Genomic DNA, 49,103 nt, shown 5'->3' with positions numbered 1-49,103 from the left:
GAGACTGTAAAAAACTCTGTGTAAGTGGCATTCTTAACCTGTTGAAAGGAATGCAGAATGCCAATAACAGACAAACTTATCGATCAGCTGCTTGATGGCTGTGATTCTCCAGATGATATCCTCGGCGAAGCCGGGCTGCTTAAGCAATTGACTAAAAAGGTCGCAGAACGCGCCTTGAATGCTGAGATGGAACAACATCTCGGCTATGCCAAACATGCGCAAGAGGGCCATAACTCCGGTAATTCCCGTAACGGTAAATCCAGCAAAACTGTGCGCAGCGTTCACGGTGAAATTGACCTGGATATTCCCCGTGACCGCAACGGCACCTTTAGCCCTAAGCTGGTCAAGAAAGGTGAGAAACAGCTTGGCGGCTTCGATGACCGCATCATATCGCTGTATGCCCGAGGCATGACAACCCGCGATATTCAGGCCCATTTTGAGGAGTCCTACGGCGTAGATGTATCCGCGACATTTATCTCGCAAGTCACCAATGAAGTGCTGGACGAAGTGAAGCAATGGCAGCAGCGCCCGCTTGATTCGGTGTACCCCGTAGTTTATCTCGATTGCCTGGTTGTACGTAGCCGTGATTCGGGTGCTGTACAGAATAAATCTGTATATCTGGCCTTGGGTATCAACGCGGACGGCGAGAAAGAATTGCTCGGTCTCTGGATGGCTCAAACAGAGGGGGCGAAGTTCTGGCTGTCGGTCATGAATGAGCTGAAAAACCGAGGCGTGCAAGATATCTTCATTGCCTGTGTCGATGGCCTCAAGGGCTTCCCAGAAGCAATCGAAGCCGTATACCCTAAAACCCAAGTGCAACTGTGTATCGTGCATCAAATCCGCCACTCACTGCGATATGTCAGTTGGAAGCAGCGTAAAGCCATCGCGGCCGACCTGAAACGCATTTATGGCGCAGCGACTTTGGCCGAGGCTGAGTTAGCCCTGACCGAGTTTGCACAGAGGTGGGATGACGAACATCCGAGCATTAGCCTGTCCTGGCGTAACAACTGGGAGCGGCTGAGCGTGTTCTTCGATTATCCGCCGGAAATCCGCAAAGTGATTTACACCACGAACGCCATTGAGTCGCTGAATGCTAGCCTGCGTAAAATCACGAAAACCAGGCGCTCATTCCCGACGGATGACTCAGTGATGAAGATACTATATCTGGCACTTCACCAGATCTCGAAGAAATGGACAATGCCCATCAGGGACTGGAAAGCGGCCATGAGCCAGTTTATGATTATGTATAGTGACCGCGTATCACTATGACAAACAGCCACTTACACAAAAGATCTTACAGTCTCGACTACTCTAAAAAAATTACTTTAGAAGACAAACTTGTTGCTACATCCGTTGTTATGGGATCGCGAATCGAGCAGCACTATGGTCAGAGTATCGCACCTTTAATTCCTCTCATGGCGCGTATACCAGAATTTTTAAAAGGTGGTAGGCTTAAAAGCTTTTTAGATGCAGGTATATCAATGCTCAAGATTGGAGATTACTTTTCTTCAAACTTGAATAGAAAAGAATCAGCTCCTATTGAAGAAATTCTGGTGAAAAATGAAAAAGTTAACAGCCCTGATGCAGATGAAGACAAGCTAAGAAATATGCTACGTTCCATGCGAGAGTAATCGCTACCCTGTGCAAATACTGAAGGCTAAAATGTAGAGGGCGCTCAGAATTCTGTGTCAGCTAATTTTGGCTAGAGATCTAAGACATCATCCAAGCGACCATAGACATTAGCAAGACACCCACCTTAAAGATGACATTAGCAAGACACCCACCTTAAGATGACATTAGCAAGACACCCACCTTAAAGTTGTTTTAGAGTGGGTGTCTTGGTTATTCTTCTGGTACGATGAGATGAAGTAACAAAATGGGCCGAATTATGACCGATCTTCAGCAGCAGTCGCTTCTTGTTGACCTTAATGCCGCGCAGCAATTGCATCTTCGTTATATCGCCAAGGCTGATGCCACGGGGCCGGCGGTGTTTTTTATGCATGGCGCCGTTGAAAACGGTAAGATTTTTTATACCCACAGTAATAAGGGGCTGGCGCCTTTTTTAGCGCGTTTAGGTTATCGTTGCTACGTGGCCGATTTGGCTGGAAGAGGTGAGAGTAAACCGGCCATAGCCCGAGGTGCCGCCTATGGTCAAACCGAGGCCATCTGCGCTGAGATCCCCGCTTTTATTGATAAGATTATCGCGCATAGCGGCGAGTTTCCTCGTTTTTGGGTTGCGCATTCCTGGGGTGGGGTGCTCTTTAACAGCGCTTTTGCCCGCTTCCCTGAATATATAGACAAGGTGAGCGCTTGTGCTTATTTTGGCTCAAAGCGCTCGCTCTACAATCGCCATCTGGGGAAGTTTATCAAGGGCAATCTTATCTGGTACTGGCTCGCCCCTAAATATGCACAGAAGCACGGTTATCTGCCGGCGCGTCAGTTGAAGTGGGGCAGTGATAATGAAACCATTAAGTCGCACTATCAGAGTATGCAGTGGGCCAAGGTGTTGCCTTGGGTCGACAGTGATGATGGTTTTGACTATGGTGCGGCGCTGCGCGATAAAAGTTTACCGCCGATTTTGCATATTGCCGGGGTCAAGGATAAATCCCTGGCTCAGCCCATAGATATCAAGAAGTTTATGCAGGAGTCCGGGCTTGGGCTGCAGGAGCTAAAAATCTACGGTCGCAGCCATGGCCATCACCATGATTATGGTCATATCGACATGCTTACTCACCCGCAGGCTGTGCGGGATCAGTTTCAGGATGTGCAGGCTTGGTTTGCTCGCCACGCTTAAAACAGCCTAGAAACGCCTGTTCATACTGCTTATAGGCAAGATTGGCGCCCAGATAAAGCGGTTGTCGCACCTGAGCTCGGCTTAAACCTGTGACCGCCTTGTTATTGTTATGATAGTCGAGACAATGCTCGGTGTAGACAATATCCAGCCAGTTACAAAGCTTACGCAGTGCTTGCTCTGGCTTGTCGGTCAGCTGCTCATAATGCTGGGTATAAATACTCTTGTCAGCGTTTTGGTGCCAATGCTGCATCAAGCTGTCATAGCCTTCGTAATAGTCTTGCAGCATATCCATATCGCAGCAAAAAGCCTTATTGGTATCTAAGTAGTGAGTAAATACCGACCAAGCCATGGGATAAAAACTGCGCCGCATATCGATAAATAAGGCATTAGGAAACAGTGCCTTAATAGCACCTATGGCCTCAAAGTTAGCCGCTAGTTTATTAATTATATATTGATGCCCCAGCTGTTGCTTGGCGACTTCGTCGGCATACATTTGTCTGAGTTTTGAGCGCATCTCGCCGCTTATATCGGCCATACAGTCGGGGAAGGTTTGCCCTGTAACCTTGCTTAAATGAGCCATCAGCTTGGCATTAAAAATATCCCTGTCACCCAGGCTTGCCACCTTGGGATGCTGGCACAGCATTTGTTCTAACAGGGTAGAGCCGCATCTGGGCATGCCGACGATAAACACAGGGGTAAAGCTGGCCTTAAGCTCATCGCGCTGAGAAGCAATAAACTCGGCGTTAAACAAAGTCTTAATCTTATCAATATGGGTATTAAAAGCCGTAGCGCTAAAGGTTGGGCAAAGCTTGGCCTGTAATTTGTTGGCGAGGCGATAATGGGCGAAGGCCTGATTTTTATCGCCCAATCCATGGTAGCTTTTACCAAGTGCATAGTGGGCTACCACCTTGGCGTGCTTATTTTGCGTGCCTCTGAGCAAGGTGTGCAGGTGGGCGATTTGCGCACTGTCGATGGCTTTGGGGTCAAGATAAGCTAGCTCGTAATAAAGGTATAGGCTGACATTATGATCAGGGCATGCCAAACCGCGCATCAGGCTCTGCTTCGCTTGCTCGATAAAGCCGTACACTAATTGATGCTGGGCCAATCGATAAAAGACCTCGCCATTGTGCGGGGCAATCTGGCAGCAGTGCTCGAGAATATCCTGGGCATAGTGTGGTTTTTTTAGGGCGTCAAAAGCGTCGGCCAGGGCAAACAGGGGATCTAGCACCTTGGGCAGACGTTGACAGGCTTTTTGCAGCAGGTACACCGCCTCGGGGTATTTTTCTAAGCGCATGGCGATACGGCCTAAACCAAACAAGGCTTCTCCCTGATTGGGGTTGGCTTCTAATAGCGACTTAAAATGAAACTCCGCTTGTTTTAATTTGTTTTCGCTAAGCAATTTGTTGGCGCGCGCGATTACATTCATGTTTTTTTACAAGGCGATAAGATTAACTTCAACATAACGTCCGATGCTTGCAAGCGCAAGCATAAAAGATCCAGCTGTTATGGTGTGGTTAAGGTGAGCTTGTTTTGGCGCCTGCGTTGGCCGATATAAGCCGCCTTAATCTCGCTGGTGCAGAAGTCGGGCGCTAGTGAAATGCGTCTAAGTATGTGACAATGTGCAATCAGATCCCTAATTCAAGACAGTATGCGAATCTATCGTTCGTTCCATCGCGCTCCATTGCGGGTGCTTATGATTTCACGGCGCCGACAAAAGCTAAAACTTCGCCGCGCTATGGTGACGCTTAAGTGGGCGCTGGCCCAAGAGCGGCAAGAAACAAGGGAAATGCTCGATATTTATAAGCGCTACACCAAGGGACAGGCGTCTAAACAAGACTTACAGGTAGCCAATAAACAGTTTATTGATATCCTCAAAGGCCTCGGTCTTGGGGTTTTTGCCGTGCTGCCGTTTGCACCCATTACCATTCCTTTGGTGGTCAAAATTGCTCATATGGTGGGGGTCGATATCCTGCCCAGCTCCTTTAGTAACCCCAAACCACCCAAAACCAAAGTGGTGGATAAGCCAAAAGACGATTAAATCCAAGCTCGGTTTGAGTTAGCTACAGGCGAATTCGGCAATCGGTTTATACACCAGCCCCTGATCGTCCCGAGTCGAGTGATACAGGGTGAAATGATCAATATCCAGCTGCAATGGCGGCATGGGGCGATCCACCTTAGGGGGTATTTTAAGGTTACGTGCCAGGGTAACATGAGGGCGATAACGGCTATGTTGGTCGTGAATTTGATGTTGCCCGGCCAAGGCTCGTAGCTCTGCGGCTAAGGTTAGCAAGTGTGGTTCGGGAGCGCTCGGGCGCAGGTGGAACAAGCCATTGTGCGGCCAATAATCATGCTCATCCAAGAGCACAGAAAAGCGCGGCACCACCAGTTTGCGAGCGCCATTAATGAGCCGCTGCGCCTGCGCCTGCTCAACCTGACCGAGAAACATCAGGGTTAAATGCCAGTTACGGCATTGGGTTGGCGCCTTGCTTAAGCTGGCGTGGCGGCTTAACCACTGCTTGATATGTTGCTTCTGCTCGGCGCTTAGCCCCAAGGCAAAAAACAGTCGACGTGCTTGCTCACAAGGTCCCATGGTTTGGCTATATCATTTACTTTTTTAACTTGATATCCTGCCTATTATCAGTAATTAAAAGTGAGTCCGCAATGAATTTACTCATCAATAAACCTCGTCTCGATACCGCCTTAATGCCACTTTTCATTTTTGACCAACAAGGTTGTGAGGCTTGGTGTGCAGAGCAAGATGACTTTACCCGTACCTGGGTCGCCCGCTCACTGCAACAGCAACCCGGCTTATGTGTGCTGCCGAATCCAGAAACTGGCGAGCCGCAAAGCGCTATTTTGGTGACTTCAGATGTCGCTGATATGTGGGCGGCCGGTGATATTATCGGTAAATTGCCCAAGGGTGATTATCAATTACAAAATGCCGCCAATGAGCGCGATATTGCCCTGGGCTTTGTGCTTGGTGGCTATCAGTTCAGCGGCTACAAGCAAATTCAGCTGCCACAGGCGCGTTTGCTTATTGAAGATGCCACCTTATACCAGGAATTAGTGGCATTAATGGAGTCGACCCAGGTGGTGCGTGATCTGGTTAACACTCCGGCCGCGGATATGATGCCGCAGCACTTAAGTGAAGTGATGAACGACATGGCTCAGCGCTTTGGCGGTGAGTTTAGTGAGTGGGTGGGTGATGAGCTGCTAGAGCAGAATTACCCCACCATTCATCTTGTTGGCCGAGCCAGTGAAAACAAGCCGCGATTGCTTGATTTACGCTGGGGCAAATCGGATGCGCCTAAAGTAACCTTGGTTGGTAAGGGTGTGTGTTTTGACTCCGGTGGTCTGGACTTAAAACCCGCCGCCGGTATGCGTTTGATGAAAAAGGATATGGGCGGCGCCGCTCATGTAATTGGCTTGGCGAATCTGATCATGGCCATGGGGCTGAATATTCAACTGCGAGTCCTGGTACCTGCGGTGGAAAATGCGGTATCACGCAATGCATTTCGCCCGGGCGATGTGGTGAAAACCCGCAAGGGTCTGACCGTGGAAATCGATAACACGGATGCCGAAGGTCGTTTAGTCTTGTGTGATGCTTTAGACGAAGCGCAGCAGGAAAACCCTGAGATGATCATCGACTTCGCTACTTTGACCGGCGCCATGCGCATTGCCTTGGGTACCGAGCTGCCGGGTTTTTTCAGTAATGATGACAAACTGGCCGAGGCCCTGACTCAAGCCGGTGAACACAGCCAGGATCCTGTATGGCGCATGCCATTATTCGCTAAGTACAAGAATATGATGAAAAGCGATGTGGCAGATTTAACCAACTGTGCACCGGGTCCTTTCGCGGGTGCCATTACCGCAGCCCTTTACTTGCAGGAATTTATCGACGCCAAAACTCCTTGGGTCCACTTTGATGTTATGGCCTGGAACCTGCGCGCGCTACCTGGTCGCCCGGTAGGCGGTGAAGCCTTCGGTATTCGCGCCGTTTATACTATGCTGGCAGACAAATACGGGCGTTAATTCGTTATCACTCCAATACCTCCACCCGAGCCGCTATTGCGGCTCGTTTTTTATTCGCTGTCGGACTCGTTTTCAGATTCATTGAGCCAGGCCCTGGCGGTATCAGCATCGGCAAAATACTTTACCTCGCCGCCGGTAAACCAATTGGCGACGCGCGCCGCATAATCCTGCCAGTCGTGGCGACCGTAAAAGGCGATACGGCGAAATTGATGGCTGTGGGCAATGCCGAGCTTAAAGTCATCCCACAGGGCGCGGGCGCTGAATCCTTCCAGCTCGCTGGCGTCGATAAACACATCAACGATGCGCTCATCCAGCCCCTTTAGGGCGTCATCAAACATAGGGGTGATCACTTCATAGTCGTGATGATCTAACTTGCCGACTATCACCATGGAAATATAAAAACGCGTTTTGGTGCGCTCTATGCCTATATGTAAACCATGACGTTTCATTTGCTGGCCCTTATGTTGTGCTTGGTTGTTTATTTAACATAGCAAAGAGGGGAGGAAGGCGCCGTTGATATAGCGCAATAAAACAGCAAAAAGAAACAAGGCCGCGAAGGCGGCCCTGAATTGAAAGGAAGTTTACCGTTTTCTATTTCTGACAAGCAGCAACGGCGTCGGCGATAAGCTCCAAGCCGGTTTGCGGGCAAGGGGGTAACTCGGCGCTGCTTTGACGCACAGGTGTTACTCTTTGACCCCACTTTATATAACTTGCGGCCCAGGTTAAACCTGCACCAAAGGCCGCCGACATAATGTTGGCACCTGGTTTTATCATGCCGCGCTCTACCGCTTCACACAGGGCGATGGCTATGGTCGCTGCCGAGGTGTTGCCATACTCATCGATATTGACCATGACCTTGTCGTCTTCAACCTTAAGGCGCTGCTGAATGGCCTGGATAATGCGCAGGTTAGCCTGATGCGGTACCAGTACATCGATATCATCCAGGCTTAATTGTGCCTGGTTTAGTACGTCATCGCAGGCGCCGCTCATGCCTTTTACCGCACGTTTAAATATTTCCGGGCCGACAAAATGCAGTTCTGAACCACCTATGGCCTCGTACTTATTGATGTTGGAACCAAAATTTTCAATGTGCAGTATGCTGCGATCTGAGCTGTCGCAGCCGGATTTGCTGGCCAATAAACCAAGGGCTTGTTCGGTTGCTTCAAGTACCACAGCACCGGCACCATCACCAAATAGCACGGCACTGTCGCGGCGGGCCCAGTTGATATACCAGCTCATACGTTCTGCGGCGATAACCACGGCGCGTTTGATCATTCCCGCCTGAATCTGTGCAGTGGCCATTTGCAGAGCATATAAAAAGCCAGAGCAGGCGGCATTACTGTCACAGGCCGCAGCGCCGGTAGCACCTAGACGCTGCTGTACTTCAGAGGCGGTGTTAGCGACGACTGTGCTTGGCGTACAGGTAGCAACCAGTACCAGGTCTAAATCCTTGGCATCGATGCCGGCACAATCTAGAGCGCGCTGCGCCGCAACTGTGGCCAGCTCTGCGGTGCTGACATGGCTAACGTGGCGGGCTTTAATGCCGGTGCGTGAGCTGATCCACTCGTCGGATGTATCTACAACTGTGGCTATATCCTGATTGCTAATTCGCGCCGGAGGAACACATTTTCCCCAGCCGGTGATCTCTGCGTAATGCATATAAAATCCTGTGTCATTGCATCGGCGACAGCCTAATTAAAGTGGCCCGATGTCTTTAGTATGTTGCTGCTTTATACCAAAATGAGCCAGCTTGGTCGAGTGTTACTGGTGCTCTAGAAGGCAGTGTGCTTTACTTATTTTTCGCTGAATAGACGAGTGATGAAGTCAATCTATCAGCCTTTTCCTTGTCCCTAAGATATTGAATATGGAGCATGAAGTTGGCAAATTGGTGTCTGGCTACTAGGCTGATGTAATCGCTTTAGATAAATCGCCGCTGAACTATACCAAACAGTTAATTTCGGCCAGTTAATGCTAAATGCACCAAGGAAAAGTTATACGCCACTATGAACAAGATTAAAGCCCAGTTATTTGAGCAGCTAATTGAGCTTGAACGCTCCTTGATGCGTGAAGACGTGCGTGCCGATGCGGCGCGCCTCAATGCCTTGATTGACGATGATTTTATTGAGGTGTCCTCGGACGGAAAACGCTTTAACAAGGCCAATGTGCTGGAACGCCTGCCCAAGGAGCAGTCGAAAAGCCGCAAGCCGCTTTTTCATAATCAGGATTTTATTGGCCGTATGCTCAGCGATACCCTGGTGCAGCTTTATTATCGCAGTGCCTTGCGACGCATTAAGGGCGGCCAGTGGCATTTTTCCTCGCGCATGTCCTTGTGGCGTTTGGATAGTGAGCAACAATGGCGGGTGGTTTATCACCAAAGTACCCCCTGCGAGGCCTTCACCTTAGAATAAATGCCGTTTAAAGTCAGGTGATGCCTGTGCTTTGCTTTCTTCGTGGTGCCAATATAAGTACAATAGCGCGCATTATTTTCTCCATAGTTTACGCTTTTGAATCTGCTATTACAGTCCAGTATTAGTCGTGTGTTGCTGCTACGCAGCCTGGCTATTGTGGTGCAGTTAGTTGCTGTACTTATCTGTCAATTTCTCCTTGAATTAGAGCTGGCGCTGCCGTCGCTGCTCACAGTGATTGCCCTTGAATCTATTTTTCAATTGCTCAGTGTCTGGCTGTTGCGCCGTCGCATTCGTCGTAATGAGCGGGTGGGCACCTTGACCATAGTCTGGCAGCTGCTGGCGGATATTGTCTTTTTGACCCTTTTACTGGCGCTCAGCGGCGGTGCCACCAATGCCTTTGTATCCTTGCTCTTGCTGCCCATAATGATAGCAGCGGTAACCTTGCCCGGGCGCTACACCATGATGATAACTATTGTGGCCATCGCCTTGTATAGCACCTTGATGCTGATGTTACCTGAGCATCAGGGCGCCCATCATATGACGCAAATGCGCAGCCACTTTATCGCCATGTGGGTGAACTTTGTGATCAGTGCCTTAGTTGTGGCGACCTTAGTCAGTGCTTTGGCCAGAACTCTGGCGCGGCAACAACAGGCCATGGCCGCAAACAGGGAAGAGCAATTGCGCGCCGAGCAGCTCTTGGCCCTGGGAAATGCGGCGGCGCAGGCTACTCATCAGTTAGCTACGCCGCTGGGCAGTATTGCCTTGTTGCATGAGGAGCTTGAGGAGCTAGCGGCCGAAAATAAAGGCTTAGCGCCCGTGGTCTCTGAGCTTGGCGTGCCGATTAAACAGTGCCAGCAGCAATTAAGCTTGTTTCGCCAGCGCGCCGGACAATTACGAGCGGCGCGAGAGGTGCAAGGCGAGCAGGCATCCTGTACCGTGGGTGAGCTGCTTGGTGAGATACAACAGGCCTTTGCCTTACAATTTCCGACCCAGCAATTGGTGTGTTTTGGCTTTGATGGTCTAAAAACTCAGCTGCTGCGTACGGATCCTCTACTAAGCGCGGCGTTTTTAAACCTTCTGGCCAATGCGGTGCGGGCCAATGAACTGGCACAGCAAACCAGCATACACCTGAGTATCTGTGTCGATAATGGCGAGAGTCATTGGCGCATAGAAGATTTAGGTGGCGGTTTTAACAGCGAGCATCTGGCTTCCCTTGGTTCGGCTGTGATGGCCAGCGATCATGGCCTGGGTGTGGCCCTATGGCTCTCCAATGCCACCATAGAAAGAGTGGGCGGGCGTTTGGCGCTGAGTAATGCCGGACAAGGCGCCTGTATTGATGTATTTATTCCGGAGCTTAAGCGGTGAAACTCCTGCTAATCGAAGATGATGCGGTATTTGCGCAAACCCTGTGTCGGCGCTTGACTCCCTATGTGCAAAGTCTTGAACATGCCACAAGCCTGGATACCGCGCTGTTGCAGGCGCGGCGTTTGCGACCCAGCCATATTATTTTAGATATGCACCTGGAAAACGAGTCCGGACTGCAACTGCTGCCAGCTTTGCGGGCGATTGTGCCGCAGGCGCGTATTATCTTATTAACCGGTTTTGCCAGTATTGCCACCGCAGTGCAGGCGGTGAAGCTGGGCGCTGACGATTATCTGGCCAAACCGGCCTCGTTGGCGATGATTTTGGCGGCCTTAGAGGATAAGGCCGTGTCTCTTGAGGCCGAAGCCGAGGTGCTGATGTCGCCGGAGCGACTGGAGTGGGAGCATATTCAAACCGTTCTGGCGCGAAATGATGGCAATATCTCGCAAACCGCGCGCCAGTTGAATATGCACAGGCGCACCCTGCAGCGTAAATTGCAAAAAAAACCGGTCTCAAGTTAATACCAATTCACTTAAATAGCTAATCATTCTAGCGGGCTAAATATCGTGCTAACGGTGTTGGAATTTTTATATGTAGAATAACTACATAAGAAAAATTCCACCTTGTTATCACATCATTTATCCAGCGCTATATCTGATCACATACTTAACAGAATTGGTATAAGACCGGTTGTAAAATAGCTGCGGCGATATTACAAAGAAAGCGACACACCCAGATGCAGGGTACGCCCCGGTGCGCTTAAGCGCTCACCCAGACCTACATCGCCCTCCATCACGCGATTAACGCCGTTTAAGTGCGGTACATAATGTTTATCAAACAGATTATCGATGCGGGCATTGAGTTGCCATTGTGACGAGAGATCATAATTGAGCGCCAAATCTATGATGCCATAGCCGCTGCTTTTTTGCTCACCGTTATAGTGCGACACCTTGTTTTGCGCCTTAGCCACTCGCCAATTAGCCTGCAGTTGGTAGTCGTTTTGCCCATAACCTAGGCTAATTTGCCCATTAAGGGGAGCGATACGGTAGAGGTTATCGTCGATTTGATCATTGCGTTTACCGCGCACATAACTAAGCATGCCCTGCACTTGCCAGTGGGCATCGAGTTGATAGGCGGCGGTGATATCCGCACCATAGAGGCGTGCGTCGATATTACCAAATTGCAAGGCATCTCGTCCTGACATCATATTGGCCACCATATTAACCTGCATATCCTGGCTTGGTGTGCCCTGAATATAGTCCTCCACCTGCTGCACAAACACCTGAGGTTTAATCGATAAGCCTTGGTGTTGATAAGCCAGGCCCAGATTGAACTGATATGCGGTTTCTTCTTTAAGCTTGATATTGCCTACATAGGTGCGGCCATCGGCCAGACCGCCGGTGCTTTGCATGGGCAGCCAGAGGTAGCGAGCCTGGTATTGAGGCGCCCTTTGTTTAAAGGCCAGGGCATAATCCAGATGCAACTGCTCGCGCACCTGGTAGCGGTTGTTAAGCACTAGATCTAAGGTGATGTCATTGACCGCTTTATCGGCCTGATTAAAGCGCTGCTGCAATGCGGCGACTGCCGGCATCATCATGGCCATTGACGAGGTGACCGCGCCCGAGTCGGCAGAATTGACCTTGATACGGGCACCAAGGCTGCTCGATAAGGCGCCACCCTGGTACTGATACTCGGCGAAAATGCTGTGGCGGCTATCGCGCACATTATTGAAGTTAGTGACAAAAAATTGCGCATTATGGGGGTTGCGAATGTCAGTATCGTGGCGGCTTACATTAGCGTCATAGCCCCATAGCCAAGGATCAGAGCGCAGATGGGCATACAGGCTAAGGCTTTCGCTTTGTGCCTGGGTGTAACGGGCCTTTGCGGGGTTAGCGAGCGGGCGCTGCTGATAGTTATCCATGCCATGATCGCCATCCTGATAGCCCACTCCCCAGCTCAGTTCAACGCTATTAAAATCATGCTCGCCGGCAAGCTCATAGCGCCAGGTATCAACGTAATCTATGTCCATAGGCAGGGCCGCCGTACCGCTTTGCCTAGTGTCGGTTCTGTGCACATTGGCACGAACCTGGCCGTTTGCCAGCGCCAAGGTGGTTAGCAGGCCATACTGGAGGCGTTTATAGTCGCTGTTGGCGATAAGACCCTGGCCGCTTTTTTGCTCATCACTTTGTTGCAGCTCGCCATAACCTAGCCAGGCAAATTCAGCGTTTCCGGCGCCTAAGGCTGCGCTGGCGCTGCGGCCTTGCTCATTATCATTTAGCTGACCCTTGGCGCTTAGGTGCAAGGGCATATCCAGCTCGGCTTGGCGCAGGTTGACCTCGATGGCGCCGCCCAAGGTATCTATGCCCGCACGTACCGGGGCTATGCCGCGATAAATCTGCATATCTTGGATCATAATGGTGGGCGCGTAACTCAGAGGCGTGTCCATAGCGTTGGGGCCGGCTCCAGCCAAGCTCAGGCCGTTATTATTGACATTAACGCGCTCGGCAAACATACCGCGATACTGAGCAATGCCGCTGAGCGGACCATTGCGATTGACCCCGGCGCCAACCACATGGTCAAGCCAGGCGCTGCTGTCGGCGCTAAATTGTTGCGCCGGAACCTGGGTTAGCTGGGTATTTATTCTTTGCTGATGACCCTGCACTGTGATCACTTCCATGGCCGCACTGACAGGGGAGAAAAGGGCGCCAAATAAGAGCGCTAAAGGAGTTTTATAGGACATGATTATTTCGGTTTTAGTTATTAACTTAGGCCTATTTTCAGCGAGTTAAATAAGCAAAACCATGCTTAGGTACGTTTGTGCGACATTATGTCGCAGCCCTGGTTTGGGCAGCAATTTTGCCGCCGGGCAGATAGCAGGCTACGCTTAAGCAAACACTCTTGTGAGCTTGATTATGAATTTTGCAGAGTTTAACTTTTTTGCGGTGCTGCTGGCTGCCTTAGTCACCTTTATCCTTGGCGGGTTATGGTATTCGCCGCTGATGTTTAAATCCGCCTGGCTCGATGGCTGTGGCCTAACCGATGTGGACTTGGCTCAGGCTTCCATGGGTAAGGTGTTCTCCCTGGCTTTTATTCTCTCCTTGGTGGCGGCCTTTGTGTTTGCGTTATTTTTAGGCCCCAAACCCGAACTCGGCTTTGCCGTTGGTGCTGGTTTTGCCGCCGGTTTATGCTGGGTGGCGACCTCTTTTGGCATTAGTTATTTATTCGAACAAAGACCGCTGAAACTGTTTTTGGTCAACGGCGGTTATCATACTCTGCAATTTACCCTTATCGGCCTGATCCTCGGGCTATGGCACTAGCTCAGTAGGAGCTAATCGGGCGCAGTTGAATACGCCCAAACATATTAAGGTTTTAACTTGGCTCTCAAGGGGTTAGAGTTAATATTCCAGTGCCGTCCCCACAGGATTCAACTAAGACGGTGAAAAAATAAGAAAAATAAAGGATGAAGATGGATATTCTCCCCGCGGCCCTAAAGACTCAGGCAGCGCTTGATACTCTAGTGAGCGAGTCGGGCAAGGTGCATTTTGGTCACTTCAATGGCCCAGTTCAATCCCTCGGAGTCGAGCATTTTAACTACACCAATGTCATGGATAAGCCCGCCGGGCGACTGGCAAAGCATTTTCATTTTAAGCAGTTTCAGTTTGTCTCTGTGCTCACGCCCAGATTTTTAATTGGCGTGGCCATTGCCGATATCCGTTATGCTGCCAGTGGTTTTTGTTATCTCTATGATATTGAAGATAATAAGCTGGTGGAGACAAGTTGGCTTAAGCCCATATCATTGGGCTGCACTATGGCCCCTTCGCCCTGGGAAGGATGCTCCAGCTTGGGCGGCGCGGGAGGCAAAATAAGCATGGAGATCAAGGCCGGCGTGTGGCAGTTGCGTATTGCTACTAAGCAGGTTAGCGCCGAGCTGACCTTAGCGTCCGTCAGCCTGCCTATGGCTATGTGTAGCCCCACCGGCTACAGCGGCTGGATCTATACCCAGAAACACAACGCTTTAGAGGTGCAGGGCTCGCTGGTGATCAACCAAGAAGCTCAAGACTTGGAGCATGCCCTCGCGGGGTATGATTTTTCCGCTGGCTTTATGCGCCGGGAAACCAGCTGGCGCTGGGCCAGTATTAATGGCCGCCTTGGTGATTCATTATTCGGCCTCAACCTGGCCGCCGGAGTCAATGAAACCGGCTTTAACGAAAATGTGTTTTGGCTCGATGGCGAGCGATATCTGCTTGGCCCGGTGCATTTTGATTTTACTCGCAGCGTCTGTGAGCAAAACTGGCAGATTAGCTCGCAAGATGGCAAGGTAGCGCTGACCTTCAGCCCTTTAAACAAGCGTCAGGAGCGCCTGAATTTGGGGTTGTTAAAGAGTAATTTTCGCCAGTATATCGGCCATTTTAATGGCCAGATTGAAGATGCCAAAGGGCGGGTGCATCGCCTCGATAATGTGCTTGGCTTAACAGAAGATCATTATGCTTTATGGTAGATGCTGTGGGCGAGGCTTTAGCCTTGCAAGGCTTGTATTGTCAGGCCTTATCGGCAATGTGCTCCTGCATTGCTCTACTACCGCCATCCATGGCGGCAAAGGCCGATCTACAAGCCGACCTACAGATATGAAAATGTTAAAGTAGGCCTTGGCTAACATAAGGGGTAAGCATGGCTAAACCGAACAAAAAGGGGCCGGTTCGCACCGTGGATATTTTTTGCAGCAAATGCCGCACGCAACTTTATAAGTATCGAAAGGGCGGTAAGGGGGCGCTGGTAAAGTGCTTTATTGAGCGTATCAGCGAGGACTACACCGAGGAGGTAGCAACCTGCCCAGGTTGTCAGCAGGTGTTTGCCCGACAAACCCTGATCCGCGGCACGCCGGCCTTAAAAATGATCGGCCAAAAGGTGTACATGAAATAATAGCAATTCTGTTAAGTATGTATCAGCAGGGCATTTGTCCTTAGGTGCCCAGGTTGGCCTTGATAGGCTGAAGTGGTGTGTTTTGTGGAGCTAGGTGATGGACTTATTATTTGATGTTATTGGCATGAGCGGCACCTTTTTAGTGGTGGGCGCGTTTTTCTTATTGCAGCTAGAGAAGTTACCAGCCTCGGGTCTGGGCTATAATCTGATGAACCTAAGCGGTGCCATCTTGTTGCTAGTAAGCCTCTGTTACAACTTCAACCTTGCCAGTTTTGTTATCGAGATATTCTGGATAGCGGCTTCCTTTATCGGTATTTATAAGCATGTGATGGCCCGTCGCGCACTAAAATCCCTGCCGACATCATAAATCACACAAAAAAGCGGGCTAATTAGCCCGCTGTGTTTTGGCGCATAAGAGTGAAAATTAGCGTGGCAGGTTTGTGCTCACTTTTTTGTTTTTATTCATAACGCCGCTGTAATAGCCATGCAGAGCCTCGCTAAGTTGCTGTTCGCAGCGCTTAAGCTGCTCGCCCTGGGTGATCACCTGCATGCTCAGTTTTACCTTTTCTTCGCGAATGCTGTTGATGTCCTGGCTCTGTCCTTGCAAGCGTCGCTGCAGCTCTTCTACCTGTTGCGTGGATGATTTAAGCAGTTCGTTCAGCTCCTTGTTGCGCTCTTGAAGGTCGCGACAATGGTGCTTCATTACATGTCCGCTGGTGTTGGCTTCTTCTAACTTTTGCTCCAGATCGGCCAGCTCTATCTGCACATCGCGTTTGGCCTGGATCTGCACCTGTTGCATTTGCTCGGCCATTTTATCCATATGGGCCAAGGCTTTTTTATTTAACTCGTCTGCCTGATTGATTTGTGCCAACAGTGGTGCTTGCGCTTCTTGCAAGTGTTTAATCTGTCGCTCTTTTTCTAGCAACAATTGTTTATACAGATACACCTGTTCGTGAACCGAGGGCTCCCCGGAGGATTTGTTAATGTGAGTGACATTGGGCTGTATAGCCGCCTCCATATGAGGATGTAAGTCAGAGTGCGCCATGATCTATCCTTGTTTACCTGATAAGTTGAATTGGTTAAATTTTAACAAGGATAATGAGCGCAACTTATTGATCTAAATCAGTATGGTATGGCTATTGGTGGTGCAGTTGTACCTAACTTTGATCTAGCGCAAGGGCTGGGGCAAAAATCGCCATCGCTGGTAAGGCAGAAGGTTAAATTGTTTTACTCGCCTTGTTTAACCAGTATACAGGTAACATTATCGCCGGCGCCGCGAGAGAGGACCGAGTGCATTAAGACCTTGCCGGCACTGTGTATATTAGTGGCGCTTAGTGACACTTCTATTTCAAAGTCGGATAGCTTTTGGGTTAAGCCGTCACTGCATAATAAAAAGATATCCTGAGCGTGCCGTTTGCCATGCATTACTTCTACCTGAACTTGGCGTTTGACGCCGATGGCCCGTACTACTTCATGCCGCAGTGGATGACTGGCTGCTTGCGCCGAGGTGATCACTCCAGTATCAAGCAATAGGTTGATGCGGCTATGATCCCGAGTCTGCTGCTCCAGTTGATTGTTTCTAAAGAGATAACCGCGGCTGTCGCCGACCCAGATAAAATAGAAATCAGGGCCATCTAAGACCAGAGCAACCGCGGTTGAACCCATGGTTTTTCCTTGCATATGCAGCTGCGAGTAGTCGAAAACTTGTTTATTGGCGTCTTCAAAAGCGCTGATCAGAGTGAGGTAGAGAGGAGCATTGCGAGTGCGCTTAAGCAGTTGCTGTTTGACGACTTCTATCACTTGCGCACTGGCGTAATCGCCGCCGCTGTGCGCACCCATGCCATCGGCAACCACCCAGATTCCTTGCTCGGGAAGTGCCAATAAGGCATCTTCATTTTTGCTGCGAATAACGCCGCGATGGCTTTGTGCAAAACTAATCAGTTGCATGCCCTTGTCCACTTAGCTGGTGTTGTGAGCGTCTTCGCCGTACACCGAGCACAGCACAGAAAATTATAAGAGCGAGCGTTCATTAATCTTGTCTATTCCCGCTAGTCAATGAAACATATCAGGTGATAACTCACACCTTGCTTCGTATTTAAATCCTTATGAGCTCAATAATAGTTGAAAATTCAAGGGAATTTCGTCTCAGTTATGGGCTTTGCTGTTGGCAAACAAAGCCCATAGCTTGCCTTTAAAGGCGTCGGCCTTCACCTATGTAACGTCCGGCGAGGATCCTTTCATACATATCATTGGCGGTTCTTTTCGCGCGCTCAATGGCATCCGGTTGCAGCCTACGCTCATCGAGCTTGCGGCTGGTACTGGCATCCAGATTGCCGTTGAATTCGGCTATGCTGTTCCAAATATATGATTTTTCTATGCTTTTTGGCACACCCAGGCCTTCGTAATACATCAACGCCAGGTTAAATTGGGCTAAAGTGTAATTCTGCGCTGCGGCTTGTTGATACCAGTCTACCGCTGTTGGGTAGTCTTTGAGTACGCCCTCGCCATTGGTGTACATAACGCCGAGGTTAAACTGGGCAGCGGCTACACCCTTTTTAGCGGCACCGATAAAAAGTTGTACCGCACGTTGTGAGTCCACTTTAACGCCACGGCCTTCTTGATACATCACGGCGAGTGAAAACATGGCATCGGCATATTCTTTGTCTACGGCTTGTTGGTAGAGCTGCGCTGCTTTGTATTGATTTTTGGCGACGCCATAACCATTTTCATAAAGCTGGGCAAGTTCATAAATCCCTGGCGCAAAGCCCCTGTCGGCAAGATATTGAAATTCGTTGATGGCGGTTTCAAAATCACCCACATTGGCGGCAGCAATTCCTTCTTCTAAACCAGCTTGGGCAGGAGGGGTGAGCACGAGTGCAGTGCACAGACTCACAGTGTATAAGGTAAATCGCAACATAGTGTGTCTCCGAGAATGGCTGCTATCTATCTGATTCTAGCTTTTTTATTGATTATTATCCAAAGTCTATCGAGAAATAACCCATGGGAGTTAGAAGTTTTTTAGTTATATCTAAGACCTAGCCGCACAGCGTAAAATTGTTACTTTTCATTGCACTCTATTTGTTCACTTTGTGCTCAAGGTGTAATCCAGATCTCTTCATTCCCTCGGCTTTAGACGCAAGCCTTTAATTTTGACCCAATTCCATGCTACAACAAGTTAAATTCTGCACATCGGATATGGAGAGAGGAATGAGCGACCAATACAGCGCACTGCGTAGCAATGTGAGTTTATTAGGGCAAATACTGGGGCACACCATAGAGCAGGCCTTAGGTGCGCCGGCTCTGGAAAAGGTGGAGGCCATTCGTCAGCTAGCTAAGAGTTCACGTACCGGTGACGAGCAAGCTCGGGAGCAGTTGCTTAACGAGTTACATCGCCTGAGTGATGATGAGCTTCTGCTGGTGGTGCGCGCCTTTAACCAGTTTTTAAATCTGGCCAATGTGGCGGAGCAGTACCACACAGTTTCACGCCATGCAGATACCGGCTTTTGCCAGCTCGACCCTCTTAAACAGACCCTAAAACGCCTCAAGCAGGGTAATATCGGCAGTGAGCAAATAGCCCAGGCGCTGGCCAAACTCGATATCAACCTGGTATTGACGGCGCACCCCACCGAGGTGACGCGGCGCACATTAATCAACAAGCATGTGCAACTGAGTGATTGCCTCGATAAGCTTGAACTCGACAAACTCCTGCCGACCGAGCGCACCCAGTTGCTTGCGCGTATGCGCCAGCTTATCGCCCAAGCCTGGCATACGGATGAAATTCGCCACAGCAGGCCAACGCCGCTGGATGAGGCCAAATGGGGCTTTGCCGTGATAGAAAACAGCCTGTGGCAGGCGGTGCCCGAATATGTGCGTGAGCTCGATACCCTGCTGCAGCAGGAGTTAAATATGAGCCTGCCAGCCAGTGCCCGACCTGTGCGTTTTACTTCCTGGATGGGCGGCGACCGGGACGGCAACCCTTATGTTACCGCCGAGGTGACCCAAAGCGTGCTCGAACATGGTCGCTGGATGGCGCTGGACTTGTATATTCGCGATCTGAATCAGCTTATCAATGAGCTTTCCATGCATCAGGCCAGCGAAGAGCTGATGGCGCTCAGTGGCCCAAGCCATGAGCCTTATCGTCAGGTGCTCAAAGCGCTGCGCAATGACTTGCAACAGACCCATAAATATCTGGAAGCAAAAATTACCGGTCAGCCAAGCCGGGGTGAAAACCGTATTACCGACATCAAGCAAATCATCAATGTGCTGCAAATGTGTTATCGCTCGTTATGCAGCAATAAGATGGCGGTCATAGCCGACGGCCTGCTGCAAGACACTATAGTGCGCTGTCGCTGCTTTGGCCTGCAGCTGAGCCAGCTCGATATTCGCCAAGACAGTGACAAACATGCCCAAGTGCTGGCGGAGATCAGCCAATACCTGGAGTTGGGCGATTACTGTGCCTGGGATGAACAAACCAAGCTGGCGTTTTTAGCCAAGGAGCTGGCCAATCCGCGGCCTTTGTTGCCCCGCCATTGGCAGCCGTCGGAGCAAACTCAGGAAGTGCTCGACACCTTTAAGGTGATTGCCGATAACCCCGCCGATAACTTCGGTATTTATATTATTTCCATGGCCCGTCAGGCCTCCGATGTGCTGGCGGTAAAGTTGCTGTTAAAAGAGGCGGGCTGTGCGTTTAATATGCCTGTGGCGCCTTTGTTTGAAACCTTGGACGACCTTAATCGTGCCCCCGAGGTGATGCGCACTCTCTATGATAATAAGGTTTACCGCGGTGTGATGGGCGAGCAGCAATACGTGATGATAGGCTACTCCGACTCGGCCAAGGACGCCGGCATGATGGCGGCTGGCTGGGCCCAGTACAGCGCCATGGAATCTCTGGTGGCCCTAAGCGATGATTGTGATATTGAGTTGGTACTCTTTCATGGTCGTGGCGGCACAGTGGGGCGCGGCGGCGCACCTGCGGCTCAAGCCCTGCGCTCGCAACCGCCTGGCAGCTTGAAAAACGGCCTGCGGGTGACCGAGCAGGGGGAAATGATCCGCTTTAAATATGGCCTTGCCAGTGTCGCCAAGCAAAGCCTGCACTTGTATGTGGGCGCCGTGCTTGAGGGCAATCTATTGCCACCGCCGCAACCTGAGCCCCAGTGGCGTGAGGTTATGGCGGTAATAAGTGAGAAGTCCTGCGAACATTACCGTGCCATAGTGCGCGGCAATAAGGATTTCGTGCCTTATTTTCGCAGCGCCACTCCTGAGCAGGAGTTGGGTAAACTGCCCCTTGGCTCACGACCGGCAAAACGTAACCCGGACGGTGGCGTAGAAAGCCTAAGGGCTATCCCCTGGATATTTGCCTGGTCGCAAAACCGCTTAATGCTGCCCGCCTGGTTGGGGGCTTATCAGGGGTTGGCGGCAGCCATAGAGGAATTTGGCGAGCAACACCTGGCCCTGATGAGCCAGCAATGGCCCTTCTTTCGCACCCGTTTGGAAATGCTGGAAATGGTGTTTTGCAAGGCCGACAGCTGGCTTAGCGCCTATTATGACCAACGCCTGGTGGCATCGCATCTGCAACCCCTGGGTGAGCAACTGCGCAGTGAGCTGGCCCAGGCCACGGCGCTTATCAAGGAGTTGAGCCCTGAGCATACCTTGCTTGGTCATCAGCCCTGGATCCGCGAGTCCATTGCCCTGAGAAACCCCTATACCGATCCCTTAAATGTACTTCAAGTTGAGCTGTTAAAAAGGGTGCGCGCCGGTGGCTCGGTGGCCTTGGATAATGCTCTGATGATCACCATGGCCGGTATCGCCGCCGGGATGCGTAATACCGGCTAAGTTAGTGGAAAGTAGCGCTAATGCGGGCTTGCTTGCCGCGTTAGCGCCACTAGGTTACTATCGCCATAAACTGCTTAACAAAAGGACAGCTTGTGTGTCCAACCCTACTGCTTGAAAGTATCAAGCAAGAGCGCGGCATTATCAGCGCGCAGCAATTTGAAAATCTCAGCCAATTTCTGGGAAATAATCACAAAGACACCGCACAGTGGCTGTTAACCCAGATACAGCCTTGGGCAGTCGCGCCCATTTCCGAGTTTCAGGTGGCGGCTTTGGTGCATGCCCGCAATCATCAAGGTGAAGAATTTTACGCCGCTGGTGTCAATGTTGAGCTGCCCCATTGCGGGCTAGAGAGCGCTGTACATGCGGAGCAAACCGCACTGCATAATGCCTGGCTCAATGGCGCCTGTGAGCTTTTGCACTTGTATGTCAGTGCCACGCCCTGTGGCTATTGCCGTCAGTTTATCAATGAGTTTTGTGCCGATACCGGGCTTGAGATCAGCATAGGTGAGGTTGAGGCGACGCTGAGCGAGTTATTACCTCTGGCGTTTGGCCCAAGCGATCTAGGAGTAAGTGAGCGTATCTTGGCTGCTGGAGCACAAACAACAGCAAAGGGTGCCAGCGAGCTACTGCAGCAGCATCTACAGCTTAGCTATGCGCCTTACAGCGGTGGTCAGGCTGCCTTGATGTTAAGTATGGGCGAGCAGCATTTTTATGGCCGTTATATTGAAAATGCTGCCTTTAATCCCAGTTTTCATCCCCTGCTGGCGGCCCTAAGTCAGGTGGCGCTCTTGGGGCAGGGCATAGATTTTAAGGCTATAGACAGGGTGAGCCTTGCTGAGCTGGATAGCCTTAAATCTCACCAAGATAGCACCGAGGCCATGGTGCGACGCTTAGCGCCGCAGGCCAGGTTTCAGTATCACTGTGCCAATAGTAACGCCGCCGCTGTTAATACCTGAGTGATGGCGCGCTGCTCTACGGCGGCAATATCCACCGCTGGGATCTCTTGATCGCAGCGATTCACCAGCACCCCGGCGATACAACCGGCGCGCAGTCCTAAGGCGCTGCACATGGTCAGCAGGGTGGCCGACTCCATTTCATAATTCATTACTTTAAGGGCTTGCCACTGTGCCATGCTGCCTTGCAGATGCTGAGGCACATAGCCGCTGTGGGTGTCGTAGCGCTCCTGACCCGGATAGAAGGTATCGCTGGAGGCGGTAATGCCGATATGGTGTGCTTCCTTGCTTTGCTCGCAGGCGGCGACTAAGGCGGCGGTGGCTCTAAAGTCGGCAACTGCAGGGTAACTGGCCGGAGCAAAATGGTGCGAGGCACCATCGAGGCGTACCGAGGCATGAGTAATAAGCAACTCGCCCACCTTAATATGAGGCTGAATGGCGCCCGTGGTGCCGACGCGTAAAAAGGTATCGACACCGAGCTGCGCCAGCTCTTCAACGGCAATGGAAGTTGAAGGGCCGCCGATACCTGTGGAGCAGACCACCACACTGCGGCCGTTCAATTCGCCAAGATAAGCATGGAATTCGCGATGCTGCGCCAGACATTGATGATTATCCAGTTGTTGCGCTATTACTGCGGCGCGCTCAGGGGCGCCGGGAATAATAGCCAGGGTGGCGCCGTTTAATTGTTCTTTTGAAATGCCAAGGTGAAACATTGTTTTCATATTAACTCTCTGATCCCTATGCGTGTTAAGCGAGCAAGTAAGCCTATGCTGGCGCGCTGGGGCGTTTTTTATAAGGACATATGTCCGTGCTTGCCAGCGCCGTAAATCTCAACTAGAAGTTAAATAACCTGAGCTTCGGATAGCTAATGCCTTTCTAGCAGCCAGTTTTGGCGCTAACTGCGTTGAATTCACTTCCAATAGCCTGCTATTGGTGCGTAAATTCGCCTGGTTATCCCTAAAACTCTCTGGCTAGACAAGGGTGTAATTTATAGTGAACTTTAAAAGCAATAAGTTAGTTCATCCCTTATCCAAACCTCAGGTTAAATAACATCATCAGAGGAGTTAGCGTATGGCCGTATCGTCAAATGCCACCAGTCATGGCGAGTTCGCTCGTTGTTTTGAATGTAATCGAATTAGCCCCTTGGCGCCACTGCATTGGTTAGCCTTGGCCTTTAACGATATGGCGCGGGCGCCGATTTTAAGCCTGATTTATGGTCTGGTTTTTACCCTGATCCCCGCCACCATTTTATTCTTTATTTATTCCAGTCAAACTCATTTGGTGATCTTGCCGGCAACCGTGGCCTTTGCCTTAGTGGGTCCGGCCTTTGCCGCCGGTCTTTATGATGTTGCCTGGGAGCTGGAAAAGGGTCATACCCCCACTTTATGGCACAGCCTTAAGTCCATGTTTCGTAACCCCGCCGGGGAGTGGGGCTTTGCGGTGCTGCTGATGGTGATCATGATAGTCTGGATGCGTTTAGCTGCGTTGGCCCATGCCCTGTATCCGAATACAGTGAACCCCAGCTTTGAAGAGTTGAGTGCGTTTTTAACCTTGGGCAGCATTATAGGTGGGGTCTTGCTGGTAACCGTGTTTGCCATTTCCGCTTTTACGCCGCAGATTATGATGGAGCGCCGGGTGGATTTGATGACCGCCGTGGTCAGTTCCATGCATGCGGTGCGTAATAATATTGCCGCCATGGTGGTGTGGTGCATCTGTATTGTTTGTTTGATTTTACTTGGCTTTCTGACAGGTGCATCAGGTTTTATCGTGATTATGCCCTGGCTGAGCTATGCCAGTTGGCACGGTTATATCGCCACCATTAAAACCAAGCGCCCCCGTAGTTACGAGTAGAGGAACTCGCTTATCGGCTGGCTTATGCAGCATTTATGCATAGCCAGTCACCTTTCCCTGTTGCGCCTGTTCGCTTGGGTTTGACTTCTGCGCTCGGCTTGTATATTGATCCTGTATTGGTGCCGATTTAACGCCGATGTTAAATTGATAATTCAATAAAAATCAAAGTGTTATGTGTTGGTTTTTATTTTCCTGAGCCTGCTAAGGAAAATCCTTGAGGCGATCTGGGGTCATTTTCATCGACACCGGCGGTAAATCGAAAAACTGCATAAATATTGAGGAGATAGCATGAGTGCTAAGTGGCAAGACTTTCGAACTAAGGTAGCGCAGTGCTTGTGTCCACCGGGTAATGGTGTATTTACGGTAAACACGGCGCAGGAGCGCAAGGCGGCATTGCAACAGAAGCTTTACGGCCAAACCGACAATATTGAAGCTCTGTGGCAAGCGTCTCTCGATGGTCTGCAAACGACCGAGCACAAGGCGGTGATGCTGGGCATTAGTTCAGACTGTGGCGGTGGTATTTTACGTGGCGCCAACTGGGGCCCACTATTTTTACGCAACACCCTGATTGAGCAACAGCCTCAGGCGCAAGCCTTTGATTTGGGCGATGTGCGTGTTATTCCGCATCTGTTGCACGACAAATATTTGAACGAAGGCACTATCAGCAACTGTCAAAAGGCCCTCTATGCGGATACCGACAGCGAGTACCATGTAAGTCCATTATCCATCACCGAGGACGTGTGCACCGATTTTTATGCCAACTTCCCAGAAAAGGGGATCTTCGGTATCGGTGGTGACCACTCGATCAGCTATCCTTTGACTAAGGCGTACTTAAAAGCCAAGCGCGAGCAGGGCAAGAAGGTAGCCATTATTCACTTTGATGCCCACACAGATCTTTTGGTAGAGCGATTGGGTATCGATTTGTGCTTCGGCTCTTGGTGCACCCATATCCTTGAGTACCTGCCAAGCCCGGCGCATTTGATCCAATTCGGGATCCGCTCAAGTGGTAAGCCTAAATCTCATTGGGAAGGCACCTTTGGTGTGAAGCAACACTGGGCTCACGAAATCAATGAGCGCGGCACAGATGCGGTAGTAGCCGAAGTATTGGCTCAGCTACGTGCTGATGGTGTTGATGAGCTTTATGTTAGCTTTGATATTGATGCCCTGGACTCGGAATTTGCCTCGGCCACCGGCACACCGGAAAAAGACGGTCTTAATCCACAACAGGCATTGGATATTCTTGGCGCACTGGCCGCCGAGTTCCCTATTACCGGCGCCGATATGATGGAAATCGCTCCTTTCACCGACAGCTCCCTAGAGGGTAAGTCGAGCTCGGAAACGACGCTGCGAGAAGGCGCAAAAATCTCGGCATTCTTGCTTGAGCAAATGAATAAGTAAGCTTTAAATCAGCAACATACTTATTTTAAAAGAGCGCATTAGCGCTCTTTTTTGTGGCCGCTTTATGGCAATATAAGCCAACAGACGCTGAACAAGTGTCAGCATAAAATTTTGCGAGTGTTTCTATGAGTTACCCCTTCTTTCACCTTTACAGCCTGACTTCCCAAGCCTTGGTACTGAGCACCAGTGCTTTGATTATGTCCTGTATGCCTGCCCAGGCATGGGCGCAAACTCGGGTCTTGGTCGGCGGCGGTTTACAGGTATGCTCATCTATGACGCCGGAGCATTGTGAGCATCCCTTTAAAGGTGGTAAAGCCAGCCCTCTGTTTAGAGTCGATGAAAACGCCCTGGCTCGGCTAGAGACACATTGGCCATCTCAGTATCAGGCGCAGAAAGAGAGCCAGATAAAAGCCTTTAAGGCACTTGTAAGTGAGCAAGCGCTAACGCAGGAGCAATTACTTACGCTTTGGTATGAGCATGCTCCTGAAGCTCAGCTTTTAGATAATGCCCTCGTTTATTATGTGCTCGATACCCTGGAGTTAGCCGAGCCCTCACTCAAAGTACATATCGACACCGACCTGAATAAGGATGATGCCACATCCGAGCTGCTCGCCTTTATGCAAAGTGCGATCAGTGTTGCGGCGGCACAGCAGGCGCAGCCACCTCGAGTGCTGATGCTAACCAGCGCCAGTCGCGACCCCTATGCCAGCGCCGATTATTATCAGCAACTACTGGCATCAAATAACATGGACAGCCACTCAAATAACATAGACAGCCAATGGTTGCCTTTAACTCCGGCGCTGGCCAAGGCGCTTAGTCAGGGGCGATGCGATAAGCTCAACGAATTTCGCCAACAAGCACAGATCTTTGACAGAGCCCGGGTGTACCCTGAGCGTATCGCCGAGGAGCAGGCACTGTGCAGCCAAGGAGTTAAGGCCTTGATAGCCCAGATAGAGGCAGCAAGTGCGGTCTATTTTAATAACGGCGATCAAGCCCTTGCCAAAGCTGTGCTGTATGACGAGCAGGGCAAGGAATATCCGTGGACTGAGGCCTTGCGCACCCGCGCGGTTATTCTTGCCAATGGCAACGGTAGTGCATTACAAAGTGGCGGTAGTAACACCAAGGGTTTTGTTGCCATGATCACCGGCGGCGATGCCTTTGCGGCTCTTGAAAACAAAGTAGAACTTGAGACCAAGCCAACCAGTTTGCCTTCTGGCTATGCAGCCATCAGCTATGAGCCTAAGGGGGGGCTGGGAACCTTTAACTATGGGGTGCTGGATACGCAATTTAGCGATGACAACCGCAGCCTGCGCTTGCATAGCCTGTTATATGGGGCCGGGCAACTGGCCGGTTATGGCATAGATACTGGCAGCGCCTTGGTGATTATCACCTCCGAGCAGGGCAATGTTGCCACAGTGCTTGGTGAGGCTGGGGTTGTTAAAGTTCAGCCCCTGGATAAACGCACCTTTCGTTACAGTTATTATCCGAGCGGCGTGCGTTTAACGCTAGCACAGCAGCAATGGCGCTTAGCCGCCGATACAAAGGCCATAGAGGTTGAAGGGCCTAGCGCTCAGGCACTGCCACAAATGCGCTTTGGCGATATCCTCTATGATGGCAAGTTGCGCAGCTTGACTCAGGCCATGTGTTTATCAAACAGCAAGATGGCCTTGGCAGCGCAATATACCCGTGGCCAGTATTGGGATTTTACCCTGCGCAGCGATCAGCAAACCCGTATGCTGAACACAGATATTCGTGCCAACGCCTGTGCTATCGAAGAGCTTATTATTGAATTTGCGCCAAGGAATTAGTGTTTTATCAGTTAATTATTGATACCGGGCTTGCGTCTACTTGGTAGCGTGATACTTTTACAATATAAACGCTTGCTAGGAGTGGTTGATGTTTGCAGCAATTGCATACTTTGTGTTGGCCGTGATCTTATGCGCCACGGCTTGGATGATAAGGCTTCCCTATATCGCAATCTTTTTTTATTGGAGTGCGTTGTCCTTATTTTTGGTGTCTCTGGCTTATATTGCCAACGCTGGGAAGATTTTCCGTAAGCGTCAAAACGGCACCATTCCCTGGTATATCCGCTGGGCCTTTATTCCCTTTTTGCTCGGAGCGCAACTTTATAACGCCTGGCAGCGACGCAATGATAAGGTGCCGCCCATTCAGGAAGTTGAGCCCGGTTTATTCCTGGCCTGCCGACTTTTCCCACCTGATGTTGATACCCTAAAACATGAAAACGTCACCGCTATTTTAGATGCCACCTGTGAATTCGATGGCCTGGACTGGACGGTAATGGGCGAGCATATCAGTTATTTAAATATTCCGGTCTTGGATCATGCCGCGCCAAACAAGGCGCAGTTGCGCCAGGCCATTAACTGGATCCACCATCACCGTAAGCGCAAACGTAACGTGGTGGTGCACTGTGCCCTAGGTCGTGGCCGCTCTGTGCTGGTGATGGCCGCCTACTTGCTAGCTAAGGAGCCTGATGCGGATGTCGATGAGGTGTTAGAGCGTATTCAGGAAACCCGGGAAACCGCCAATTTAAACCGTTTTCAGCGTAAAGCGCTGAAGAAAATGCACCAGCGCGGCGAGCTGGTAGTGCGCAACCGCGTTTGCCTTATTGCTAATCCGGTATCTGGGCGCAAGCTGTGGGCCGATAAAAAGCACGATATTATGTCCAGCCTTAACAGCTATTTTGATATGTCGATAAAAATTACCACGGAAACTAAAAATGGCACGGACTTAGCGCGTGAGGCGATGGCTGAGCATCCGGATATGATCATCGCCTGTGGCGGCGATGGCACCATAGCCGAGGTGGCTTCGGTCACAGTCAATACCGATGTGGCGCTGGGGATCATTCCTTTAGGCACGGCCAATGCTTTGGCTCATGTGCTGATGGGCATTGAAAGCAAGGCCTTTGGTGTGCAAAAGGCGTTGGATGTATTGATCAGCGGCGATGTACAGGCCATGGACACAGCCACCTGCAATGACGAGCTGGTGCTGCTTTTGGTGGGCATAGGTTTTGAGCACAAGATGATAGAGTCGGCGCACCGTGAAGCTAAGAACAACAGTGGTCAGTTTGCCTATTTGCAGGGCTTTTGGCAGGCGCTTAGCGAACATAAGGCCAAGGACTATACGCTTACTCTGGACGATATGCCGGCACAGGAAATTCACACCAATAGCATGATCATTGCCAATGCGGCGCCTGTCTTTACCTTATTGGCGCAAGGGCAGGGTCAGCCGGAGCATGACGATGGCCTGCTCGATGTAAACTGGCTGGAGCCGACCAAAAACTCCAATGTGAATGTGCTCAGTATCGCCGAGCTGGCATTTAACAGCTTAGTGCAAACTCAGCTCGATATACATGCCCATCACACCCATGCCAGGCGGGTAAAAGTGAGTTGTAACGAGGGCATAGACTATGTTATCGACGGTGAAACCCGTCAGGCAGAGTCACTGGATATAAGGGTGCAACCGGCATCATTAAAAGTGATGGTACCGAGTAAGGTTTAGACAAGATCACCTGAAGGAATGCCTATTTGTAGTTTGTGAGAAATAACCAAGACACCCACTTTAAGAATTGAGCTTGAGAAAGAATAAACAGTAAATAAACAAGACACCCACTTTAAAGATTGAGCTTGTGCAACCGACAAGGAAATACATTTTTAAAGTGAGATCAATCAGAATAAGCGGCTGTCAGTGGATTGACCCTTCGTTTTTATCATTTTCGTAAATTTTGGACGTGCGAAATAGACACTTTGGTTAAGGGCTCAAACATAGGGAAGGAAAATAACACTTAAGCGAATAAGCTTAGGCTGTTGCTTAAATCTACACGTCGTTTTCGGTGTTGATGTTGGCAGTAGGTCGTTAGTGCTTGCTCCTTACCTACCGCACCATGGAAGACCTTAGTAAATGAGGTGGTCAGCGCCAGCCAATTTGTAGGGCAAATATCGAGGCGTTCAAGTATGGGAGCTGCGTCAGGTGAAATATGCCCTAGCTTATCTGCGCGCATACAGCGTCCTGTCCATTCAATCAGCTCTAAGTAACTCTGTAGTTCAAAAGGCAGGCCTTTGGGCATGTTTTTGCGGGGATTACCTACAAAGGGCATTAAGGTAGTGGGTTGCGCCCCCTTCTTTGCTGATGCGATTCGGGTTTTCACGCTGGTATAGTCGGATTGTTCGGGTAAGTCGGCAGCTTTTGCACGAATAGGGTTTAAGTCCACATAGGCTAAACAGGCCACTAGAGCCGCTTCATCAAGAAGCGCTTGGGATTTAAAACGCCCTTCCCAAAAACGGCCGGTGCAGTCATCTTCGCGATTGGCTTGACGGGCAATCCCTTCATTGAGCACGCGCATAAACCAGCTGATATCACAGAGGCGCTCCCGATAAATCAAGATACGACTGTGCAGCGTGGCCAGCTCGGCCGTATCAAGCGGCTCTCCTTGTAAGAAGCGATGACAGAGCACGGTGCCTTTAAATAGTTTATGCCACCGCAGCACTATGTCTTTATCCGTTAAGTGCTGGGCTTTAGGCTTATCCACATGCAGCACGATATGAGTATGGTTACTCATCACCGCATAAGCACAGATATCAATGCAGAAAATTTGTGCTAGCTGCAGCAGCTTACTTTCAACCCACTCGCGGCGATGTTCATAAGAGCGGCCAGTCAGTGCGTCTATGCCACATAAAAATGCGCGCCGCACACAGCGAGAAATACAGTGATAGTAAGAAGTATCGGTGAGACTGATTTGGTTTTTCCGAGGCGTTGCCATGATCCACTCCTCCTTGAGTAGCACCTTCAAAGTGTAGTCAAAGGATTTGGATGTGTGAAATCTTAGAGTGGGTGTCTTAGTTAACGTGAGGTGGGTGTCTTAGTTAACGTTAGTTAACGCGGATTCTATTTTGTGATTGTGGGTAAATGGGCTCGCCTTTCGTATCGACACGGCGCCATATAAGTGACCCGTTTTCTTCGTGCGGATGTTTGCGGGCACAAATTTTCAATACTTCTTCCATAATAAGCAGCGCCCCTTCACTGTAGCGCTGCCCCTGATACCAACATGCAGGTGCCGTTGGTACATCGACTAAAACATGGGCGCGGGCCCCGGTTTTATTATGCACTTCATTGGCCAAGGTGCTTGCCGCAGCTGGCAAGCACAGTGTGAGTATCATTTTTGCTATGAAAAGCCGCATTTAAGCCCTTATTGTGCGTCGATTTGCTGCTCGGGAGCGGCATCTGCGAATGCTTTAAGGGTATTACAATGCTGATAAATTGCCATGATCTTCGGGTAGTTATCCATGGGTACCTTAAAGCGCAGGGCGTTAAATACCTGAGGTACTAAACATACATCGGCCAAGCTCGGCTTATCGCCATAACAAAACTGTGTGTCGCCAAGCAGTTGTTCAACCTTGTCGAAGCCGGTGGTGATCCAGTCTTGATACCACTTTGTTTTTTGCTCGTCGCTCACACCCAGCTCATTACTTAGGTATTTCAAAACGCGTAGGTTATTAATCGGGTGGATGTCCACGGCAATGGCATAGGCCAGGTTGCGAATTTGTGCGCGCTGCCAGGCATCGCCACTGAGCAAAGGAGCTTGCTCTGTGGTTTCATCCAGCCATTCAAGAATGGCCAGAGATTGCGCCAGCACGCCTTGCTCCGTCTCTACTGCCGGCAATAAGCCCTGGGGGTTTTTGCCAAGATACGCTTCACCTTCTTGCTCAGACTTAAGCAGGTTAACCGGTACTAATTCGTGATCGACATTTTTCAGATTCAGGGCAATACGCACCCGATAAGCCGCTGAAGAGCGAAAATAGCTATATAATTTCATTACTTAGCTCCGTTAAAGTGCTTTTTGATGCCTTTCCAGCAATCCAGGTAGTCGTCTTGACGCTCCTGACCTTCGAGTGCGTATTTGGTCGGCGCTATGATGTAGCGAGATTCAAACATAAAGGCAAGGGTGTCTTGGTAGCGTACCGGCTCAAGCTCAGCATTGCTAGCCTTTTCAAATACTTCAGCTTCTGGACCATGAGGCGACATACAGTTGTGCAGGCTTGAACCGCCAGGCACAAAGCCCGCTTCTTTGGCGTCATACACACCCTTGATCAGACCCATAAACTCGCTCATGATGTTGCGATGATAATAAGGTGGGCGGAAGGTGTGCTCGGCCACCATCCAACGCTCTGGGAAGATAGCAAAATCAACGTTGGCCACGCCCGGAGTGCCCGAAGGTGAGGTCAAAACGGTAAAAATTGACGGATCCGGGTGATCATAGCTCACAGTGTTCATCACATTGAAGCGTGCCAGGTCGTACTTGTACGGGGCACTGTTACCCGTCCAGGCGACAACGTCCAGTGGAGAGTGCTTGATATCGGCGCGATAAAGCTGACCGCTGAATTTAGCGACGATCTCGAAGTCGCCTTCGATGTCTTCAAATGCGGCAACCGGGTATTGGAAGTCACGGTCGTTGGCGTAACCATTGGCGCCCACTGGACCACGCTCAGGTAAAATATATGGGTTGCCATAGTTTTCACAGATATAACCACGTACCGGGCCATCCGGTAGTTCTACCGAGAACTTCATACCGCGCGGGATCACCGCAATTTCACCGGCGCGAACTTCTAAAATACCGCACTCGGTTTTCAGGCGCAGGCGCCCTTGTTGCGGCACAAACAGCATTTCACCGTCGGCGTTATAGAAGTAACGACCTTCCATAGATTGGTTAGCCACATAAATATGAATACCGATACCGGCTTGGCCATTCACACTGCCATTGGCGGCCATGGTCACCAAGCCGTCAATAAAGTCGGTGGCTTGCTCAGGGATAGTAACCGGGTTCCAACGCAACATGGTCGGTGGCGTAGGCACTTCGGTAATAGGAGCAGAGCGCAGCAGACCATTGTCCATTAGCTGGTAATCGCCTTGAACTACAGAAGGGCGAATGCGGTATAGCCAGGTACGGCGGTTCTCGCTACGAGGCGCGGTAAAAGCGGTGCTAGAGAACTGCTCCGCATACAGGCCGTAATTTACTTTTTGTGGGCTGAACTGGCCGATAGGCAAGGCATTCTCAAGGGCTTCTGTTTCAAATTCGTTACCAAAACCTGTCATATATTCAAGGCTGTTATTTGTCATGGTGTCACTCCTGTTGTATTGTGTTTGAAGATACTCTCATGTGAGACTAATTTCAAATCAGCTCTCCAATTCGGGTGTAAGAAATTATTTACGTTAACTAACGGTAACGAGACTATGGCTTTTAAGCTGGACACCTTTATTCCCTATTTGATGACCTTAAGCGGCGCCAAGGTGAGCGAGGCCTTTGCTCAGGTTTATGGCGGGCAATTGACTAACCCGCAATGGCGCATCGTTTGCCATCTGGCTCAGGCCGAAGAGGGCCTAACATCAAGGCAGTTATGCGATACGGCCATGTTGGATAAATCAACGGCCTCGCGGGCGATTAATGAATTAGAGCAGCTTGATTGGCTAACGGTGAGCGCCTGTGACAAGGATAAACGGGCTAAACAAGTGCGCTTAAGTGAGCAGGGCAGGTTGCAATTTGATGCCCTGATCCCAAAAGCTTTACTCTGGCAGCAGGAGCTCCTGGCGGGATTCTCTGAGCAGGAAAAGGCACTGCTGGTGGATTTATTACGTCGTCTGGAGCTGCGCGCCGCAGATATAAAAAAGGTTCATCGCGGCTTTCCGGGGAAGGCCGCTTTTACCTTCAAGAAGAAGTAGTCAGAATCTCTGTAACCATAGCCCATTCACTTGATAAGTTTTATCTTGTTATTGATGATACCTTCTAGCAGTTATCAAGGACACCCACTCTTATTCTTTACAATCTGAGGCGGGTGTTTTGGTAATTTTGCCACTCTTACACTTTGAATTTTAAGATGGGTGTCTAGCTAATTTGGGTGTCACTGGCATTTTCAATGATGTGGCTGCCGATGTATTGCTGAGTGAAATATGTACAGCAAAGATCAACAGGCCCTAGCTAATTTCCCATCTAGCTAATTTGTTTGAGGTTTAAGATGGGTGTCTTGGTAATCCCTGTTATCAAGGACACCCACTCTTATTCTTTACAATCTGAGGCGGGTGTTTTGGTAATTTTGCCACTCTTACACTTTGAATTTTAAGATGGGTGTCTAGCTAATTTTGGTGTCACTGGCATTTTCAATGATGTGGCTGCCGATGTATTGCTGAGTGAAATATGTACAGCAAAGATCAACAGGCCCTAGCTAATTTCCCATCTAGCTAATTTGTTTGAGGTTTAAGATGGGTGTCTTGGTAATCCTGTACAGCAAAGATCAACAGGCCCTAGCTAATTTCCCATCTAGCTAATTTGTTTGAGGTTTAAGATGGGTGTCTTGGTAATCCTGGTAATCCCTGAGCAGGAAAAGGCGCTCTTGGTGGATTTATTGTGTCGTCTGGAGCTGCGCGCTGCAGATATAAAAAAGGCCCATCAGTAGGGATGGGCCTTGGTTTAACTTTGCGCCAGGCGCAAATTTACATTAAACGCTATTAGAAGGTGTAACGAACACCGATACGCATTTCCCACAGTGACGCATCGCGTTGAACTGCGGTTTTTACGTTATTAGGCTTGAAGTCATGGTAAACGTACTGGCCATTCTCATTTAGGCTGGCTTCGACTAGACGGTTACCTACGAATGAACCTTTTTCGTATGTACCCCAGTCGTCGTTAAGCAGGTTGGTCAGGTTATCAATAACGAAGAAGGCTTCGCCTTTATGACCTTCCATAAAGCCAGGAAGCTCTTGGCTTACTTTTAGGTCGAACTTAACAAACCAATCGGCATTTTCTGAGTTACGACCTGTGATAGAACCACGCTTCAGATTTTCTTCTTCGATAAAGGCATTAAATGCCGCTAGATCGAAGTTCTCGCCGTAAACTACGTTAGGATCGTTCTCAAGAGGGATGTAAAGCAATTGGCGGCCGCCGTTCGCGTTTTCGTCACCCCACAAGGCATCACCCTGAGCGCCCGTGTCTCTGTTACTTCCTGCGAAGGTATAGCTGTAAGGCAGGCCTTCACTTGCTTGACCGAACAGGCTAAAGCGCGTCGCGTAACCATCGATAAACTCGTGCGTATAGCCAAGGTTTAAGGTAAAGCGGTGCGGTACATTATAGTCTGAAGTATGTACGCCTGGGTTACCAGGGTTGGTTGTCGCCAGGTTGCCGTAGTTAGAGCCAGCTACCGAGCTGGTCATAGGGTTTACGTCTTCAGAGTCGGTGTAAGAATACGCGAAGCTGAAGTCGATACCATTGTCATACCTCTTACTGATGGCAGCAGAAAGTATGGTTGCTTCACCATCATCACCATCGACATTGGTAAGCATGTATTCACTATCACGGCCTTCAAGTGATTCATAGATAGGACGACCGTCAAAGGTAGTGTTACTACTGTCTTGTAGTGCTAGATCCGTTAGAATTGCAGAGTCTTGCTTACGTGAATGCAGTAGATCTACGCTTAGCACGTATTCGCTTTCGAACGTGTATGTTGCACCGATTGAGTACTTCCACTCAGAAGGCACTTCGAAATCAGGGTCGATGACGTTAACTGTGCCATCACCCAGACCGATTGGCGTATTGGCTACCTGATCATACTGGGCTTGCGGGATATCATAACCCGGTGCACCGCCGTCGAAGTTGGTCATTGGCGTGTTGAACAGGTCAACATCGCTTAAGCGGGTGTAGATATTGGTTACACCGTCTTTTGAGTAGGCATTTGATACCCATACGTTCGGGTTACCACCAGAGAACAGACCCACACCTGCACGTACTTCAAGGGCTTCATCAACAAACCAGTTAAAACCAACGCGTGGTTGAACCAGGTCAATACCATCTAGGTTTTGCTGGTTAGAGAAACCGTAACGATTCTCGAAGTTGGCATTGTAGTTCGGGTTATCGTCACTGGTGTATTTGTCGTAACGAACACCAAAGGTCAAGGTTGCATCTAGGTCAGTAAATGCGTACTGGTCTTGAATATAGAAGGTGTGTTGCGCGAATGAGAATTTCGCCGCTGCGTCCGCTGGGTTGTTGGTACCAGCCGAGTTATTGTACTCAACGCGACTAGCTAGACCCGCTTCAAAGTCGTCGATTGAATCGAAACGGAACTCACCTTGAGTGTGCTGCATAAACATGTTGAATACGTCGATTTCTTCGTATTCATAACCTGCGGTTAGGGTGTGCTGGTCAAGGTAATAAGTACCCGCTAGCTTGAAAGTGGTGGTTTCGTAGTCAAGGTCGTTTGAATGACGTGAGTCATCTGGACCAATGTAAACCGTACCGCCATCTGCTGTATTGATTTGGAATTCACCAAAACCAGAGGCTGCGTCAAGAGACTCTACGCGTGCGTCCAGCTCAGACTTACCGATACGAAGTTCGGTCGAGAAGTTATCGCTCCAGTCTGAGTATAGTGAACCTATGACAGAGGTGAACTCGGCACCTTGCTCATAGAAGTGGTTGCTTAGCGATAGACGCGTGCTGCCAGTATCTGATTGTTGCAGGGTATAACCATCGTTGTAGTTGTATACCAAGCTGGCACGGTGCTCATCATTGATGTTCCAATCTAGCTTAATTAAGATTTTTTCATCGTCAACCGGAGAGCTGGCAGGTGTTGTGCCGGCGTCATAGTTGTATACGCGTTGGCTGATATCTTGAATGCGTGCCAAGTCAGCTGCGCTTACACTGCCTGTGTCCAGGGCGCCGTAGTTAAACTGGGCAACACCTTCAAGCTTCTCGTAAGAAGTGAATAGGAATAGCTTGTCTTCTAGTAGCGGTAGACCCACGTTGAAGCCGTAGCGTTTCTCGTTGTAATCACCATTGTCGTATTTTTTACCTTCGATTTTATCACCCTTCATAGAGTCATTGGTGTAATCGAAGAATACGCCGCCGTGGATTTCGTTAGTACCAGACTTGGTTACAGCATTGATGTTACAAGCGGTAAAACCACCGTATTGAACATCGAAAGGGGCCATCTCAACGGCAACCTGCTCGATTGAATCGAATGAGAAAGGTGGACGTACCGTTGGGTAACCGTTTGAACTTAAACCGAAGTTATCGTTCATGCGCACGCCATCAAGGGTTAAGCTGTTGTAGCGTGGGTTAGCACCACCACAGTGGATGGCATCACGGCTTTCGTCTACGTATACGCGCGGGTCGATACGAACGATATCTTTAATATCACGGTTGATGGCTGGTGCAGTTTCCAAGTCTTCTTGCGTGAAGGTAGCAGATGGGCCGGTACCGCCAGAAAATGAACTAATAGGACGACCGGTTACGACGATCTGTTCCATATCGGTTTTTGCTTGTAGCTGTACGGTTACCGGATATTCTTTACCCAGTGACAGCTGTACGTTTTCGATCAACTGATCTTCGAACTTATCAGAGTCGATGATCACGTTGTAAGGACCACCTACGCGCAGACCCTTGGCACTGAAGTAGCCAGCGTCGTTAACAACGGCTGTTTTAGATGAACCCGTTGGTAGGTGGATAATGGTCACCACAGTACCGGCAGCAGGGTTGCCAGCAGGGCCAGTGATCTGACCTTTAATTGATGATGACGTTTCGTTTGCAAAAGCACCAGTGGATACACCCATGGTTGCTGCGATAGCAGCAGAGATGGCCGTTTTCCTAAGTTGCATTTTCATGTTGTTGTTTCCCGTGTTAAGTTTATCTAGTTAAACAATTCATTATTATCAGCCGCAAAGTATAGGCCGAAAGTTATTTTTGTGCGGCTAGGCCGCGGTTCCTTAGTATAACTGGTTTAACAGCGCCGCCAGGCGTAAACCACCGCGACGCAGTTGTTGTTCTACTATTGTCTGGTATTGATAGACATACTCGTACCCTAACTGCTCATCGCCCTGGGCATAAATGGTATTTGCCAGCTGATGCGACTCCAGTAGCCAGGCTTTAATATCAACAGTTTGATTTTGCACGACTTGGGTCTGGGTACAGCATATAAAATCTTTATATTCAGAATATGACAGTTTTTGAAACTCGATTAATTGTGTGTCCCAAAGACGGTGTAAATTGGTCACTTGCGAGAAAAATTCGACATTGATGCGATTGCCGCCACGGTCGGCGCTGCGGCCTACATGCAGGGGCTGATGAATATCGCCAATAAGGTGAATTAAAAAACGTAAATAAAATTGCTTGTCGGCGGCGCTGGTGTCCGCTTTGCCAAGCGCCGTTATGGCAGTGAGAATAGCGCTGTAGGCATCTTTGATATCGGCCTTGTCGCTATGGGCTTGATGTTCTGTGTTTAAAAATGCTTGTTGTGAGTCGATATTAATATAGTGCCAGCGCGATGACTGACGTTGCCAAAACTGACCGGGGGCAGAGCGCATTTCATCGGCCCAGGTGCTGGCCCTTGCCAAACTCTGTCCTTCTAAAATAGCCATGACCTCGGCTTTTGCTTCGGCGCTTAAATGCTGTTCAGCGATAGCACCAATAATACGGTGTCCATTTGCCCCCCAAGCCCAAGCTTGGTTGCCAAAACTTATCCCAAAAGTTGTGCCCATCATCAAAGCTGCCATTAAAACGGCTTTAAATGAGCGGCGAATGAGCTGTAAATCCATTGTTGTTTTCACGTTGCATAGTTGCCCTGTGAGTTAAATTTTCCGAGTTTTTACAGTGAAAAAAAAGGACTTAACGGGATTCATAATTACTTGTTAATAAATCTATTAAAACAATAACTTAAAAGATATGAATAAAATTACCTATTGCAATAAGTAATAATAACTGGTGAAATGTTTGCAACGCAATCTCAATAAGCTATAAAGTCCGTTGCAATCGATCAAACGCTGGCGTGACAGCGCGCTGGTATTAACAACTATTACCATTGTTGGCTTAATTAGTTATCTTGTCGGTCAGTATCGCCTGAGCGCCCACTTGCCCCTGCTTGAACCCGTGCTTTCTACCTCATATAGCTGTAATACATTGAGCGTGGGGAATAAAACCAGACTGACTTTGTTTGCGCCCAGTCAATCCCTGGCCAGCGAGCTGGCGCAGCAACTTTGTGTCGATGAGGTAGTCTCAAAACAATATGGTGAGGTCTTTGCTTATTGGAGCGGCTCGTCTCAATACGAGGTGCATTTTCTTGGTAAGGGCCTGGCGCACCTGATTTTGGCCAAGGACAATATGATCCACGCCTTTGATGCCCGCAATACCTATGGCTATACGCCGCTGATTGGTTACCCCAGTTACACAGCTTACTTTATTGGCAGTCATGAAAAGCCAAAGCTGGAGAAGGCTTATTTTCTCGATAAGCGTATCGGACTTATCGACTATCCCACCAGTCGCTCGGGGCATATTATTCCCAAACAGGTATTTAAAGACCTTGATATTAACCTAGATAGCCTGGATATCACCTTTGTAAATTCCCATGATGCGCTGCGTGACAAGCTGGCTCAGGGCGAATTGGATATTATCTCTTCTTACTGGCAGCAATCAGACCTTCAGCGCTTTTCCGAGAACTATATAACCGCCATTGGCAGTAATATCAGTGGGAGTCACTGGTATCTGAAACGGGCTGCGGATAATCCGGATCTTGCCTGCGCCATTCAAACCAGGCTGATGGGTCTGGCACAAGGGCGTGAGTCCAGTTATTTCAATGGCGCCAAACCCTATTGGTTGTGTCAGCAAGGTGGTGGTCAATTTATAGGAGCGGAGCAATGAGTACCAGACGCTTAGTGGTATCGCTGTTGCGCCGACGTTTTGCCAATCGCAGCTTTAATGCGCAAAAGGCGATCACCTTGTTTGCCTTGGGCACCTTATTTATCAGTATGCTGGCTTATTACCTGGGCGCTTTGGGGAGCTGGCAGCAAGGACAGACACAGGCTTTGGCGCAGTTGAAAACACGCATCGCCTTAGATAGCAGCCATATTGGCCTGGCGTACCCTTTATTGGAAGTGCCCGCCGATGTTGAGCGCACCCAAGCCTATATAGAGAAACTCAATACTCATTTGCAGGCACAAGATTACCCGCTGCAATTACAACAAATTGGCACAACAAGCGTCAGTTCTACGGCGCCGACAAAGCACTTATTGTTGCAGCGCCCCGGAGCGGGGGAGCTGAGTATAGGCTATTCACTGCAGCCCATGGCGCTGCATCATGGGCTTAGCGTTTTACCCCTGTTTTTGAGCATATTGGCGGCTTTGTTTATTTGGCCCTGGTTTAAGGCCATGGAAGCTAAATTGCAGGTGTTGGCAGAGGAGCCAGAAGCCACAGTGGAGAAAAAGAGTCTGATGCTGGACTTGGCCGACAAAAGTATACGTTATGGCGAGCATGGGGTGCGTGTGACCTTGGCCAACAAGCCGCTGTGTTTTTATCTGGCGTTGTTGGAGTTTGCCATAGAGCACCCGAGTGTGACTCTAAATCAAAATAAAGATGTGCCGGCTGAGCTATTGGATTTGGCGCACAAGTATTTTTCACGCCTGATTGAATTAGGCCACACCATTCGTAAGCGTCCAAACTTCAGCAATAGTCTAGAGAAAACCCTGAGCGAAATTCGCGCCGCCTTAGATGAAGCCTTTAGCGAGGACGGGGAGCAAAAAGACCCTTACTTCCCGCCTAAAGCCCATGGCGAAGGCTCGCGCTCACGCATCCATCACTATGGGCTTAGTATCACAGATCCCTCGGCCTTTGAGGTTATCGGCAAGTAAAGGCTGCGGGCACCTCAATGGCATCAAGTGGGCTGTGCTGTTGCACATAAGCGCTTAAAACGCTGGCATCGGCATCGCCACTATCGACAAATCGCGGGTCGCTATTAAGCCTTGGATAGCCATCACCACCGGCGGCATTGTAGCTGTTAATGCTCATACGATAGGTCTTGTCTGCCTTAATCGGCTCACCGTTAATGCGTACCGACCTTAATGTGCCGCCATCGCAGATGGCTGTAACATTGTTGAAATGAGCATAGGCGCCAGAGTCTGCAGGGTAGGCCGCTATTTTGCGAATATAGGCCAGCGCATCCTGGCCGCTAAAGTCGATATAACCGATGCGATTTTTAAACGGATGAACGCGCAGAATGTCTTTATAGTTAATTTCACCGGCGACGATGGAGTCGCGAATACCGCCGCCACTGATCACTGCAAAATCAGCTTTTACATGCTGTTTTTGCGCTTCGGTGATCACTTGCGCCAGATTGGTAGGCATAAAGCGCACCTTGTTGCGATCGCCCTCAAGGCGCACCTGGGTACTCCCTAAGGTAACGCTTAGCTTGTCCTGGCCCTTGGTTTGATAAGGAGTAAGGAAGTTCACCATGTTTTGGTCGGGCTCAATATACTTGCCAACCCATTGGTCTTGCTTATCTTTTAGATTTACAGGATGAAGCTGATAGCTAAGCAGGGTTACTTGCTCACCTTCGATGGCAAAGCGGGCCTCGCCCACATACTTGCCCCATTCATGAGCCTGCATAATCCAGATGCCGTTTTGCTTATCTGGCTGGCAAGCCATGCCGGGGCGATAATCGGCAACCGTAACATGGGTGTCTTGCATACACACGGGCTCTTGTGAGTGGCCGCCGACTATCATGTCTATGGCGCCAGGGGCGAGCTGTCGTGCTAAGGTCACATCACCTGGGGCATTGATGCCATGATCGGCATTAGCGTAATGGCCCATATGGGTGACGGCGATGATCACATCCGCTTGCTGGCGCTGCATATCCGCCAAAATAGCATTGGTCGCCTTGGTGGGGTCGATAAAGTCGAAGGCGCCGATAAAGTCCGGGTTGGCTATTTTTGCCGTATCCGTGGTGGTAAGGCCAAACACGGCAATTTTAAGCCCTTGTTTATTCAGCATTACATAAGGCTGATAGGCATGCTTGCCATTGTCTTTATTTAAAATATTGGCGCTTAACAACGGGAAATTCGCCCACTTTTGCTGTTTAGCCAGCACGGATAATGGGTTATCGAACTCATGGTTGCCTATGGCCATAGCATCATAGCCGAGCATGCTCATGGCTTTAAAATCCGGCTCTGCTTGTTGTAAGTCTGACTCGGGAATGCCAGTGTTGATATCGCCGCCGGAAAGTAAGATCACCGCATCATTACGTTCTGTTGCCTGGGCGCGTAATTGTGTCAGCAGCGTGGCGCGGGCGGCCATACCATATTCACCCTGAGCATTAGGCCAAAAACGGCCATGATGATCATTGGTATGCAAAACGGTGAGATATTGAGTTGTGGCGGGCGCGTCTGGCGCGACATCCATGTTACTTGATTGTGTGCAGGCGCCGAGAAAAACGGCTGAAACTAAAAACAATAGGCGCACGATAGAACTCCCTTGAACTAAATAGTGCGCCGATCTTAATGTAGTTTTATGAAGATTTCATTAGCATAAAGGCTAATTAGGTTATTTACTCTAATCTCTTGGCTGACTTTGGCTGGCCAAGAGCTTATATCTTAGTGGCTCTGGGCCTGAACCTGCTGCTGTACCGCTTGTTCACGACGTTGTAATTCGGCCTTGGCGATATCTGCCCTTTGGTGGTTTACGCCTATCATCCAGTTGAGGAAGCAAGCGGGGAGTTGCTTATAAGACTCGCCCTTATGCACACCAAAGTCGCAAATGACATTATTATTCTTGTTCATGGTAACTGCCCAAAAGTTGCTGAAATCGTGAGCACCATAGTAGGCAATTGCAGCGGGTTTGATAAGCTCGATTTGTTTTATATTTTAAAGTTTCTATAACTTTTTATTATAGAAGCCTGAGGCAAATGTAACCCTTGTTTACATTTAAGTATCAATTTGTTTTTGCGCTCAGTTAGTCATGGAGAAAGGAAGCTGCGGGCGCTAAGGTAGGCAAAAAAGATAACCAAGGAATTATTATGAAATCTTCGCGCGCTATAACCCGTTTAGCAAGTTGTGTGGCCACAGGCCTGACAATCGCCGCTGCAACCCTGAGCACACAGGCTTATGCCACCATAGTTGAGTTCCAAACTTCACAAGGGAGTTTTCAGGTCAATCTTTTCGATCAACAAACACCCGCCACTGTGGCCAACTTTCTTGGTTATGTAGAACGTGGCGACTACCAGTCGACTTATGTTCATCGCTCGGTTGAGGACTTTATTATCCAAGGTGGCGGTTTTAGCTTTGATGAGCAGGCCGAACCCATTGTTACGCAGACACCCATCATAAATGAGCCGGTATTTTCCAATGTGGCCGGCACCATCGCCATGGCTAAGGTTGGCGGCAAGGTAAACAGTGCGACCAGCCAGTGGTTTTTCAATATGAGCGACAACAGTGCCAACCTAGATCTGCAAAACGGCGGTTTTGCTGTGTTCGGTCAGGTTATTGGCGAGGGCATGAAGGTGGTTAATGCCATTAACGCGCTGCAGACTTGTGGCGAGATCCCCATGGTGGATTACAGTGAACAGCAATGTAATCAAGGCGAAGATGCGGTACGTGCCAATTTGGTGATGATCAACGACATTATTGTGATTGATAACGACCCTAATTCGGCAATCGATCTTACCCCGGTTGAAAATACCCTGATCGATGAAGTGGAGCCGGACTCAGACTCTGACTCCGGTGCCGCTTGGTGGTTTGCGCCATTGGCCTTGTTAGTGGCATTACGCCGGCGTACTGCGCGCTAGATTAATCGCCAAACCAGCGTCAGCCACATGGCCAAAACCACCAGGCAGCCAGCTAAAAACGTAAAATAGCGGCTACGCAGGTGGTTTGTGCTTAAGTGGATGGCGCTGTGAATGACCCTGGTCAATACAAACAACCAGGCCAGGGCAACAAAGGTATAACCCGAAGTGTTGGTGGCAAGGGCACACAGCACGGCCACATAAAACAGCACCGGGATTTCAAATTGATTGATAAAATTTCGTCCGGCCACCTGCACCGACTCTGGCGCTGAGCCAAGTTCCATGGTGGCAAATTGGCGCATCTGTATTTGTTTGTTTCTCGCTGCAGCAAAGCGGCGGCGCCCCATTATTACCATTACTATCAAGGTCAGTAGCACCTGGGCAAACAGGGCAAATATAAGCTGGCTGGTCAAAATAAGACTCCTTAGGTCTGATACTAATTTACTTAAATAGCTAATCATTCTAGCGGGCTAAATATCGTGCTAACTGCGTTGGGATTTTATTATGGAGAATAATTACATAAGAAAATTCCGCCTTGTTATCACATCATTTATCCAGCGCTATATCTGATCACATACTTAACAGAATTGGTATTAAATTCTCAAAAACACCATGCGGATGGCATAGTTATTACAATTCATGGCTAGGGTCTGTTGACCTTTGTTGTTTGTTTCTGCAGCAGTTTGTAGTGAATTTATACAAGGCGGCACATGTGTGGTGTAGTTATTCTACATGAACATGTAACAACACAGTAGAAATGCGCTACAAACGCTGCCCTGCGGGTTCATCTAAACGCATCCTGCTCTGTGTTACTCGCTATGAACATAGAATGACTATGCATCATAACGAGCGTCGTGATCAGAATGCGTTTAGATTGAACATAAAGTAAACCGCAAAGATAAACAGACCCTAGTAAGCGTACAAGACTTTCATAATCTGTTACAAACTTAGGTGTTTTTTTATTGCATTTTCAACGGTGATTTTTGATTATGAAGGGTAATATTTATCAATAAGATTCAGCATAATGAAGAAAACAATCGTCATTAGCGCGCTAGCGCTGGCCGTGTTGGCTGGTTGCAGCGCAACCTCAACACCTAATAGCACAGCCCCCCAACTTGTTCCAGACACACTAGTAGTAAGCCCTAACGATAAGCGTTCTTATGAAACTCTAAAACTCGATAACGAAATCGAAGTGATTTTAGTGTCAGATCCGAGTGCGGAAAAATCGGCGGCGGCCTTAAGTGTGGGTGTGGGTTTGTTGCACGACCCTATGACGCAGCAGGGCATGGCGCACTATTTAGAGCATATGCTGTTTCTTGGCACCGAGCGCTACCCAGACACTCAAGGTTACAGCGACTTTATGACCAAAAACGGCGGTGCCCATAACGCTTATACTTGGTTGGATATCACCAACTATATGTTTAAGGTGAATAACGATGCCTACGGCGAAGCTTTGGACCGTTTTAGCGACTTCTTTAAATCGCCTAAGCTGTACCCGCAATATACAGACAAAGAGAAAAACGCGGTAAACGCCGAGTGGTCAATGCGCCGCGAAATGGACTTCTTTGGTCAGTTTAAACTGGCTCGTCAAATGATGGGTGAGCACCCGGCCAACCGTTTCCTTATCGGTAACCTTGAAACCCTGGGCGATAAAGAAGGCAGCTCGCTGCATCAGGAAACAGTCGATTTCTACAATACCTATTATTCGTCAAACATTATGAAGGTGGCGATGATCTCAAATCGTCCCCTTAATGAAATGCGTGAGCTAGCGAAACAGTATTTTGCCGATATTAAAAACAAGGGTATCGACAAGCCAGACGTGACCCATGCACTGAACTACGAAAACGTTGGCGGCAAGCGTGTACACTACAAGCCAAACGAAGACGTAAAACAGCTAAAACTTGATTTTATTATTGAAAACAACCGTGACGATTTTGCCTACAAGCCTAACCGTTTCGTTTCTTACCTGTTAAGCAATGAAATGCCGGGCAGCCCAGCGCAAATCCTGCGTGATAAGGGTTGGGTATCACAGCTAAGCGCGTCGGATTCCTACAACAAGTATGGCAACTATGGCGAATTGAATGTGAATGTTGAGCTGACCGATGTCGGCATGCAAAATCGCGAAGAAATTCTCGCCACCATTATGCGTTATATCGAATTGATTAAGGCCAATGGTGTAGACGCCAAGTACTTTAGCGAAATTCGCACCTCACTAAACAACCAGTTCCAGTTCCTGGAAAAGAGCGACGAATTTGGTTATGTGTCGGCACTGACGCAAAGCATGCAGGATTACCCGCTTAATAATGCCATTAACGCGCCTTATTATTACGCCGAGTTTAACGAGCGCGCTATTAATGAGGTGTTAAATCAGCTAAATGCCGATACCCTGCGCGTTTGGTATGTGTCTAAGGGCGAGCAAACCGACAGCAAGCTGCACTTCTATGATGGCGAATACCGCATCGAAGACATCAGCGCCGAAGAGCAAGCAAGCTGGCAGCAGCCGAGCCAGTTTGCCCTGGCTCTACCAAGCGTAAACCGCCTATTGCCAGAGCATTTTGATATCAAAACCGCCGCCGCTAATACAGAGCAAAAGCCTAGCATCAGCTATGATAAAAATGGCGTTAAGGTGTGGTTACAGCCGAGTCAGCACTTTGGTGAGCAGCCTAAGGGTGTGGTTGAGGTGTATGTGAACAGCCCGCAAGCGCAACAAGATATTAAGGCCGGTGTGCTTTTAAGCCTGTGGGCCGATCTTTACAGCCTGTCGCAAGCGGCATTATCGACCGAGGCGGCAATCGCCGGCATGGCGGTCAATATGGATCCGGGCAATGGCTTTAGCCTTAGTGTCGGTGGCTTTACCGATAAACAGCCTGTGTTACTAAGCGAAGCCCTGGGTAACCTGAAGCTGGATGTTGAGCCGCAAGCCTTTGCTCAGGCCGTAGACCGCTATACCCGTGGCCTGCAAAATGCCAAAAAGCAGTTCCCCTTCTATCAGGCCTTTGGTTTGTACTCTGATTTAGTGCGCTCTGGCAGCCATGGCAGCGAGCAGCTAATAGCCACCGCTAACAGTGTTACTGTTGCGGATCTTAATGCCTTGATGGATGACGTACTAAGCCGCAATAATGTGCGCGTATTCGCCTTTGGTAACTATGACGATAAGAGCGTTGCCGCCATCGCCCAAAGCATTGCCAAGGCCCTGCCTGAGCAACAAAAAGACAGCGAGTATACGCGCTCGAAAACTTGGCAGCCGAAAGCCGGTGAAACCTATGTGGTACAAAAAGACATAGAAGTTGCCGATGTGGCCATTATCGATATGGTTTATCACCCACAATCTGGCTATGCGCAAAAAGCCGCTGCCGCCGTGTTACAGGGTCACTTCCGTACCGTGGCTTTCGATAAGCTGCGTACCGAAGAGCAATTAGCCTACGCCGTTGGCGCTACCGCTCGCCCATTGGAAGATTACGCCGGTATTGGCTTGTATATCCAAACTCCGGTGAAGGATGCCAAGGCGATGCAGGCGCGTTTTGATGAGTTTAAGGTGCAATACGCCAAGGTACTCTCTGAGCTGGACGAAGCCACCTTTGCTCAGTTAAAGAATGCCTCACTTGTGGCGCTAAAAGAGCAGCCGAAGAACCTCACCGACGAGCTGAGTCGTTTGATGCCAGATTGGTATCGTGAGCGTTTTGAGTTCGACAGTCGTGCCAAGTTACTGGCCGCCGTTGAAGCACTGACCCTTAAGGATATGCAGGACTTCTATCAGCAAACCATGATGAACCCAGAGGCGGCACGTCTAAACGTGCAGCTGCGTGGCACCAAGTTTGCCGATAAGCCATTCGCCGATTTGCCCAAGCAAACCAAAGTAGAGTCGGTGGCGGATTTCCACCGCGCCGTAAGCTGGCAATAAGCAAATAGAAAAGGCTCCCTCGGGAGCCTTTTTACATTGAGTTGTAGGTCGGTGTTGTGGGCGAGGCTTTAGCCTTGCAAGGGACCGATTGTCAGCATGCTAGGTAGCTGCTCCTGCATTGCTCGCTTGTCAGACTTAAGTCTGACCTACAGGTAAATTTAACCAATGTTGCTCTTTTGTCAGCCTGCTAGGTAACTGCTCCTGCGTTACCCTAGTACCGCCATTCATGGCGGCAAACCCCGACCTACAAGACAAACCCCGACCTGCAATGCAATTGTTGCATCAGGTGTTTGAAATTAAAGTATTAATCTCGGCGCTCATCTCATTTAAAGACTGCTGCCAGGCTTGGCTTAAGGCTTTCGCCAGGGCTTCGTAGCCATCTTCGGCCAGGGCTTGGCTGTGATAAAAACGGGCAATTTTCAACACATGCAGCTTGCCTTTGGCGTCCACCTTAGACAGTCGCCAGGTGCCGGCAATTTCCGCATTGTTGTCCAAACCACCATTAAACTGCTCTATGCTGACATCGAGCTGGAAAAACGAGGCCTGCAACTGCTCGGCATAGACATCTGCACCCTTGACCACCATTACCTTATCGAGTTCTTGCATCAACTGCGACTGCGCCATGGTGGCCAGTAAATGCGCCGGTGCATCGGCCCAAAAATGATAGTTGGCGCTGTATACCTGATGCTCGGAGCGTTTGATCACCATGGCGCGGTTATTCAATGTACCGCGCACGGCAATAGGGCTTAGGCGCAGCAGGTGTTCGCTTTGCAGATGACTGCGGCTAAACAGGGAACCCTGATCCTCGTTTTGATTTGTGCCTTGCAACTGATAATGATGCAAACTTGTGCTGCTGCTTGAGCAGGCGCCGAGCAGGGCGCAGGCAGCTACTAATGTAAGTAATCGCGACATTAATCTTTACTCCTTGGGGTAGGGTCGACGGGCAGCTCCTTGTCGAAAATCAACATATTCGGTTGCTCGCTCAGGCCTCGGGACAAGGGCTGTAATTCGTCCATTAGGCGCTGTACTTGCTGTAATGTGCTTTGCAGCTCCTGATACATGCCGGAGCCGTTTTGGAAGCTGGCCATGGTCAGCTCAAATTGCTCCATACTTTGCTCGAACTGGCGCATGCTTTGGCTGATATCGGCCATGTCCTTACTAATATCACCGGGCAGGGCGCGAGTCGCAGGCTCATTAATAAAGGCGCGCATATCCGCAGCCAGAGCTTCATAATTAGCCATGGTCTGCTCAAATTGGGACAGGCTTTGCTCGACTTTGAGGTTTTTCACCTTGTTAAGCACATCATTGAGCTGGTTTGCTAAGGCTGAAATACCGCTCGATGTGCTTGGGAATACAGTATATTTCCCACGTTTGGTCAGCACCGCTGGCTCGGCATCCGGATACATGTCTAAGTCCACATACACGGCACCGGTAAGCAGGTTGCCGGGTTTAAGTGAGGCGCGCAGGCCCTGAGCCAACCAGCCTTCAACGCGGGATTGCCAATATTCCCTTGCTTGTTGGGTGTCGCGATAAAGACGGCCGTATTCGATACGCAGCAGCACGGGCACGGCGTTACTGGTGCCACCAAAGTGGGCTGGGGCGCCGTCGATGATCACCTCGGCTGGAACTTGCTCTACTGTGCCTATGCGCATACCGCGGTACTCAACCGGCGCACCTTCACGCAGGCCGCGGATTGACTGTTCAAATTGCACCAGGTAATGGTCGAAATCATAAAAGCGTTGCTCAAGTGCCTTGCTGTAACTTTCACTAAGGCTAAAGGTATGGCCTTCTTTGACCATGGGGCCGGGTGAGTTGTCCTCGGGTATGCCTAAGGAAATGCCGCCTTTTAGGAGTTTCGACAATGAGCCGGTTTTGATACTGATGCCATCGGCATCCAGGTTCACTTCAAGGCCGGATTGCACCCAAAAAACTGTGTTAAGTGTAACCAGGTTCTCGTATGGTGCATTGATAAAGAGGCCATAGCGCATCACCTGTTGCTCCCAGTCGAAGTGAGCGGTTTCGATTTGGCCGATAAGATAACCTTTAAAGTAAACG

Annotated in this window: 43 protein-coding genes and 1 pseudogene (1 of these 44 only partly in view); 23 read left to right on the top strand and 21 right to left on the bottom strand. The window is 49.6% G+C overall.

Annotated elements, in window-relative coordinates; genetic code table 11:
- Positions 1-57 precede the first annotated feature (57 nt).
- The 3 genes from WCN91_RS11055 (at position 58) to WCN91_RS11045 (ending at position 2,794) form a co-directional block, all read left to right on the top strand.
- Entirely contained in the window at positions 58-1,269 is a 1,212-nt protein-coding gene (locus tag WCN91_RS11055; protein ID WP_342679031.1) for an IS256 family transposase, read from the top strand.
- Positions 1,266-1,631, top strand: coding sequence for a hypothetical protein (locus WCN91_RS11050; RefSeq protein WP_342679029.1), 366 nt, complete (start codon positions 1,266-1,268; stop codon positions 1,629-1,631). Before WCN91_RS11055 ends, WCN91_RS11050 begins: the two co-directional genes overlap by 4 nt.
- 257 nt (positions 1,632-1,888) lie before the next feature.
- Positions 1,889-2,794: an alpha/beta fold hydrolase gene (locus WCN91_RS11045; RefSeq protein ID WP_342679027.1), complete on the top strand. Its 906-nt coding sequence runs from the start codon at positions 1,889-1,891 to the stop codon at positions 2,792-2,794.
- On the opposite strand, the gene WCN91_RS11040 is transcribed toward WCN91_RS11045, so the two are convergent.
- Positions 2,727-4,220 (bottom strand): tetratricopeptide repeat-containing sulfotransferase family protein, encoded by a 1,494-nt coding sequence (locus WCN91_RS11040; protein WP_342679025.1) that lies wholly within the window; start codon positions 4,218-4,220, stop codon positions 2,727-2,729. The genes WCN91_RS11045 and WCN91_RS11040 overlap by 68 nt on opposite strands.
- Positions 4,221-4,442: 222 nt before the next feature.
- On the opposite strand from WCN91_RS11040, the gene WCN91_RS11035 reads away from it, so the two are divergent.
- The gene (locus WCN91_RS11035) at positions 4,443-4,832 is read left to right on the top strand and encodes a hypothetical protein (protein ID WP_342679023.1); all 390 of its coding nucleotides are present in this window, start codon (positions 4,443-4,445) and stop codon (positions 4,830-4,832) included.
- An 18-nt stretch (positions 4,833-4,850) separates the two neighbouring features.
- Here WCN91_RS11035 and thpR read toward each other — a convergent pair whose 3' ends face one another.
- A complete protein-coding gene (gene thpR / locus WCN91_RS11030) occupies positions 4,851-5,384 on the bottom strand; it encodes an RNA 2',3'-cyclic phosphodiesterase (RefSeq protein WP_342679021.1) in 534 nt (177 codons plus the stop codon).
- A 71-nt stretch (positions 5,385-5,455) separates the two neighbouring features.
- Between thpR and WCN91_RS11025 the strand changes: the two genes are divergently transcribed.
- A complete protein-coding gene (locus tag WCN91_RS11025; RefSeq protein WP_425416035.1) occupies positions 5,456-6,826 on the top strand; it encodes a leucyl aminopeptidase family protein in 1,371 nt (456 codons plus the stop codon).
- Positions 6,827-6,876: 50 nt separating this feature from the next.
- On the opposite strand, the gene WCN91_RS11020 is transcribed toward WCN91_RS11025, so the two are convergent.
- Positions 6,877-7,275: a SpoIIAA family protein gene (locus WCN91_RS11020; RefSeq protein WP_342679019.1), complete on the bottom strand. Its 399-nt coding sequence runs from the start codon at positions 7,273-7,275 to the stop codon at positions 6,877-6,879.
- A gap of 142 nt (positions 7,276-7,417) precedes the next feature.
- On the bottom strand, positions 7,418-8,485 hold the full coding sequence (locus tag WCN91_RS11015; RefSeq protein ID WP_342679017.1) for a ketoacyl-ACP synthase III: 1,068 nt from the start codon (positions 8,483-8,485) through the stop codon (positions 7,418-7,420).
- 344 nt (positions 8,486-8,829) lie between these two features.
- On the opposite strand from WCN91_RS11015, the gene WCN91_RS11010 reads away from it, so the two are divergent.
- The 3 genes from WCN91_RS11010 (at position 8,830) to WCN91_RS11000 (ending at position 11,117) form a co-directional block, all read left to right on the top strand.
- Positions 8,830-9,234 (top strand): nuclear transport factor 2 family protein, encoded by a 405-nt coding sequence (locus WCN91_RS11010; RefSeq protein WP_342679015.1) that lies wholly within the window; start codon positions 8,830-8,832, stop codon positions 9,232-9,234.
- 96 nt (positions 9,235-9,330) lie between these two features.
- Positions 9,331-10,599, top strand: coding sequence for a sensor histidine kinase (locus WCN91_RS11005; RefSeq protein WP_342679014.1), 1,269 nt, complete (start codon positions 9,331-9,333; stop codon positions 10,597-10,599).
- A complete protein-coding gene (locus WCN91_RS11000) occupies positions 10,596-11,117 on the top strand; it encodes a response regulator transcription factor (RefSeq protein WP_342679012.1) in 522 nt (173 codons plus the stop codon). The genes WCN91_RS11005 and WCN91_RS11000 overlap by 4 nt, the downstream gene beginning before the upstream one ends.
- Positions 11,118-11,308: 191 nt before the next feature.
- On the opposite strand, the gene WCN91_RS10995 is transcribed toward WCN91_RS11000, so the two are convergent.
- Positions 11,309-13,336, bottom strand: coding sequence for a TonB-dependent receptor domain-containing protein (locus tag WCN91_RS10995; protein WP_342679010.1), 2,028 nt, complete (start codon positions 13,334-13,336; stop codon positions 11,309-11,311).
- A 172-nt stretch (positions 13,337-13,508) separates the two neighbouring features.
- Between WCN91_RS10995 and WCN91_RS10990 the strand changes: the two genes are divergently transcribed.
- The 4 genes from WCN91_RS10990 (at position 13,509) to WCN91_RS10975 (ending at position 15,883) form a co-directional block, all read left to right on the top strand.
- Positions 13,509-13,913 (top strand): DUF1761 domain-containing protein, encoded by a 405-nt coding sequence (locus WCN91_RS10990; RefSeq protein ID WP_342679008.1) that lies wholly within the window; start codon positions 13,509-13,511, stop codon positions 13,911-13,913.
- Between the two features lie 143 nt (positions 13,914-14,056).
- Complete coding sequence (locus WCN91_RS10985) at positions 14,057-15,094, top strand: DUF2804 domain-containing protein (protein ID WP_342679006.1); 1,038 nt, start codon at positions 14,057-14,059, stop codon at positions 15,092-15,094.
- A gap of 170 nt (positions 15,095-15,264) precedes the next feature.
- Complete coding sequence (locus WCN91_RS10980; protein ID WP_105201518.1) at positions 15,265-15,516, top strand: hypothetical protein; 252 nt, start codon at positions 15,265-15,267, stop codon at positions 15,514-15,516.
- 94 nt (positions 15,517-15,610) lie between these two features.
- Entirely contained in the window at positions 15,611-15,883 is a 273-nt protein-coding gene (locus tag WCN91_RS10975; RefSeq protein WP_342679003.1) for a CBU_0592 family membrane protein, read from the top strand.
- A gap of 57 nt (positions 15,884-15,940) precedes the next feature.
- On the opposite strand, the gene WCN91_RS10970 is transcribed toward WCN91_RS10975, so the two are convergent.
- The 3 genes from WCN91_RS10970 to WCN91_RS10960 all read right to left on the bottom strand — a co-directional run bounded on the left by WCN91_RS10970 (position 15,941) and on the right by WCN91_RS10960 (position 18,433).
- Positions 15,941-16,561 carry a hypothetical protein gene (locus WCN91_RS10970; RefSeq protein ID WP_342679001.1) on the bottom strand — a complete coding sequence of 207 codons (621 nt, stop codon included), beginning with the start codon at positions 16,559-16,561 and terminating at the stop codon, positions 15,941-15,943.
- A 182-nt stretch (positions 16,562-16,743) separates the two neighbouring features.
- The gene (locus WCN91_RS10965; RefSeq protein WP_342678999.1) at positions 16,744-17,463 is read right to left on the bottom strand and encodes a PP2C family protein-serine/threonine phosphatase; all 720 of its coding nucleotides are present in this window, start codon (positions 17,461-17,463) and stop codon (positions 16,744-16,746) included.
- A 244-nt stretch (positions 17,464-17,707) separates the two neighbouring features.
- Positions 17,708-18,433 carry a tetratricopeptide repeat protein gene (locus WCN91_RS10960; protein WP_342678998.1) on the bottom strand — a complete coding sequence of 242 codons (726 nt, stop codon included), beginning with the start codon at positions 18,431-18,433 and terminating at the stop codon, positions 17,708-17,710.
- Between the two features lie 290 nt (positions 18,434-18,723).
- Between WCN91_RS10960 and ppc the strand changes: the two genes are divergently transcribed.
- Positions 18,724-21,348, top strand: coding sequence for a phosphoenolpyruvate carboxylase (gene ppc, locus WCN91_RS10955; RefSeq protein WP_342678996.1), 2,625 nt, complete (start codon positions 18,724-18,726; stop codon positions 21,346-21,348).
- A 92-nt stretch (positions 21,349-21,440) separates the two neighbouring features.
- Positions 21,441-22,304: a cytidine deaminase gene (gene cdd, locus WCN91_RS10950; RefSeq protein WP_342678994.1), complete on the top strand. Its 864-nt coding sequence runs from the start codon at positions 21,441-21,443 to the stop codon at positions 22,302-22,304.
- Here the strand turns inward: cdd and udp are convergent.
- Positions 22,265-23,023 (bottom strand): uridine phosphorylase, encoded by a 759-nt coding sequence (gene udp, locus WCN91_RS10945; RefSeq protein ID WP_342678992.1) that lies wholly within the window; start codon positions 23,021-23,023, stop codon positions 22,265-22,267. The two genes, cdd and udp, sit on opposite strands and share 40 nt — an antisense overlap.
- A 349-nt stretch (positions 23,024-23,372) precedes the next feature.
- On the opposite strand from udp, the gene WCN91_RS10940 reads away from it, so the two are divergent.
- The 4 genes from WCN91_RS10940 (at position 23,373) to WCN91_RS10925 (ending at position 29,069) form a co-directional block, all read left to right on the top strand.
- Positions 23,373-24,152, top strand: a complete 780-nt coding sequence (locus tag WCN91_RS10940) for a DUF2189 domain-containing protein (RefSeq protein WP_342678990.1) — start codon at positions 23,373-23,375, stop codon at positions 24,150-24,152.
- Positions 24,153-24,440: 288 nt separating this feature from the next.
- The gene (locus WCN91_RS10935) at positions 24,441-25,550 is read left to right on the top strand and encodes an arginase family protein (protein WP_342678988.1); all 1,110 of its coding nucleotides are present in this window, start codon (positions 24,441-24,443) and stop codon (positions 25,548-25,550) included.
- Between the two features lie 125 nt (positions 25,551-25,675).
- Complete coding sequence (locus WCN91_RS10930) at positions 25,676-27,358, top strand: type 1 glutamine amidotransferase family protein (RefSeq protein ID WP_342678986.1); 1,683 nt, start codon at positions 25,676-25,678, stop codon at positions 27,356-27,358.
- Between the two features lie 88 nt (positions 27,359-27,446).
- The gene (locus WCN91_RS10925) at positions 27,447-29,069 is read left to right on the top strand and encodes a diacylglycerol kinase family protein (protein WP_342678984.1); all 1,623 of its coding nucleotides are present in this window, start codon (positions 27,447-27,449) and stop codon (positions 29,067-29,069) included.
- A gap of 283 nt (positions 29,070-29,352) precedes the next feature.
- On the opposite strand, the gene WCN91_RS10920 is transcribed toward WCN91_RS10925, so the two are convergent.
- The 4 genes from WCN91_RS10920 to hmgA all read right to left on the bottom strand — a co-directional run bounded on the left by WCN91_RS10920 (position 29,353) and on the right by hmgA (position 32,681).
- Complete coding sequence (locus WCN91_RS10920; RefSeq protein WP_342678982.1) at positions 29,353-30,327, bottom strand: transposase; 975 nt, start codon at positions 30,325-30,327, stop codon at positions 29,353-29,355.
- 109 nt (positions 30,328-30,436) lie between these two features.
- On the bottom strand, positions 30,437-30,745 hold the full coding sequence (locus tag WCN91_RS10915; protein WP_342678980.1) for a DUF1496 domain-containing protein: 309 nt from the start codon (positions 30,743-30,745) through the stop codon (positions 30,437-30,439).
- A gap of 8 nt (positions 30,746-30,753) precedes the next feature.
- On the bottom strand, positions 30,754-31,380 hold the full coding sequence (gene maiA / locus WCN91_RS10910; RefSeq protein WP_342678978.1) for a maleylacetoacetate isomerase: 627 nt from the start codon (positions 31,378-31,380) through the stop codon (positions 30,754-30,756).
- Positions 31,380-32,681 (bottom strand): homogentisate 1,2-dioxygenase, encoded by a 1,302-nt coding sequence (hmgA, locus tag WCN91_RS10905; protein ID WP_342678976.1) that lies wholly within the window; start codon positions 32,679-32,681, stop codon positions 31,380-31,382. Before hmgA ends, maiA begins: the two co-directional genes overlap by 1 nt.
- A gap of 114 nt (positions 32,682-32,795) precedes the next feature.
- Between hmgA and WCN91_RS10900 the strand changes: the two genes are divergently transcribed.
- The gene (locus tag WCN91_RS10900) at positions 32,796-33,281 is read left to right on the top strand and encodes a MarR family winged helix-turn-helix transcriptional regulator (protein WP_342678974.1); all 486 of its coding nucleotides are present in this window, start codon (positions 32,796-32,798) and stop codon (positions 33,279-33,281) included.
- Here WCN91_RS10900 and WCN91_RS10895 read toward each other — a convergent pair.
- From WCN91_RS10895 to WCN91_RS10885, 3 genes and pseudogenes are all read right to left on the bottom strand, one after another.
- Positions 33,233-33,352 (bottom strand): annotated as a pseudogene (locus WCN91_RS10895) (transposase); the annotation flags it as partial. The gene WCN91_RS10900 and the pseudogene WCN91_RS10895 overlap by 49 nt on opposite strands.
- Positions 33,353-34,064: 712 nt before the next feature.
- The gene (locus WCN91_RS10890) at positions 34,065-37,208 is read right to left on the bottom strand and encodes a TonB-dependent receptor (RefSeq protein WP_342678972.1); all 3,144 of its coding nucleotides are present in this window, start codon (positions 37,206-37,208) and stop codon (positions 34,065-34,067) included.
- A 102-nt stretch (positions 37,209-37,310) separates the two neighbouring features.
- Positions 37,311-38,138 carry a S1/P1 nuclease gene (locus WCN91_RS10885; RefSeq protein ID WP_342678970.1) on the bottom strand — a complete coding sequence of 276 codons (828 nt, stop codon included), beginning with the start codon at positions 38,136-38,138 and terminating at the stop codon, positions 37,311-37,313.
- A gap of 208 nt (positions 38,139-38,346) precedes the next feature.
- Between WCN91_RS10885 and WCN91_RS10880 the strand changes: the two genes are divergently transcribed.
- Both WCN91_RS10880 and WCN91_RS10875 read left to right on the top strand, forming a co-directional pair.
- The gene (locus WCN91_RS10880; RefSeq protein ID WP_342678968.1) at positions 38,347-39,237 is read left to right on the top strand and encodes a substrate-binding domain-containing protein; all 891 of its coding nucleotides are present in this window, start codon (positions 38,347-38,349) and stop codon (positions 39,235-39,237) included.
- Positions 39,234-40,223: a hypothetical protein gene (locus tag WCN91_RS10875; protein WP_342678966.1), complete on the top strand. Its 990-nt coding sequence runs from the start codon at positions 39,234-39,236 to the stop codon at positions 40,221-40,223. The genes WCN91_RS10880 and WCN91_RS10875 overlap by 4 nt, the downstream gene beginning before the upstream one ends.
- Here the strand turns inward: WCN91_RS10875 and ushA are convergent.
- Together ushA and WCN91_RS10865 are read right to left on the bottom strand one after the other, a co-directional pair.
- Positions 40,210-41,829 (bottom strand): bifunctional UDP-sugar hydrolase/5'-nucleotidase UshA, encoded by a 1,620-nt coding sequence (ushA, locus tag WCN91_RS10870; protein WP_342678964.1) that lies wholly within the window; start codon positions 41,827-41,829, stop codon positions 40,210-40,212. The two genes, WCN91_RS10875 and ushA, sit on opposite strands and share 14 nt — an antisense overlap.
- A gap of 131 nt (positions 41,830-41,960) precedes the next feature.
- Positions 41,961-42,146 (bottom strand): hypothetical protein, encoded by a 186-nt coding sequence (locus WCN91_RS10865; protein WP_342678962.1) that lies wholly within the window; start codon positions 42,144-42,146, stop codon positions 41,961-41,963.
- Between the two features lie 236 nt (positions 42,147-42,382).
- On the opposite strand from WCN91_RS10865, the gene WCN91_RS10860 reads away from it, so the two are divergent.
- Positions 42,383-43,150, top strand: a complete 768-nt coding sequence (locus WCN91_RS10860) for a peptidylprolyl isomerase (protein WP_342678961.1) — start codon at positions 42,383-42,385, stop codon at positions 43,148-43,150.
- Here WCN91_RS10860 and WCN91_RS10855 read toward each other — a convergent pair.
- On the bottom strand, positions 43,147-43,560 hold the full coding sequence (locus WCN91_RS10855) for an MAPEG family protein (RefSeq protein WP_342678959.1): 414 nt from the start codon (positions 43,558-43,560) through the stop codon (positions 43,147-43,149). The genes WCN91_RS10860 and WCN91_RS10855 overlap by 4 nt on opposite strands.
- Before the next feature lie 611 nt (positions 43,561-44,171).
- Here WCN91_RS10855 and WCN91_RS10850 point away from each other — a divergent pair.
- Complete coding sequence (locus tag WCN91_RS10850) at positions 44,172-47,048, top strand: insulinase family protein (RefSeq protein ID WP_342678957.1); 2,877 nt, start codon at positions 44,172-44,174, stop codon at positions 47,046-47,048.
- 282 nt (positions 47,049-47,330) lie between these two features.
- Here WCN91_RS10850 and WCN91_RS10845 read toward each other — a convergent pair whose 3' ends face one another.
- Together WCN91_RS10845 and pqiB are read right to left on the bottom strand one after the other, a co-directional pair.
- Positions 47,331-47,960, bottom strand: a complete 630-nt coding sequence (locus tag WCN91_RS10845) for a PqiC family protein (protein ID WP_342678955.1) — start codon at positions 47,958-47,960, stop codon at positions 47,331-47,333.
- A protein-coding gene (pqiB, locus tag WCN91_RS10840; protein WP_342678953.1) for an intermembrane transport protein PqiB crosses the window boundary here: on the bottom strand, positions 47,960-49,103 show its 3' portion. Its footprint extends 515 nt past the window's final position; only the last 1,144 of its 1,659 coding nucleotides appear in the window; its start codon lies off the right edge, out of view; the stop codon is at positions 47,960-47,962. Before pqiB ends, WCN91_RS10845 begins: the two co-directional genes overlap by 1 nt.

The organism is Pseudoalteromonas qingdaonensis, assembly GCF_038739665.1.
Classification (GTDB): domain Bacteria; phylum Pseudomonadota; class Gammaproteobacteria; order Enterobacterales; family Alteromonadaceae; genus Pseudoalteromonas; species Pseudoalteromonas qingdaonensis.
Note: the sequence above shows the minus strand (reverse complement) of the source record. Positions and strands in the feature narration are given on the sequence as shown.

Coding starts and splice junctions, on each gene's coding strand:
- WCN91_RS11055 (WP_342679031.1), top strand. CDS start 58: ATGCCAATAACAGACAAACTTATCGATCAGCTGCTTGATGGCTGTGAT.
- WCN91_RS11050 (WP_342679029.1), top strand. CDS start 1,266: ATGACAAACAGCCACTTACACAAAAGATCTTACAGTCTCGACTACTCT.
- WCN91_RS11045 (WP_342679027.1), top strand. CDS start 1,889: ATGACCGATCTTCAGCAGCAGTCGCTTCTTGTTGACCTTAATGCCGCG.
- WCN91_RS11040 (WP_342679025.1), bottom strand. CDS start 4,220: ATGAATGTAATCGCGCGCGCCAACAAATTGCTTAGCGAAAACAAATTA.
- WCN91_RS11035 (WP_342679023.1), top strand. CDS start 4,443: ATGCGAATCTATCGTTCGTTCCATCGCGCTCCATTGCGGGTGCTTATG.
- thpR (WP_342679021.1), bottom strand. CDS start 5,384: ATGGGACCTTGTGAGCAAGCACGTCGACTGTTTTTTGCCTTGGGGCTA.
- WCN91_RS11025 (WP_425416035.1), top strand. CDS start 5,456: ATGAATTTACTCATCAATAAACCTCGTCTCGATACCGCCTTAATGCCA.
- WCN91_RS11020 (WP_342679019.1), bottom strand. CDS start 7,275: ATGAAACGTCATGGTTTACATATAGGCATAGAGCGCACCAAAACGCGT.
- WCN91_RS11015 (WP_342679017.1), bottom strand. CDS start 8,485: ATGCATTACGCAGAGATCACCGGCTGGGGAAAATGTGTTCCTCCGGCG.
- WCN91_RS11010 (WP_342679015.1), top strand. CDS start 8,830: ATGAACAAGATTAAAGCCCAGTTATTTGAGCAGCTAATTGAGCTTGAA.
- WCN91_RS10995 (WP_342679010.1), bottom strand. CDS start 13,336: ATGTCCTATAAAACTCCTTTAGCGCTCTTATTTGGCGCCCTTTTCTCC.
- WCN91_RS10990 (WP_342679008.1), top strand. CDS start 13,509: ATGAATTTTGCAGAGTTTAACTTTTTTGCGGTGCTGCTGGCTGCCTTA.
- WCN91_RS10985 (WP_342679006.1), top strand. CDS start 14,057: ATGAAGATGGATATTCTCCCCGCGGCCCTAAAGACTCAGGCAGCGCTT.
- WCN91_RS10980 (WP_105201518.1), top strand. CDS start 15,265: ATGGCTAAACCGAACAAAAAGGGGCCGGTTCGCACCGTGGATATTTTT.
- WCN91_RS10970 (WP_342679001.1), bottom strand. CDS start 16,561: ATGGCGCACTCTGACTTACATCCTCATATGGAGGCGGCTATACAGCCC.
- WCN91_RS10965 (WP_342678999.1), bottom strand. CDS start 17,463: ATGCAACTGATTAGTTTTGCACAAAGCCATCGCGGCGTTATTCGCAGC.
- WCN91_RS10960 (WP_342678998.1), bottom strand. CDS start 18,433: ATGTTGCGATTTACCTTATACACTGTGAGTCTGTGCACTGCACTCGTG.
- ppc (WP_342678996.1), top strand. CDS start 18,724: ATGAGCGACCAATACAGCGCACTGCGTAGCAATGTGAGTTTATTAGGG.
- udp (WP_342678992.1), bottom strand. CDS start 23,023: ATGAAAACAATGTTTCACCTTGGCATTTCAAAAGAACAATTAAACGGC.
- WCN91_RS10940 (WP_342678990.1), top strand. CDS start 23,373: ATGGCCGTATCGTCAAATGCCACCAGTCATGGCGAGTTCGCTCGTTGT.
- WCN91_RS10935 (WP_342678988.1), top strand. CDS start 24,441: ATGAGTGCTAAGTGGCAAGACTTTCGAACTAAGGTAGCGCAGTGCTTG.
- WCN91_RS10930 (WP_342678986.1), top strand. CDS start 25,676: ATGAGTTACCCCTTCTTTCACCTTTACAGCCTGACTTCCCAAGCCTTG.
- WCN91_RS10925 (WP_342678984.1), top strand. CDS start 27,447: ATGTTTGCAGCAATTGCATACTTTGTGTTGGCCGTGATCTTATGCGCC.
- WCN91_RS10920 (WP_342678982.1), bottom strand. CDS start 30,327: ATGGCAACGCCTCGGAAAAACCAAATCAGTCTCACCGATACTTCTTAC.
- WCN91_RS10915 (WP_342678980.1), bottom strand. CDS start 30,745: ATGCGGCTTTTCATAGCAAAAATGATACTCACACTGTGCTTGCCAGCT.
- maiA (WP_342678978.1), bottom strand. CDS start 31,380: ATGAAATTATATAGCTATTTTCGCTCTTCAGCGGCTTATCGGGTGCGT.
- hmgA (WP_342678976.1), bottom strand. CDS start 32,681: ATGACAAATAACAGCCTTGAATATATGACAGGTTTTGGTAACGAATTT.
- WCN91_RS10900 (WP_342678974.1), top strand. CDS start 32,796: ATGGCTTTTAAGCTGGACACCTTTATTCCCTATTTGATGACCTTAAGC.
- WCN91_RS10890 (WP_342678972.1), bottom strand. CDS start 37,208: ATGAAAATGCAACTTAGGAAAACGGCCATCTCTGCTGCTATCGCAGCA.
- WCN91_RS10885 (WP_342678970.1), bottom strand. CDS start 38,138: ATGGATTTACAGCTCATTCGCCGCTCATTTAAAGCCGTTTTAATGGCA.
- WCN91_RS10875 (WP_342678966.1), top strand. CDS start 39,234: ATGAGTACCAGACGCTTAGTGGTATCGCTGTTGCGCCGACGTTTTGCC.
- WCN91_RS10865 (WP_342678962.1), bottom strand. CDS start 42,146: ATGAACAAGAATAATAATGTCATTTGCGACTTTGGTGTGCATAAGGGC.
- WCN91_RS10860 (WP_342678961.1), top strand. CDS start 42,383: ATGAAATCTTCGCGCGCTATAACCCGTTTAGCAAGTTGTGTGGCCACA.
- WCN91_RS10850 (WP_342678957.1), top strand. CDS start 44,172: ATGAAGAAAACAATCGTCATTAGCGCGCTAGCGCTGGCCGTGTTGGCT.
- WCN91_RS10845 (WP_342678955.1), bottom strand. CDS start 47,960: ATGTCGCGATTACTTACATTAGTAGCTGCCTGCGCCCTGCTCGGCGCC.